Source organism: Priestia sp. D3YE.R1 (assembly GCF_049199565.1).
GTDB lineage: Bacteria > Bacillota > Bacilli > Bacillales > Bacillaceae_H > Priestia > Priestia aryabhattai.
In genome coordinates, this window is record NZ_JBLTHW010000001.1 from 1325112 (window position 1) to 1382782 (window position 57671).

A 57671-nucleotide genomic window follows, 5' to 3' on the forward strand; every position below is an offset into this window, starting at 1 on the left:
ATGTTTTTGTATTAAATAACGTTCTTGTAAAATGTAAAAAGGGCACAAATAGGTCGTTTGCTGTATAAATGCCTCATTCTAGTAAAAAAGACCTCTAAAAGCAAGAGGTCATAACCTAGGTATCTGTATGTTCTTCACTGAGATTTCTTTGAAAATCCAAAAAACGAGTTCCTTGAAACGTCAGCATTCCTTCGTCGCCTTCTGCAAGCTTGCCGTATTCGCTGCCTGAAACAGTAAATTCAGAGCGGTCGGTGCTTTCAAACTGAAAGGTTACATAGTAAGTTGTAGACGTGTGAGAGTGGTGATGTTCGTGAGCGTGACCGCCATGGCGTTGGACGTTTGTCCGTTTGCCCGTAATTTTTGCTTTTACAGATAGACGGGGAGACTGCTCATTTTTGCTCCACGTGCTGATTCCTTTAAAAATAGAAAATAAGAAAATACCAATAACAATAACAAAAAATAGCATAACAAACGTAGGCATTCCGTTAAATAACGCATCGTCTGGAAAAAAAGCGCCTCCGCTTAGGTCAGCATCACCTTCAAAAACAATGTCATCTCCGGACGGATCATCTTCAAATATCATTTCATCTTCAAACATTCGTATTCCCCCTTACTATAAATACGATTCCTGAATGGAAAAAGTTTCATCTTTATAGTAGTCTTGTGATAGGATAGCTAGTTACTATTCATACATATGAGTGAACAAGGAAAAGGAGAGATCAACATGGGGAAATACAAAGTTGTTATGTCTGGAAAGACGTGGCCAAACGCTTACGAAAAGCTAGCGGAGCACTGCGATATTCAAATGTGGGAAGGAGAAGGAAAGATTCCACAAGAAACGCTGCGCGACTGGCTTCGTGATGCCGACGGCTTTTTTAATATCGGCCACATTACGGTGGATGAAGAGCTGTTAGAAGCAGCCCCGAACCTGCGCGTTATTTCTCAATCAGGCGTCGGGTATGACAGTGTTGATGTCGAAGCGTGCACCAAAAAAGGCGTGCCGTTTAGCAATACGCCGGGCGTGCTAGTAGAAGCAACGGCTGATTTAACGTTTGGTCTCTTATTGTCAGCAGCTCGCCGCATTCATGAAGGCTATGAAAAAGTGAAACAAGGAAACTGGGAAACGGTATTTGGCATCGATTTATTTGGAAAAACGCTTGGTATTGTTGGGATGGGCGATATTGGAAGCGCCGTTGCCAGACGAGCAAAGGCATCGGGTATGAACATCGTTTACCACAATCGAAGCCGCAAGCATGAAGCCGAAAAAGAGCTTGATGCCGTGTACCTTTCGTTTGAAGAGCTTCTTCACACAGCTGACTGTATCGTATGCTTAGTGCCGCTTTCAAATGAAAGCAAGGGCATGTTCGGAGAAGCGGAATTTAAAGCAATGAAAAACAGTGCGTATTTTGTAAACGCAGCGCGCGGGGGATTAGTGGATACGGAAGCACTGTACGCAGCGCTGAAACATGAAGAAATTGCGTATGCTGCACTAGACGTAACAGACCCAGAGCCGCTTCCGGCAGATCACAAGCTGCTGCAGCTTTCAAATGTGTTAGTAACACCGCATATTGGAAGCGCTACGTACGAAACGCGCAATCGAATGGCAGATCTAGCTGTACAGAACTTGCTTTTAGGTCTTGAGAAAAAGCCTTTAGTGACGTGTGTGAATGAAGAAGTGAATTATAAGTAAGGAAAGATTTTTTGTTAAAAGCATCACAGCTTATTTTTTCGTTTCGCTGTTCAGCTGGTTTGTCGGTATTTACCACATGACCATTTAAAACCGCTTGGCATACGCCAAGCGGTTTTTTAATGTGCTTCCAGCTGTGTTTCTAACACTTTTTCAATAACCGAAGCTACGCCGTTTTCATCGTTCGTTAATGTAACGTCATCAGCTAGCGCTTTAATTTCTGCGTGCGCATTTGCCATAGCGATTCCTTTTCCAGCCGTTTGCAGCATCGATACGTCGTTAAAGCTGTCTCCAATGGCAATGGTATCGTGAAGAGAGCCGCTGAGCTCTTTTACCACGTATGTTAATGCGTTTCCTTTTGACGCATCTTTGTGTTCGAGTTCAAAGTTATGATCAGCGGAAGAGACAAGCGTCATGTCGTGCTGCTTGCTAAAGTGATCCCAGCCTTTTTTTCGTTTTTCATCATCAAATGAAAAAGCTAATACGTTATAAAGCTCCGCGTTTGTATTTAAAATATCTTCATACGATGCAACAAAGGCAAATCCCGTTTGGCTGTACTGCTTAGCGGCAGCGTGATGAAGTCTTTCTTCGTCCACATTTTTATTGGCGCTTTTTACCCGGTCAATTTCAATAGCCAGCAGCTCTCGGCCTGAGTTTGGCGTATAAATTGCATGCTCTGCAAACACTTCATAATAAAATTCGTTTGCATCCAGCCACTGAAGCGCTTCTTTTACGTGGTGGGCATCAATTGGAACAGAATGTCTGAGCTGTCCGTTCGGGTCATGAATAGTCGCTCCGTTTGCGGCAATCACCCAAAGGTTGGAAAGCTCAGCTTTTTTTAAAATTTCCTGCACGTCGAAATAAGCGCGCCCTGTAGCCACCACGACTTCAACTCCGTGTTTTTGCGCTTTTTTAATTGCTTCTGCATTAATTGTGCTAATTTCACTGCTGCTATTTAAAAGAGTTCCATCTAAGTCTGTAAAAATCATCTTCATAAACTATCTCTCCCTTTAATTATTATTACTTGTTTTTACGTGTTTTATCTTGTTTACCCTACAATAAACGAAAAAACACTGATAATCAAGCGTTTTTTCGTTGTTTTTACAAAAGAAACGAGTATAATAAAGTAAAAAGCAGAAAGAAAACAGGTGAACAAGCAATGTTAAAACAAGAAAGACGCAAACAAATTATGAATTTGCTTGAAAAAGAAGGCCGAATTGTTGCTACGACGCTTAGCCAAACGCTGAATGTTTCAGAAGATACAATCCGCAGAGATCTGCGGGAAATGGACGCGCTTGGTCTGCTGCAGCGCGTACACGGAGGAGCGCTTCCTCGTTCAACGTCTGCGGTTGATTACAAAGAGCGAAAACGTGAATTGATGGATGTTAAGCATTCACTTGCCGTAGCGGCGCTTCCGTTAATTAAAGACGGGCAGGTGCTCTTGATGGACGGAAGTACAACAAATATTCAGCTCGTCAAAGCTTTTCCAAAGAATTTAAACGTTACGGTTATTACAAACAGTCCGTTAATTACCGTTGCATTAGCGGAACATGACTTTGTAGAAGTTGTTTCTCTTGGAGGAACGTTTCGAAAAGAATCGATGGTCACGGTAGGACAAAGCGTGGTTGATACGCTTAAACAAATTCGAGCGGATCTTTGTTTTTTAGGCGTATACGCAATCGATCCTAAAATCGGTATGAGCATTCCTTTGCTTGAAGAAATGCACATTAAAAGCCAAATGATTAAAAGTGCGAGTGAAGTAGCGGCTGTTGTAACAGCAAAAAAACTCAATACGTCTTCAACGTACACGTTCAGCTCAGCAAACTCACTAGATTGGCTCATTACAGAAGAACATGTGAACGAAACCGTGTTAAATGCTTACCGCGAAATCGGCATTGAAGTAATCACAAATAAATAGTAGTGTTAGTAAGGAAGGATATGGTAATGTAGAGTAAAAAGGAGCTTGAGCGATGAGCGAACAAATAGATGTTACGCAGGAATTAGCGAAGCTTCAGCAAAGAGTCGAACACCTAGAGGAAAGAGTGGAAAAAGCAGAGTCTAAGGAAAGTCCTTTGCGGTCATTATGGGAAGCTATACGATCGATTTTAATTGGACTATTGATTGTAGGACCTGTAGCGGCAATTATTTTTGGCGTTTTAGCGGCACTAGCGGAAAAATGAAAAAGCTTGAGACATAACTGAATCAATATAATCTAAAGGCGAACAAATTGGATAAATGATCTAGTATGTTCGCTTGTAACACCGCTGTTGATTTCCGTGCAAGACTTCGCTTTCCGCGGGCGGCTGGTGAGCCTCCTCGCCGCTTTCGCTCCTGCGGGGTCTCACTTAGTCCGCTTTTCCCGCAGGAGTCTTCGTCTTGCTCTCCAATCAACAGCTAGAAGCTGCTACATATATAAACGTTCACTATACTACTAATAATAAAAATCCGAACAAATTTGATTCTCAATCAAGAACCAAACTCGTTCGGATTTTCCTTTGACTAAAATACCTTTTTCCGAGCCTCGTTTTATTATTTTTTTTCTGAATCAGAACGAAACTTCGTACTGACAAAAATGATAATGGCTAACAGAATCACAATTGGCAGCCAAATAATTTCAAATTTATAAACTGGCTCTGCAAGTGCGGCGATAGCAGCGCCAAAGCAGTAAAATACAAGAGACAGCGCGCGAAGAATGGCATCGGTGTTAAACGTTTTGCGGTAGCGAGGGCTGCGCAAACGTGCCGTTACGTCTTCAAAGAAATTAGCAAGCGTCCCCGTTAATACGGTTGTAGAAATTCCGGCTACGCCAAGCTTTCGAGCAGCCGTTGTTTGAAGACCCATTGCTGAGCTTAATAAGAAAATAAATAAATAAGTTACGTGCAAAGAAGGAGAAAACGAAGATAAAAGTGCAAAAACAAGTAAAAGTAATCCTTCTAGTCCAAGCGCAATCGTTACGGCTTTAGGCCAAAATGTTTTTTCTTTGTTTCCAACTAGGATTGCGGCGCCTATAACTCCTACACTAAATCCTCCTAGAGCTGTGAGGGAATGAAAAACAGTTGTTTCAAGAGAGTTTCCGATTGCTAACCCGAGCAGCACGATGTTTCCCGTCATATTTGCGGTAAAGATATGGCCAAGGCTTAAGTAGCCAATTACATCGACAATACCTGCTGTTACGCAAAGAACGAGCAAAATAATGTTTCGATAAGTAAAATTCGTCACGGTAAATCATCCTTTCTTTTTATACCAACTAAACAGTTTACCGTGAAGAAAAAAATCTGTCCAGAGAGTTGTCCTACAAATTTTTAAGCGTGTCCCATCCAAAAGCCACTTCAGACAGAGATGTACCATCAATGATAACGTCAGCGCGATCGATTCTTTTTCCGCCAAGCGCTTCGTAAAATTGACAGGCGCCGTTCTCTTCAAAAGCCCATGTGAGCATCGTATGTATATCTTGGTCTCCCAGCTCTTGCGCTATTTTATGCATAAGCGCTTTTCCAATTCCTTTTCGCTGATGCTCTGTGAGTAAATACATGGCATACAGTTCTCCCGTATAGGAAGGATACTTGTTCGTTCTTTCTTTGCCATAGGAAGCAAAGCCTACGATTTGACCGTTTTCTTCTGCAACGACAACAGAATTTGATTCCAGCTGCTTTTTCCAGATCGGCTTTCGTTTTTCAGCGTTCAATGAATTTAAAAAAGAATCCGGAACAATTCCTTTATAAGTCGATTTCCAGCTCTCTACGTGTACATTTGCAATCCCTGCTTCATCACCGACTCTACCTTGACGTATCATATGACCACCTCGTTTTTTCTATATTTTAACATAATTTTAAGAGTGCCATCCCCGATTTTTCATTTTCTTTGTATATATATAGTAGCTATTTTATATAACAAAGGAGATGACGTAGTGAGTAAATTATTATTAAAAGATCAGCCGTTAATTGTACTGCCGGCGCTTGCAGTGAAAGTAGGAGTGAATGGAGCGCTGTTTCTTCAGCAGCTTCACTACTGGCTTGAAAAAAGCACAAACGTGCAGGACGGATATAAATGGGTGTACAATACAAATCAGCAGTGGCTGCAGCAGTTTCCGTTTTGGTCGCTTTCAACGATTCAACGCATCATTTCAAAGCTTGCAAAAGAAGGGTTAATTATAAAAGGAAAGTACAACCGCTCTAAATTTAACAACACCGTTTGGTACCGGATTGATTACAAAAAATTAGAGAAGCTCCTGCCAAGCGATGAATTTGAAGAGCTCGAAGATGTCAATTTGACAGAAGGGAATCGTCAAATTGAAGCAGCGGAGCCGGTCACAGTGACGGCGTCATTAACAGAGACTACAGCAAAAAATACAAATCACATAAAAAAAGAAGAAGACGCGCATGACGCTTACGTACAAACGTTGGAAGCCGCTTTTATTGCTAGAAGAAACCGAGGGATGTATCCTTCAGCCAGTGATTTAAAGCATATGTACGAAGTCGCAAAAAGCGAAATACCAATAGAAACGGCGCTATCAGGACTGCATGAAGCATTTGATCACTACGTGCCTAAATACAGCGGCGATACCATTCGAGCGTTTGCCTATATCAAACAGCATCTTTTTTATAAGCATTATGTAACATCACAGCGTACGCTAGCGAGTCAACAGACTGAAAAGCCGATTTCCTACGCTAATAAAAAGCGTGTTGTTCGCAAAGAATTGACGCCGGATTGGCTAAGAGAAAATGAAGAGGCAGCGCCTTTAACTCCAGCTTTTAAAGACGATGCTCACTTTGAAGAAGAAAAGAAAAAGCTTGCGGAAAGTCTTCGTGAACTGGAGCAAGAATTAAAAAATAATTGAAAATAACACGGGACTTTTATAAGATAAAAGATAGTAAACCTTTTGAATACGAAAAGTTTACTTGGTAAAAGAAAAGCCGCTTTTAAAGAAGGTGCGCCATAAACATGATAAAATTTTTGTTTTTGCTGTTCATGCCTATAATCTTTGTTTTTTTCGGTTTGTGGCTTATCCAAAATGTGTTGGTAACATTTGTTTGCTTTTACGGCTGGATGTTTATGATTTTATATGCGAATAATAAAATTAACTTTAAGGTAGCGCTTACAAAAAAATCTCTGTATGTGGGAACTCTGAGCGGAGTTCTATGTGCCGCTGTGATAATTGGAAGCAGCCTGCTTTTTTCTGGTAAAATCTTTCATGAAGAAGATATGCAAGCGGTTTTGCAAATATGGGGATTTAGCGGGTGGAAAGTTACCGTTTTAGCCGTCGTTTTGATTTTTATTAATCCTGTTTTAGAAGAAATGTATTGGCGGATGTATATACAAAATAAAGTGAAAAAGCATGTTTCTGTACTTGCTTCAATCATTGTTACATCAAGCTTTTATACGCTTTATCACGTATTCATTATCCTCCCTGTTTTCGTATTTCCGTTTAATGTGATCTCGGTAATAGGCGTCTTTTCAGCAGGTATGATGTGGGCGTATATAAGAGAGCGATATGGCATCAAAGGGTCCATCATCAGCCATGCGCTAGCGGATGCGGCGATTATGATTGTATACGGATTATATGTAAGATAAAGGTAATATATCAAAAAACCATGAATCGCTATTCATTTATAACTTGTTTTCATGGTATAATAACAATAATAGTAAAATTTTATCAACACATTTGAATTGAAATAATGTATACTTGTAATACAAAGATTGAAGCGTTTACATAAATCGGAATGCACACAGTTATACTGGAGCCGATGAACACTATAAAAAAGAGAGAGAGATAATTACTTGGAGGAGGAATAGAAGTATGTTTGTACCTATTGAGCGTAAAAAAGTGTCTAGTCAAGTGCTTGATCAATTAAAAAAGATGATTAAAGAGAAAACGTTCCCGCCAGAGTCTCGTTTACCGTCGGAACATGAACTGTCAAAAATGTTTGGAGTGAGCCGCGCACCAATTCGTGAAGCGCTAAGCGTTCTTTCTGCCAGTGGTTTGATTGAATCACGACAAGGCGGAGGAAGCTACGTAAAGCGTGTAAACTTAGTGGGCATGCTTGATCCAATGACGTTTGAAATGGTTGAAGCAGATCAGGTTCTTGAATTAATTGAAATGCGTATTATCATTGAGTCGCAGGCAGCAAGCTTAGCCGCGCTGCGCCGTACAGATGAAGAGTTGATTGAAATTAAAGAATCGTTAGAAGCATTTAAAAAGACGGTTCACAACAGTGAAGAAATTGGACATGAAGCGGACTATCGTTTTCACCATGATATCGTGAAAGCAGCTCATAATTCATTCCTTCTTCATGCCGTAGAAGATTTAGGCCATTTGTATCGAAAAGCGCTTGCTTATTCGTTAAATAAAAGCCAAAAAGAAAATCGCAAGCAAACCGATGCCGACCATGAGCGTATTTTTGAAGCGATTAAAAATGGAGACCCAGAAGAAGCAGCAGAAGCGGTTCGTGATCACTTGGAGCACGTTCGCCAAAAAGTAATGGTATCTCAATAATAAAAAACGATAGCCCCTGTGGCTATCGTTTTTTATTATTTCGTTCATGTAAGGAAATAAAACGTGTTAAAAACGAAAATTTACGCTTAAGCCGGTGCGAATGTGCCGGCTTTTTTGTGTGTGAATGGAGAAAATATTTAATTATACTCTTTAATAATCAGAAAATACAGTATTGTTAATAATTTTACGACGTGGTATTTTATTAACAAATGTTACTTTTATTTACATATTAATGTTAGTAAATGTAACATTAAGAGGAAGAGGAGGGATAAGATGCTTTCATCAAGCGTCGGGTATTTGATTTTACTGATTTTTGGAGGAGGCTTTACAGCCGTCACAATCATGATGCAGCGCCGTCAAGGAAAGGAAATGACGGCTGAGCAGTTTAGTACAGCCGGAAGAAATGTAGGCGTTGGGCTGGCGAGTGCATCCATTATTGCTGCATGGACATGGGCCGCTACGTTAATGATGTCTTCTTCCACAGGCTATCAGTACGGAATTAGCGGACCGTATTGGTACGCAGCGGGAGCAAGCATTCAAATTTTGCTGTTTGCCATTGTGGCGATTAACCTGAAGAAAAAAGCACCGAACGCTCATACGTTTTTAGAATTTATTGCACAGCGCTTCGATGTGAAAAATCATCGTTTAATGCTTGGTTTTGCGCTTATGACAAATATTATTGTGACCGCCATGGTTATTTTAGGAGGAGCCATTGCTTTAAACTCTCTTACCGGAATGAATATTTTTGTTGCCGCTTTTTTAATTCCTCTTACGTTTACAATCTACACCATGATTGGCGGTTTAAAAGCCTCATTTGTTGCTGATTATTTTAACACCGTTTTTATTTTCGTTATTTTATTTATTTTTGCTGCTGCCGTCTATTATAAGTTCGGCGTAACAAGCGTGTACGAAGGGTTGAAAAATCTGCCTCAGTCACAGCATATGCTTACGATGGCATCGGTGCCGGGGCTTTTGTTTGGAATGATTAATATTATCGGGAACTTTGGTACGGTCTTTGTGGATCAAGCTTACTGGCAGCGTGCTATTGCAAGTAAAAACAGCGCTGCTTCAAAAGCGTATATTTACGGCGGAATTGCCTGGTTTTCGATTCCATTTGCGGTTGCCACTTTCCTTGGCGTAAGCGCGGCTGGTCTTGGAATTGCCGTTGATTCACCAGATTCCATTGCACCGGTTATGGCGTCACACGTGCTGGGAAATCTAGGTTCTATTTTGTTTTTAACGATGCTGTTTATGGCAGTAATGTCGACAGGAGCAGCTGAATTAACCGCGATTACCAATATTATCGTAACGGACATTTACCTGCGTTCTATCAACCCGAAAGCAAGCAGTAAAAAAATCTTAAGCACGTCGCGAAAAGTGACGCTTGGCTTCGGGCTGGCGATGGGCGTGTTGTCCATTTTACTGTTTTACTTAGGAATTAGCCTTGGGTTTGTGTATATGGCCATGGGTATTTTCGTCAGCGGAGCCGTTATTCCCGTTACGCTTGGACTGATGTGGAAAAAAGCGACGAACACAGGTGCATTCTATGGTGCGCTGTTAGGAATGATCGGAGGCGTTGTCGCATGGAACACATCTGCTTACTTGATTAACGGTCACATTAACGTAGAAGCCCTTGGCGGACTGTATCCAATGCTTATTGGAAATTCTACCGTTTTTATCATCAGCGGGGTCATATCGATTGGACACGGCTTACTTGCTAAAAAAGAATTTGACTTTGATGAACTAAAAGATAAATTTAAAAGCTTTGATGAACACGGAGATGAACCATTAAGGGAGGAAGTGGCGTATGGATCCACAACAACAGTTAAATAAAGACGCAAAGCTATGTACGCGCTGGGCGCTGGGACTTACATTCTTATTTGTCCTCTTGTTTCCAGGCGTGATGTTTTTAACGGGCTATCAATACACGCTTTCCTTTTTTAAAGGCTGGACGTATCTTGCGTTTGGCTGGCTGATTATCGCAGGGATTTGTATTATTGTGGGGCCTGTGGTGGAGTTTGTGAGGGAGAAGAAGGATAGAGATACAGTTTAATTTGTCAAAACGATACGAATTTCAAATGTGTTAGTTATAAAAAAAATCACAAATCATATTCTAGTGAATATGGTTTGTGATTTTTTTGTAAAGATATTTAAAGTTATGTTAATTTTTGGTAAGGTAGACTTAACTCTATAAAACTACATTATGGGTTTAAATGGGATTATCCTGTTTTATTTGATTGTCTTTGACATAAATGAAAGGAGGTGAAGTGATTGCACATCGTCTCTTTAGAAAAAGCATGTTATGCAGAACTTCAAACAGTAGGTTCAAAAGCCTACAATCTCTCAAAAATGATTCAGCACGTTTCTCATATCCCTAAAGGATTTGTTTTAACATCTCACGCGTTGCTTTCATTTTTAACGTTTAACCAAATAGAAATAAAAGCAGAAGATAGCAGCGTCATAGAAAAGAAGATTCAAAGCGGCACCTTTCCTTTAGCTTTGCAAAAAGAAATTGTTTCTTCGTATGCCAATATTCAGGATGCTGGTGTAAAAGCCGTAGCCGTAAGGTCTTCTTCCGCACTTGAAGATTTGGAGAATGCGTCTTTTGCCGGACAGTATGAAACGATATTAAATGTAAGAAACAGAGAAGAACTTTTGACAAGTATAAAAAGATGCTGGGCTTCTTATTTTTCATCCATGGTTCAAGCGTATGCCGAAGATAAAGAAATTTCGCTTTCTAATCCCCAGATGGGTGTCCTTGTACAAGGAATGGTTGAAGCCGATGTATCCGGTGTGATTTTTAGCGTAAACCCTATTACAGAAAGTGAAGATGAAGTGGTCATTAACGTGGCGTACGGCTTAGGAGAGGGAATCGTATCAGGGGGTGTTACGCCGGATTTATTTATTATTCATAAACAGACAAAGAATATAATGAAAGAACTAGGATTAAAAGAGTATAAGCTAGTGTCAGGTTTTACAGGAATAACAAAAGCTGTGACAACGGATAAAGAAAAAAAAGAATTTTCTATATCAGATGAAACAGCATTACAATTGCTTCATTTGACGAATCAAGTAGAGCAGTATTGTCAGTATGCTGTAGACGTTGAATTTGCTATAAAAAATGAACATATTTATTTGCTTCAAGTAAGACCAGTTACCGCATAATGAAAAGGAAAGGGGAAATCAAATGAACGTGTTATCTGCATTTCAAAACGACTTATTTTTAAGTGAGGAAGAAAAACAAACGGGGTTTTGGGTACAAGACAACTTACATATTGCGCATGCATTGAGTCCTCTATACGCCTCTTTTCAGCTTCCGGCAATGACTTATGGAACAAAGCATGGTTTTGAAACGTTAAAACTGCCCATCTATCAATTTGTAGTGAAATTAGCCGATGGAAAAATGTACCAGCAAAATATCCCGTTTCCCGGTGACGTAAACGATCGCTTAAAAGAGCATCAGGAAGCAGTTAAGCCGCTGTTACCTCGACTTAAACCTAGATTATACGAGTACGTTGATGAGGTATTTTTACCTTTTTATACGGAAGTCAAAAGAAATGCAGAACGTTCTTTATCTTTAAAAGAAGCAGAAGAAAAAGTAAAAGAGCTGCATGATTTTTATAAAAAAGCTTGGCAGCTTCACTTTGAAATCGTCATGCCGAGAAATGATTTAGGAATGGTTTTAGAAGAGCTATATGGAAACTTGACCGGAGACACGAATACGGCTTATGTATATGATTTGCTGGAAGGCGTGATGAACAAGTCACTTGAAAGTGATCAAGCACTGTGGGAACTAACTGACACGGTAAAGCATTCCGGCCCGTTAAAACAAGCTTTTACCGAGCAGAAGTCAGAAGAAATAGAAGCAAATCTATTAGGCACGGCTGAAGGCAGAGAATTTTTAAAGAATCTGCAAAGCTTTTTGAATGAGTATGGCTATCGTTCCGCAAATTCGCACGAGTTTATTGATGAGACGTGGGTAGAGAATCCTTTACATGCGCTATCAATTATTGCTGGCTATGTGCGTAAAGATTACGACTTCAAGAAAAATTATGAAGACGTCGTAAAAAAGAGAGAAGAAAGCTATCGTGATGTACTCGCAAAAATGCCGGAGTGCGAAGAAAAAGAACAGTTTAAGCTGTTTTATGGATGGGCTTTGGAGGCATGGGGGTTGGATGAAGATCATCATTTTTATATCGATGCGATGCTGCCTGCTACAGCGAGACTGTTTTTGCTAAATGTCGGAACTCTTTTAGCTGACCACCAAGTGATTCATCAGCCTGAAGATATTTTTCATTTTTATTACGATGAATTGCTGGAAGTATTAAAAAAACCCGTGGCATCTCATGAACTTATCGACAATAGAAAGCAGGAGTTTGAAGAAAATCGTCATAAAAAAACGCCTCCTGCTTATGGAACGCCTCCTCAAACAGGAGAAGATCCTTTATTGGAGCGGGTATTCGGAAAAATGGGGCCTCCAGAAGTAGATGAAACGCAAAAAATCTTTAAAGGAAGTGCCGCTTCAAGAGGTGTTTATACGGGAGTGGTAAAAATCATTTCAGATCCAAGTCAATTTTCTAAGCTTGAACAAGGAGATATTCTTGTATGTGAAACAACAGCACCCGCTTGGACCACGTTATTTTCGCTTGCTGGCGCAATTGTAACCAATGCAGGAGGAATTTTATCTCATGCAGGAACAGTGGCTCGTGAATATAAACTCCCAGCGGTTCTTGGCACAAAAGTAGCCGTGGATCTACTAAAAGACGGAGATGTTATTACCGTAGACGGAACCAACGGAGTGGTGACGATTGAACAGCAGTAAGCCGTTTTTGATTATCTTTTCTATTTTAACGGGAACTTTTTTAATTCCCGTTAATTCCACTATGATTGCGGTAGGCTTGCCGTCTATTGCCAAAGCACTTCATCTTTCCATCGTACATGTATCAGTAGTGGTAACGATCTATTTAATTGTGATGGCAGTTGCTCAGCCCATTGCGGGGAAACTTGGTGATTTATATGGAAACAAGAACATGTTTGTAGCTGGAATGATTATTTTTCTAATAGGATCTGCCGCCTGTGTGTTTTCATATAACTTACTTTCGCTCACAGTCTTTCGAACGCTGCAAGCATTGGGAGGTGCATTAGCCACGCCTAACGCAACAGCCATTATGAGACACAGTTTACCAAAAGAAAAGCTTGGAAGAACGCTTGGGTTATTTGGATTATCAATGGGGCTAGGCGCAGCTGTAGGGCCTGTATTAGGTGCTTTTTTAATTAAGTATCTTGGGTGGACGTCGATTTTTTGGTTTAACGTTCCTTTTGCTGTGCTGTCGTTAATTTTTTCATCTATATACGTGCCGTCTACCATAAAACAAAAAGCAAAAACGCTGGATATAGGGGGCGCTTTATTGCTTGGAGTAAGCATGACGAGCTTTACGCTAATGCTGACGCACCGTGATTTGTTTAATGCTTGGACTATTTTTATATGCATAGCGTCTATCGTTCTTTTTATTGTGCAAGAACGCAAAGTCAAAGAGCCGCTGATTGATTTTAAGCTTTTTAAGGTTCGTCCTTTTTTTTCTTCAAATCTTTCTATTCTATGCAGTAATTTTATGATGTATAGTACCATTTTGTTTGTTCCGCTTTTGCTAGAGAAGCAGTATGATATTCGGTTAATTGGTTTGCTTCTTTTCTTTTTTTCGTTAGCCATGTCTATTTCTTCGTGGCTAGGAGGATTGTTAGCAGAAAAGGTAGGGAAAGAACATCCGATCCGATTATCGTTTCTTATTTCACTGCTTGCGGCGATGCTTTATTTCCACTTAGCGAATGCATCCATTTCTTATACAATTGTATCTTTATTAGTAGGAGGAGTGGGAGCAGGAATCGGTGTTTCATCTATGCAGGCTATGAATATTCAGTCTGTCAAAAAGGAGCAATCAGGCAGTGCATCGGGCATTTATTCCACTTTTCGTTATATTGGAGGAATGTTAGCGTCAGCTGCGGTGAGCTTGTTAGTAGGTACTACCGGTTTATTGGTGACTCTATGTATAGCTGGAATAGCAGGTTTCCTTGTGTCGTTAGTTGGAAAAGAAAAAGAAAAGCAAGTTTCCTTGTCCAAAGACGCTTTTAAATAAAAAAAGAATAGCCAGCGGAGAAGCAGATATTCGTTTTATTGCGCGTGCTGAAAATGATGATGTGCTTGTCCAAAGGCTATTCTATTTTTAAGTGATCGCTCTTTTTTCAATTTTACACACCCACCGGTAATACTGCACCACCATCCAAAACAACAGCGGATTTAGCAGAAGCGAATACCACCACGTCCACCATCCGTAGTGAAAATAACCCCATGGAGCAGGGAGAAGGGCCACTACTTCATAAAGTAAAACAGCAACCGACCAAAGTAAAATGTAGGCGGCTTTTTTTGTGAGTTTCCCGGCAAAAGGATAGTAGGTAAGAAAAAGCATGTTCACAGGCGGAATGAGAACAGTATAGGCAAAAATACCTTGCCAGTCTGTTTCTTGTGTAAAATACCAGTAGCCGTGAAATTTGAAATTAATAAAGACGTCAAAGATGTGCTGAGCAGCAATGGTGAACATCCAAATGTGTACAATTTGATTTGCTGTGAAGCGCTTGTTTGTTTTAAAAGCAAGAACGTTAAATAATAAAATAGAAAGAATTAATCCAATCATATTGGTTCTCCTTTTGGCTTCTTGACTATATTGTATAATTTTAGGAGATTAAATCCAATAGAGAAATGGACATACTACGAATTTTCTGCGGTATTTTTCACAGTAACGGACTGTACTTTTTTTCGATTTCTTAAAAATGCGATCACGAGTAAAAGAGCAGGAATGACAATTTGAAACGGAAGATGTAAAGTGAACGGAATGATGTTCAGCCTTTCATATATATGTTCGAAATAGTTTTGAGCAAGAGACAATGAATAAAACAAAATGACCAAGCCGATTGGAAATACAAGCGGTGACGGGTGTTTAATTTTAAACACGTGAGAAAGGCCCAGCACAGTGGCGTAGAAAAACAGACCAATTTTAAAGAAGCCGCCAGTGATTAAAGGCAGCATGAAAAGTGGCGTATGGGGCTAGACGAGGGTGAGAAGCATTGCGCCGAGATCACGCAGCACTCGCGCGGCTCCGTTCGCAAAATATAATACATAAAGAAAATCAAGTATGCGCTTTTTAACGTGGAGCATATGCATCATGTAAGTAAAGAGTTGGAAAATAAATAGGGATATTTTGTTAAAAAAATAAGTGCGTTAGCCGAAGATATAAGAGAAAAGTGCGTAAAAGGAGAGAGCGCGTTGGATTTATTTGAAGTTATATTGAGTATCCATATTGGACTCGGAATGATTTGTTTGCTTTCAGGAATGGTGTCCATGCTAGCGGCTAAGAAAAAAGGACGGCATACAAGATGGGGAGAAGTGTACCACGGTGCTTACGCAGCCCTAGCTGCTACAGCTATCATGTTAGCGATTTGGAAATGGAATGAAATTGCTTATTTATTTTATATTGCGGTGTTTTCATACGGATTAGCGATTTATGGCTACTTAGCACGCAAGCAAAAATGGAAAAGCTGGCTTCAGCATCATATTCGCGGTATGCTGGGATCTTATATCGGAGCGGTTACCGCGCTGCTTGTGAATATTGGAGACAGTATTCCGCTGTTAAATATGCTTCCTTCTCTTTTTTATTGGTTTTTGCCTACGATTATTGGCAGTCCGCTTATTTACATAGTCGGAAGACGCTATAGAAAAAATACTTCTGTTTCTAAAAAAATATCATACTAACCAAAAAAGCCTTTTACCGCAAAAAGGCTTTTTTCTATGGCGAACATTTGTGCTATGATAGAGAAGCAAGGAGGATGCAGCATGAAAGAAAATCATCAGTTTACGATACATACGAACAAAGAAAAGCTTGATATAGATGTTATCTACTCGTACCTTCATCATGAATCATACTGGGCAAAAGGAATTCCGCTTCACCTTGTTCAAACGTCTATTGAACACTCCGTTTGTTTTGGCGTGTATGATGAGTGTGATAAACAAGTAGGGTTTGGACGGATTATTTCCGATTTTGCGACGTTTGCTTATTTGGCGGATGTGTTTATTCTTCCGCACGCGCGAGGCAACGGCCTTGGAAAAGCATTGGTACAAGAAATGATTCGCTATCAGCCGATTCAACACGTACGAAAAATTTTATTGGCAACAAAAGATGCTCACGGTTTGTACAGTCAGTACGGATTTAAAGAAGTTAAAAATAAGCAACTGTTTATGCAAATTTTTAAAAAAGGCATGTACGAGCGGGCGCTTTATTCGGAAGAAAATAAAATACTACCTGGAAAAGAGGGATAGGTATGGCTGAAGAGTTACGTAAAAGCGTATTTAATGAAGAGTTGATTACCTACTTGAGCGACGCTTTTTCACGTGAAAGGAGTTCATTTGATCAAAAAGCATTTCATGAGCTGGTTTTTCAACAGGACTGGGAAGACTTAGGGCTGAAAGAGCGCATGAGAAGAATTACGCTTTCCATGCATGAAGTGCTGCCGGCGGATTATGAAGAAGCACTTCATATTTTATATAAAGCAGCTCCAACGGTAGGAGGGCTTCAAGGCACGATTTTTCCAGATTACGTGGAACTATACGGATTAAACGCTTGGGAAGCTTCCATAAAAGCACTCGCGTTTTTTACGCCGTTTTCCACATCAGAATTTGCGGTGCGTCCGTTTTTAATTCAAGATACAAATCGAATGCTTGCGCAAATGATTGAGTGGGCGGGAGATGAAAATCATCATATTCGCCGATTAGCAAGCGAAGGGAGTCGTCCTAGACTTCCATGGGGGCAATCAGTACCTGCGTTAAAGCAGGAGCCGAAGCAAACGCTGCCGATTTTAGAACAGTTAAAATGCGATGAATCGCTATATGTCCGCAAAAGCGTAGCCAATCATTTAAATGATATTTCTTACATAGAGAAAGACTGGATGCTTGATGTGATAAAAAGCTGGTACGGAAAAGACGCTAAAACCGACTGGATTGTTAAACATGCGTGCCGTTCACTGCTGAAAAAAGGAGATCCTGAAGCCCTTTCTCTTTTTGGCTATGGAGATGACCCAGGCGTAATTGTCACAGGCCTTGGCTTACATCCCCATACGATTACAATCGGTGATAGCATCGACTTTTCATTTGAACTATCCGTGGAAAAAAACATGCCGCTTCGCATAGAGTACGGAATTCATTACGTAAAAGCAAAAGGAAACCGCACTCAAAAAGTCTTTATGCTGAAAAATGTTCAAGCAAAAGCAGGCCAAACGCTTACAGTCACAAAAAAGCATGCGTTTAAAGATTTAAGTACACGAAAACATTACAGCGGTACGCATTCGCTTTCTGTTATTGTAAACGGAGTGGTAAAAGCAGAAGCGGATTTTGTGATCGAGTAGCTCTTTCCTGATGGAGAGAGTTTTTTTATATTTCTATGGAAGGAAGCTCTTGCAAAGCATAAAGAAGGTGATGAAACTTAAGTCGATAGGTTGCTGCCGCTTTACTTATCTGCAAAATTGTTCATAAAACATCCATTTAAATTCCTTTTATGGTATATTAATCCTTAAGGAGTGGTAAAGTGAAGAAGTTTATTATGGGCATATCGAGTGCTTTATTAGCAGTATCATTGGTAGCGTGCTCAAACTCTGCTAGCAAAGAAGAGGACGGCTATAGCATTCAAAAAGTGAAAGTTAAGATAACGGATGATTCGAATCTAATTGGAAAAATCGGTATAGAAGATGATAAAGGAAAAATGGTCGACGTAAAACCAAAAGCGCTCTATTATGAATTTAAAATGAAACAGCAGGGCCAGCATAAATTCTATCAAAATGATAAAGACGAAATAGAAGCTAAAATTATACCGAATGAAGATTTAAAGAAAGCATCTATCAATACGGTAGGCGTTAACGTATTTGATGAGAAGCATGATCAATTCGGCACAGGTATGGGAATTGAAGAGTTTAACTATATGAAAAAAGGAAAAGTCGATGTGCACTACGACCTGGGAGCGACTGTTAAAAACAAAGAAATGCCTCTGGTTCCTTCCAATCAGAAATTAAAAGAGCTCCAAGAGGCTGCGAGGCATGGAAAGCTCGTCATCACAAGAAATAACAAAGAAATTGGTCGATATGATTTAGAAACGCTAGAATCTGTAAAGAAATGATTAATAGCTGCATGGAGTATGTGCAGCTAAATTACGGATAGTGCGGGCTCAATGAAGGGCTAAAGTTTATAGCAGTTCATACATAAAAGAGAGGCTGGGCCAAATGTATTTTAGCCGTAGTGGAAAATGAACCATTGATTAACATGTTTGAAGAGTGGTTTGTTTTTTTCTTATGGTGAATATAGTTTGGTGTGTTTCGTTTCTTCTAGTAGTTGATTGGAGGGCAAAGCGAAGACTCCTGCGGGAAAAGCGGGACAGGTGAGACCCCGCAGGAGCGCAAGCGACAAGGAGGCTCATCGGCCGCCCGCGGAAAGCGAAGCCTTGCACGGAAATTAACAGCGGTCGAACAAGAGGTCAGAATTGTTAATCCAGATTATTTGTCTTCAGGTTGAATTAATTTTGTTATGTCTCAATCCTTTTTTATATAAATACACTCATTTGATACACCAAATTAGTCAAAAAGGTTCAGCGCCCCTATCTTGAAGTTATTTCCTTAAACGGTATAATTATTTATGTAACATTTTAAATATTTAAAAAATTTAAAATGTCTAATCAAGGGGATGGGGAGGAGTAAATGTATGAAAAAAACTGTAAAACGAACAGCGGTGCCGGCGATTTTGTCGATTGGATTATTGCTGTCGCCGCTTGGGGTACAAGCTGATATGCCTTATTACGGAAAAGACTATAGTCAGCCGGAAAACATTAAAGCGCTTTATCCAGAAATAAAGGTGAATGAAGCAACGCCGGCATTTACAAAAGGACAAGACGCATTTACGACGCAAGAAGAAATGATGAGCTATGTTCAAAAGCTTGCTCATAAAAGTCCGTATGTAAAACTGAAGATTATCGGTAAATCACAGCAAGGACGAGACATTCCGGCACTGTACTTTTCAAAGGAAAAGAAATTTGCTGATGGAAAGACATCCAAAAAGCCAACGATTTGGCTTCAAAGTCAAATTCACGGAAATGAACCGGCAAGCGGTGAATCCGTACTCGCCGTTGCGACGCGTTTGACAGAAGACTTTGGAAAAGATGTGTTAAATAAAGTGAACATCGTCATTGTACCGCGCATTAATCCAGACGGATCTTATGCATTCAAGCGTCAGCTAGCGAATAATTTAGATGGAAACCGCGACTACATAAAGCTTGAAAGCCCGGAAGTGCAGAGCGTACGAGCTGAATTTAACCGTTTTTCACCAGAAGTCGTGATTGACGCTCATGAATATACGCCATATAGCAGCGGGCTTAAAAATATCGGTAAAGAAGGCGTGTGGAAGTGTGACGACATTTTACTGCAGTCTGGTCGAAACTTAAATATTCCGCAGAATATTCGAGACGTGTCCGATGAGCTGTTTGTGAACAGTACGCTTACAGCCATTGAAAAGCAAGGGTATTCAGGAGAAGTATACTATACGTCTCAAGTGAATAAACAAGGGCAGCTTGAAGTAGAAGAAGGCTCAGTTGAACCGCGAATCGGCCGAAACTCATTAGGTCTGTATCCGTCGTTTTCATTTTTAGTGGAAAGCAGAGGAATCGGCATTGGCCGAGAAGATTTTCCGCGGCGAGTGAGTGCACAAATTGCTACGCAAGAAAAGCTGATTACGCAAACAGCCGCTCACGCCAAACAAATTAAAGCGCTGATTGCAAAAGAAAAAGCGGCGCTTGTCAAAAAAGGCAAAAATGCAAATGACCATGATCCAATTGTGGTGAACAGTGAAAATAAAAAAATACCAAACTCCACGGTAGAAATGGTTGATGTGGAAAGCGCGTCTGTTAAAGAAATTCCTGTGACGTACTACAGTGCAAAGAAAGCAACGCCGACGCTTGTCCGCGAACGCCCCACTGCTTATCTTTTAAAACCAGGACATGAAGAGTTAGCAGCAAAACTGCAGGGACAAGGCGTAAAAGGCTTCAAGTTAACGAAAGAAACGGCTCTTTCAGTAGAAGCGTATTCGGTCAGCAGCCGCATTGAAAATGAAGCCTACGAAAACAAACCAAATGTAGACGTACAAACAATCGTTAAGCCAAAAACAGTAACGTTTCCAAAAGGAAGCTACGTCTTTTTAACATCTCAGCCGCAAAACAATTTATTGTCTCTATCGCTTGAGCCGGAATCCGTGGACAGCTTCACAACGTTTGGGTATTTGCCTTCAGAAGTAGGACAAGAACTTGATGTTTACCGGTTTACGCGTTCCATTGAAAAATCGCCTTTGCAAAAAGAATCCCGTAAATAATGAAAAAGCGTGGAGCCTGGCTTCACGCTTTTTATATTGAGATTTTTAAGAAGAAACCCATTCTCCGCCGTTTACATGAAGCGTTTGCCCTGTGACAAACCGTGAGTCATCGCTTGCGAGATACACGTAGGTCGGAGCAAGTTCAAACGGTTGTCCCTGGCGTTCCATCGGATTGTCTACTTGCGTTACTTGATCAGCTGAAAAGCTTGCTGGAATGAGAGGTGTCCAAATGCGGCCCGGAGCTACTGCGTTTACGCGAATGCCGTCTTTAATCACACTATTGGAAAGCGCTCGAGTGAAACCAACAATGGCTCCTTTGGTTGCCGTGTAGTCAATTAACTGCTCATAGCCTTTATACGTCACAATTGAAGCGGTATTAATAATTGAGCTGCCGGCTTTTAAATGCGGCAGAGCGGCACGCGTCGTGTAAAAGTGCGAGTAAATATTAACTTTAAACGTATGATCAAACTGCTCATCAGTGATATCTAAAAGACTCATCTGCTGAAACTGAACGCCTACGTTATTGCACAAAATATCAAGCTGACCGAACGCTGCTACCGCTTTTTCGACGATGTCTTTACAGTGCTGTTTGTCCCGCACGTCGCCGGGAAGCAGCACACATTTTTGACTGAGTTCTTCAATCCGTTTTTTCGTACGATTCGCGTCTTCATGTTCATCTAAATAAGCAATCGCAACGTCTGCTCCTTCTTTGGCAAAGGCGATGGCAGCGGCAGCTCCGATTCCGCTGTCACCGCCTGTAATGAGAGCAACTTTCCCTTTTAATTTGCCGCTGCCATTGTAATGCGGATTTTCGATAATGGGGCGCGGAACCATCAAACTTTCTAACCCGGGCTGGCGAAGCTGCCGCTGTTCAGGCACCGTAATCGGAACGTCTTCATAGCGCGTAATTTTTCCGTAATTCGGCTGCATCGGATACCCTTGCTTGTCCTGATAAAATTCATTGTTTGGACACATAAAACAACCTCCTCAAAAAGCATTACTCTTTCACTCTATGACATAGATCAATCTCTCATGCATACGTATAAAGAGTGTAGAATGCGAGAAAGAAGGGGAGTTCATGCGATATTACTACAGTGAAGAAGTGAAGCTATTGCTGATGGACGGGTCAAATCAGACGGTGAAAGTAATCTATAACTCGGACCCTCAGCCTCTTATGATGCCGCTTTTAGGACCTCGTCCGCCTTTTTATGTAAACCCGCGCTATGAGAAGTATCTTCCTGTTTTATAGTACAAAGAGCCCTTCTGCATGAAGGGCTTTTACTTTGACATTCTCTTTTATTTTCCGCGCGATTGATCACGTGATTCATGGCGATTTTTTCTTTTTCTAGAGAGGAAATAAATAAAAAAGCCGATTAATACGAGAAACGTGATAAGCAAAATACTGGTAGGAAAGTAAAGAGAGCCTATGTGAATTCCCAAATAATTTAACATCGTTATAACTTCCTTTCTTGATAAAAAATGGTTTATTTTACTAAATACCCTTATAACCTATTAGAAAACGTTTCAGCTCTTTTATACCTTAGTAGGGAATCGACTGGCTCTGGGCGCCAATGACCACGATATGTCCTTGTTTCATCTCTTCTTTATACCGGTTTGCTTCTTGATTAGATAAGCCGAGAGAAGCCATTTTTGAAAGCAGCTCATCTTCTCTTGAAAGAAGCATGTTCACCGCTGTTTCAAAAATACCTTGCTCTGCCATTCTATACTTTTTTGTATGTGTGGCCTCCGTTAATTCGTGAGCCCATTCTTTATCGTAGGCCAGCAGGTAAATATCTTTGCTTGTAAATCCTTTCTTTAAAAAAGAATGGATGACGCAGGTTGCTTCCTCTTGGTTTTGTGCTACTTGAATGTGTTTCATACACCAACCAAACCTCCTCATAAAAGATATTTCTGAAATACATCTTCTACTTCTCATGTAACCTTTGTTTCCAACTTTAAACTTGTTTTCTATGAATTTTCCAAGATAGTAAAAAAGAATGGAAGCATAATAAATTTTAAAAAAGATGTTTGAACTTCAAAACAGAAGGCTAAACGTAGACTATACTAAAAAGTTCCATCAAAAATAGGAGGAGATTAAAATGAATTTACAAGAACAACAAACACAAGGTCAGCCCCAACAAACGCAAGACCGCCAGCCGGGTATCGAAAGTGAGATGAATCCTCTCCCTATTTATGAGGATGACAATTACATTGGTACAGGAAAATTAAAAGGAAAAGTAGCGCTGGTTACTGGAGGAGACAGCGGAATTGGACGAGCTGTATCCATTGCTTATGCGAAAGAAGGAGCAGACGTAGCCATCGTTTATTTAAACGAACATAGCGATGCGGAGGAAACAAAAGCCCGCATTGAAGAAGAAGGTGTAAGATGCCTGCTGATTGCAGGAGACGTAGGAGACGAATCGTTCTGTAATGAAGCGGTAGAAAAAACAGTGAGTGAGCTTGGAAAGCTTGATATCCTTGTGAACAATGCAGGGGAGCAGCACCCAAAAGAAAGCATTAAAGAAATTACGAGTGAACAGCTTGAACGAACGTTCAAAACGAACTTTTATTCATATTTTTATTTTACGAAAAAAGCGCTTGATTATTTAGGAAAAGGCAGTGCGATCATTAATACAACGTCAATTAATCCTTACCGTGGAAATCCTCAGTTGATCGATTATACTGCGACAAAAGGTGCAATCAACGGCTTTACGCGCAGTATGGCGCAAGCGCTTGTCAAAGACGGCATTCGCGTTAATGCTGTCGCGCCGGGACCAATCTGGACACCGCTTATCCCGTCTACTTTCTCAGGTGATAAAGTAGGAGAATTCGGTACAGATACGCCGATGGGCAGACCTGGGCATCCTGTGGAGCACGTAGGCTGCTATGTGCTGCTAGCTTCAAATGATTCATCTTATATGACGGGTCAAACGCTTCATGTCAACGGCGGAGATTTCATGAACACATAATTGCTTCACCTATATAAAGGAGGAGAAAAAGATGGGAGAACGCCAGAAAAGATCTATTTCAAATACACCAAAAAAAAGAGATGAAACGGAACAGCGTGTAACAGATCAAGACGAAACGTTATTTGAACGTTTTAAAGAAGAAGAAACGGTCGATCCTATGCCGTTGGAAGACATAAGACTTGAACAAAAAGAAGAGAAAAATAAAACCAAAACGAAAGATGAATCAGGTTCTGAAAACATTCATCATAGAAAATAAAAAACAGCCTTCTCGGGCTGTTTTTTTTGTTTGTATTCCTATATTAATGAGTGCTAGAAGCAATTACAATTTTTGAATCATCTTCTAATGCTTGAGCAAGATTCGATTTAATTCGTATATGATCAAATTTCAGTCCAAGCTGCATCGCAGTAGTAGCTAGTTCAGGACGAATGCCCGATAAAATTGATTTAACGCCGATTAAATCAAGCGCATTTATCAGCTGAAACAGCTCGTGCGCGACCATTGTATCAATCATCACAACTCCTGACAAATCAATATACAAATGAGCGATTTGCTTCTCTGCACACTGTTTTAACGTGCTTTCTAGGATCATTTTGGCTCTTGCTGTATCAATATCACCGACTAACGGTAAAAGAGCCACGTCTTTTTTAATCACAATAACAGGTGAACTTAATTCATGAATCATTTCTTGCTGAGAGCGGAGGCGGTTTGAGGCATATTCCTGCGCTTCTGTGATGAATTTCAAAATAATAATATCAAATACCCGTACTACTTTTTCATTCCACATATCGATATGCTGCTGAGTGATGTCATCATGAAGTTCTGCAAATCGGCGAATATACTCGCAGTATTGTTTGCGGACGTTCATAAATTCTTTAATAATACTTTGAATGGGGGTTCTGAGATGCTGCTGGTCTTTGGCAACTTTATTTAGCCACGTATTAAAAGATTCAAAAAAGCTTTTTTCATCTTCTATAAAGACGTTGCTAATATATAAGTGAAATTCATAGTTTTGCGCTTTTAAGCGTTGAATGACGTCAGGATCATTAGAGGTATATACGCCTTCAGAAGATTTTTTGTCCAAAGATTCATACCATTCCTCCGTCATAGTTGGTGCACTTTCTAGCAGATAAGAACGTAAAGCGATATCTTTCTTCACTGATATTCTCCTCTCAAACTGATAAAACATGCGCAGGTGCGCAACGTATTTATTATAGCATCTTTTTTATAAAGATGGATATGAAATGTATGTTTATTTTGTGTATTAGGTTTTAAGTAATTGTATATAGGGAAAAATTCTAATAAAAGGGGAAAGAGGGAAAGTATGAATACCGTGACGAGCAATCAGTGGAAATGGTATCAGTTTGATTTAGAAGAAGCCGATGGAATAGCTGATGTCATCAAAGACTATCAGTATCCAAGAGATGAATGGTTTTGCCAGCAGCTTCAAAAGAAAAATTCGAATCATATTCAAGTAGATGTAATAGGAGAAAGTGAGCTGATTTATGGTTCACTCATTTATCATAAGAAGTCGTTTGATCAAAAGGATTACGATTCATTTCATTTTTACGTTACCGAGGAGTTTATTATAACGGCAGGAATCGATTTGAAAATCCTTGAAAACACCAATCATGAACGAATGATTGAACGCATGAAGCAGGCTGCTAACACAGCGGAAAGTTTTTTTATTCTTTTAGGCGAAATTATGAAAAAACACTTAAATGGGTTTGATCAGTTTGAAAGTCATTTCAGAGAGCTTCTGTGGGAAGTGCGCCATAATAATAACATTGACGTGTTAGATGACATTCATAAAGCGCGGTACGATTTGCTTATATGGACAAATTTAATCAGTTCTGTTCGAGAAGTCACCATGGGAATAGAAGAAGCGTTTCATAAAAAAATTAACCAAACGGTCGAATATCAGCGGATGTGCAAAAAAATCGAAATTGGCTTAACGCTGATTGAACAATATCAAAAAGAATTTGACGCGTTAATTAAACTAGAAGAAGTGGTGTCTACTCATCGAGGAAATGAGATTATGAAAGCTTTAACGCTGCTGACAGCAATCAGCACGCCTTTAACGGCTTTTGGAGCCCTTTGGGGAATGAACTTTAAAGGAATGCCCGAGCTTGACTGGAAGTTTGGCTATGTCTATGCGCTTATTTTGATTGTTCTGTCGACCGTGGCCATTTATCTTTATTTACGAATGAAAGGGTGGACGGGGGATCTCTTAAAAGGAAGAAAAAAGAACTCATTTTTTAAATAAGCTTTAATAAAAGAGGTTGAGACATAACGAAATGAATCCAATCAATGCTAGAAGAACCAAAACAGATCAAACTATATTCACCATCACAAAAAAACGAACCACTCACCAACGTGTTTGATGAGTGGTTCGTTTTTCACTTGGGCTAAACTATTTTTGTCTCAGCCTCTTTGTTGTTTTTTACCCTCGCCTCCACGTCGTGGGCTCACCTGAACGAAGGCATCTTGGGAATAAATCGTTTTCTTTTAGCTTTACTTGATTGCCGTTTTCGTCGGTATAGCGACCGGTTTGCGGAACCAATTCTCCGGTTGAAAAGGCGTCATCTACGGGCTTCCACGTCGTTGATTCACGTGTGTGTGGGCAAGGTGTAAAAAGATCATCTTTTTGAAAGAGTTTAATTTCACCTTCCTCACAAATGTAAGCGCCCGATTCTGGTACAGCTTCACTCGTTCGATAAATGTTCTGTACGGTCTTCACACACATCCAACCTTTCTTTTTGATTAGTTGTATTTTAGTGTCCCTGTCGTGGCGTCCATGTACGTGCGGTCTTCTATAATATCCGAGTCGTCTAGCTTTCTAAACGGAGCGCAGTAGCATACAACACCCGTCTCGATTTCGATTTCTTGAAATCCGTACGCACGGCAAAGGTATTCACCAACATCGCTTGGAGCTGGATGCGTATCCAACTCATCTAACGCTTCATTAAACATCGCTAAAAATTCTTTTTTCGAAAATTTCTTCTCATGATGCAGTGTTACTGGGTCTCCAGAATCTGTTCCTTGTGCTAACGCGTAAAAATACATCATCTTCACTCCTTACATATATATAGTCGTGCTTTTTATGAAATGTAGAAACATTGATTGTTAGTAAGTAAATTCCCTTAAATAAACGAAATAAACGCATTTGGAAGAAAACGGTTTCTTCTTTGTCGTTATCTTAGAGAGAATCCAGTGCTATCAGCGTTTGATAGCAAGCTGCTACAGGGTGATAATCGGCTTTAGGAGCCGGGCTTTTTTTCGAGCTGTAGCGTTCGTTTTCCTGATTTAACAGCTGATACCAGCCTCCATATGTGTGATCGATAAAGTGTTTCTGACAGTAGGAGAACAGGGCGTCGTATGCTTTCCAATATCCGCTGTCTCCGGTTTTTACCCCGAGCAGTGAAGCCGCAGAAATGGCTTCGCCCATCACCCAATAGTTTTTATCCCGATCAATGACCTCTTCTTGAGGAGACAGCGCAAAGTAAAGACCTTCGTACTTAGCATCCCAGCCTCGGTTCCAGCCTTTATCAAACAAATACTTTGCACGTTCTGTCATCCAGTTTTCCGAGCGGTGCCGATCAAGCCATAAAAGCAGCTTGCTCCATTCAAACTGATGTCCTGGTATAAAGCCATACGGACGAAATTCATCTTTTGTATTGTTTTTATTGTAGTCCCAATCCGGCTGCCAGTCTGTATCATAATGCTCCCAAATCATGCCGCCAGATCGTTCAGCAAGCTGCTGGGTAACGCCTTTTGCAAGCGTGTACGCTCGGTCTACGTATTTTTTATCTCTTGTTGCTTCAAAGGCAGAAAGCATCGCTTCACACATATGCATATTTGCATTTTGGCCGCGATACAAAGAAGAAGCTGACCAAGATGCGTCCCATTCGTCTCGGTAAAAGCCGTGCGCATCTTCCCAAAAGTACTTTTCCATCACGTCATATACCTGTTCAATTGTTTCTTTTGCTTCTGAAATGCCGGCTTGATACGCGATGGAAGAAGCTAAAAGAGCAAAAGCGTGGCCATATGCTTGTTTAGAATCATCTTTTACTTCTCCGTCATCGGCTATTTCAAAAAAATACCCGCCGTGCTCTCTATCATAATGGTTGTTTTGTAGAAAACGAATGCCGTGCTGAGCTGCTTCTTTGCACCAATCCGGCCCGTCTAAAAGAGCTCCTACACTGAAGATATAAATAAAGCGCGCCGTACTTACCAAGTCCTTTGAATGCGTATTGTTGACGGTGCCGTCGTCGTAGTATTCATGGATATATCCGCCGTTTGTTTTGTCAATGCAAGCGGGGTAGTAAAAATGAAGTGTATCAAAAATATGCTGTTTTAATGTGTGAGGTTCTCGAAATGCAGTTGAGGAAAAATCCGTTGCCGTGTTCATTTTATCACCATCTCAATCTATGTTTTTAGTTGTTTTTTACCCTAAGCAGGTGGGAGTAAACGTAAGGGTTTTTTTGCTGTTTCTGCTCTATTATTCTATTTTTGTTGAAAATGTATCAGTTTGGAAACAAGTTTGAAATATTTTGATATACTTTTGACACGATTATCCGGTATTCTAAAGATACGTGCTAGCTGGAACGAACAAATGTACAGAGCCTCTAGACGTCAAATGATTTTATTTAGTGTGGCTAGTTTAAGGTTTAGCTTAAACATCGGATTCTGTTTTCACTTAATCTATTAAACTGGCAACATGTATTTCTATTATATTTTGCAAATGAGGTATAAAAAATGACAGAAGTGAACAAACAAAGATTTTACAAAAAATTAGCGGTAACAGGACTTGCTTTTACTCTTGCAGGCGCAGGAACTCTAGGTCTTCATTCTTTACATTTTACGGGTGAGCCAACTGTCGCAAGCGCAGCGGAAGAAACATACACGACAACGGCGAATTTAAATATCCGAAGCGGTCCATCGACGTCCAACGCGATTATTGCAACGGTCAAACAAGGCACGCAGCTAACGGTAGTTGGACAAGCAGCAAGCGGCTGGCTGAAAGTAAGCTATCAAGGCAAAACGGGCTACGTAAGCAGTGAGTATGTTAAAAAGTCAGCGAGTTCAACGACTAAAACTTATGTAACAACCGCAAATTTAAATATTCGAAGCAATCCATCGACATCAAGCGCGATTGTTGTAACGGTCAAACAAGGCACGCAGCTAACGTCGACAGAACAAGCAGCGAACGGCTGGCTAAAAGTAAGCTATCAAGGCAAAACAGGCTATGTGAGCACGCAGTACGTAAAGGAATCAACGGGTTCTTCTGAACCGGCTCCGGCTCCAGCTCCGGCGGCTTCTGTCTATGTGGCGACGGCGAATTTAAATGTTCGAACAGCTGCTTCAACTGCTGGTACTGTCATGGCAACACTTAAAGCCGGCACACAGATAGACGTAACGGCTAAAGCAGCAAACGGCTGGCTGAAAATTACGTATCAAGGTAAAGTTGGCTATGTAAGCGGTCAATACGTACGAGCATTAGCTGGCATGAAAGTGGTTTCGAACCCTGAAAGTATCCAAGTTGTTGTGAATAAACAAAACAAGCTTCCGGAAAACTACGTTCCGAAAGATTTAGTATATACAACAATTCCATTTACATTCAAAGAACAAACAGAAAAGAAAAAAATGCGCAGTGAAGCAGCCGCTGCTATTGCACAGTTATTTGCAGGTGCGAAAAAACAAGGCGTTACGCTTCTTGGCGTATCGGCTTACCGTTCACATGCAACGCAAAGCGCGCTTTTTAGTTCGTATGTTCAACGAGACGGTTATGATAAAGCGGCAACTTATAGCGCATTGCCAGGCACGAGTGAACATGAAACGGGTCTTGGAATTGATGTAACAAAAGGAGACGGCACATGTGCTGCTCAAGACTGCTTTGGCGGAACAAAAGAAGCAACTTGGCTCGATGCCCACGCAGCAGAATATGGATTTATTATTCGTTATCCAAAAGGAAAAGATGCGGTAACTGGCTATAAATATGAGCCGTGGCATTTGCGATATGTAGGTAAACCAGTGGCGCAGGCGATTAAGAGTAAAGGAATTACGCTTGAAGAATATTACGGAATTAAGTAGGTTTAAAAAAGAGGCTGGAATAAAAGTAGCTTAGTTGAAGGAAGATCCGAACGGGTTTGATTCTTGATTTAGAATCAAACCCGTTCGGATCTTTTTTATTTTTGTCCATCATGTTTACCCTTCTTATGAAGGAGGGTAGGTAATGATACAAAAGAACTACTGTTTGTACATTTAAAGTTGTGTTTGTGTGCGAAAAGATCTAGTGTATATTTCATACAGAAGTGTAAAGTACAGGGGGCGTTCATCTGTGAAAAAACGAAGGAGATGCATCCTACCATGTTGAAAGATCATGTGTTTGAATTTTATTTTGATCAAATGAATGAGCTGGTTTTTTTAGCGGAAGTAAAGAACCAACATCTTTATTATAAAAAAATGAATAAAGCGGCTGCTAAGCTTGTACGATGCCAAGGAGAAGCGGGCATGCTGCTAGAAAGCGTACTCCCTGAGCGGGCGTATCACTCCCTTTACCCTTACTATATGAAAGCGATGGAAACCAAAAAGCCAGTTACCTACAACGACATAAATACCTTCTCAGATGAAGCTGAAGCGTTTGAAACAACGCTTACCCCAATTTTTGATGATGCCGACAATAGTACGCACCTATTAGTAATGAGTAAAAATATCCAAAAGTTAAAAAAAGACTTAGCCCAAAGCTTGGAACAGTATAAGTCGCTTTTTATGAACCATGAAAACGCCATATGTATGATGGATTTAAGCGGTAAAATTGTTCAAGCAAATCCTGCCTGTGAGCAAATGTTCGGATACGCTACCCAGGATATCATCAACAGTTCTTACAGGCAGCTTCTAGAAGAACTGAAGATTGACGCCAGTGCTTTGCCTCTGCATCACATCATATACGACCAAAGCTACAGCAAAGAAATCCAAGCGTGGCACAAAGAAAAAGGAATGATTTATTTATATGTTACAAATGTGCCCATCATAGTGGAAAATGAATGGATTGGTATTTACTTGATTGCTCAGGACGTTACAAAGGAAAAGACAGCTGAAATAAAGCTGGAAAATACGGTGAAAGATTTAGCAAACATGAAGTATGCCCTTGATGAGTCCGCTATCGTAAGCGTCCTGGATCCATATGGAACAATTAGGTATGTCAATGATATGTTCTGTACGATATTTGGCTGTGAAAAAGAAGAGCTAATCGGACAATCATACGAGTTATTTGATGTCAGCTATGATCTTCGGGTTCTTGAAAGTATTGGCCAAGGAAAGGTTTGGAGAGGGCAAGTCAAAAGCATAACAAAAGAAGGCGTCATCGTGTGGAGCCATAAGACCATTGTTCCGCTGACAGATATTCATCACCGAATCTCAAGCTACGTGCTGATTCAAACCGATATTACTGCGCAAAAAAACCTAGAAAATCAGCTGAAATTTAAGGCATTTCATGACAGTTTGACGGGGGTGCCGAATCGAATGATGCTGCAAAAACAAATACAGTCTGCGATCGAGCAAAAGGAAAGGTTTGGCCTGCTGTTTTTAGACTGTGATAATTTTAAAGAAGTGAACGATCAATTTGGTCATGATATTGGCGATGCATTTTTAATTCAGTACACGCATCGTTTAACGTCTTGCATTCGCACATGTGACGAAGTGTATCGCCTCGGAGGCGATGAATTTGTGATCTTGCTTCGGCACATTGAAAGGCGCGAGGAAATACAGCAGATCATGGACCGAATTCACCGAGAGCTTCAAAAAGAATGGAGTATTGAATCCTGCATCTTTACAGCTACATCGACCATTGGAGCCGCTTATTATCCAGAAAACGGAGAATCGTTTCAAGAACTGCTAAAACAGGCGGATCAAGCGCTGTACGAAGGAAAACGGCAGGGGAAAAATAACGTGAATTTCTATAAAAAAACCCAATCTGTAGCCGATTCTATAGATATAGATCAAGAAAGTATTGTCTAATATAGAAAGGGATAAATATGAATAAACATAAATTAATGGTTGTTTTATCAAGCGGAGCAGTGATACTTTCTCTGCTCATACATATCATTCATCGTATTTGGCCGATGGGGATGTCCGGCATGTCTATGGAACATAATTCAACGCCAGGCGAACATGGTAAAGGGTTTGCGGTCGTAGCAGCGGAAGTTCGCAAACTTGCAGAACAATCCAATCAGTCAGCCGAACAAGTAGCAAGGCTCAGTCAGCATATTCAGCAAGAAACGTCTCAAGCCGTAGCATTCATTCAATCAGGAACTGCTAATGTGAAAACCGGTATTTTACTAGCTAACGAAGCGGAAAATGTTTTTAATCGAATCGCCGACGCATCTGCGTACGTTCAAAAACAAATTCAGCAAACGGCTGCTTCCGCACAGCAAATAGCAGCCGGATCTACACAGGTGCTCCATGCCGTCAGCGATATGACCTCTTTTGCCAACCAATCGGCTGCAAGCAGCACCAGCATTTCTTCTGCTTCCGTGCGTCAGCTGCAATCGCTGCAGATCATTGACCAGACGGCGGAATTTTTAAGTGGGTTAGTTGAAGAGCTTGGCAGCGTAACGGAAAAGTTAGCGAAGCAAGCGTGAATGAAGCAGAGTAGTGGACTACTACATAGAAGTACATGATTTTATACACTGGATTAATGTTATAAATCTACTAAAGAATTATGTACATACAAACGCTTAAAAAGTTTCTACGAACCTTTAGACCACTAAGGTTCATATCAATCCCCTCCTTTAGAAAAATAAAGCGATCTAAAAAGAGGGGATTGATGCTTTTGTCTAAAAGCTAGTGTTAGTTATTTGTTGGAGAAGGAAATCTTGCTGCTTCAAAATGTGAGCCATCTTCGGATGTGACGATTGTACCAGCTATGCTGCTTTGAACAAAAACTTCAACGCGATCTCCAGCTTCTAAATTATAAATAGTAGACACGGATACCGCATTAACAAACGGTGTGTTCCCGCCAAAGAAATCGTTATCGATCGCTATAGCGGTTGTCCCATTTACACGTATTTCTATGCGAGTTCTATAATCTAGCATCTGGTCGTTAGGAGAGAATCCAATTGTAGCAATGATAGAATATACGCCATCTTTTTTGGGGCGGAAGGTAGAAGTAATCGGGTTATATTCATTTGCTAAATCAAATTGTTCAGTTGGGAAAACTGCTTTTACAAACGTATTTGCAGGAACATTTTGAGGCATCGTTAAATTGAGCGCTCTAAATGCTGACTCCCGCGTGCTTCCTTTTTTGTCTTTATCTTCTTTACATTTAGAAGCCCAATCATGTGATTCCTCATAGAAATCTTCTGCGCGTCCATAAGTCCAAACTTGTGATTCTTCAGAGCTATCTTCTTCGTGACCGTAAGCCCAGCCGCGTGCTTCCTCAGGAGCATCTTCTTGATGTTGCTCTTTCTTATTGTTAAGGGAAGCTTTCTTCTTGTGAGGATAAGATTTTTCTACATAATATTTATCATCTTTATCATTGTAATGAAAATAATACTTTTTTATAATAATCACCCTTTCTTTGCAGTACTCTATACTGTATTCATTCATAGAAGAAATGTTTGGATACTTGTCCGACAACTTTAGAACTGTTTTTTTAATAGCTAATAGTAACTAATTTTGAACGTAGAATTAGTTGCATCATATAAAAAAACACCTCGTTCGAACAAAAGTCGAAGAGGGGTTTTTATTCGAAGAGTATTTGATTGGCCAGTCTACCCATAGCCTGTATGTAAATGTCACTCTATCAGTCAACTGGGTGTACTTTTATAGCGCTGGGTCCTTTAGCTCCTTCTTGGATTTCAAACTCTACTTTTTGTCCTTCTGACAGGTTTTTATATTCCTTACGGTCGATCGCATTGGAGTGAACGAACACTTCTTTTGATCCGTCTTCGGGTGTGATAAATCCAGATCCTTTTGATTCGTTGAACGATTTAACGGTTCCTTTATGTTTGCTCATTGAAAAATCCCCCTTATAAGTATAGAAATAAATTCTTAATAGGTTTTTACCCAAACGCTGAAATCTCAATCATTTTATGGGAGTTATGCCGATTAGAAGAGCAGGGATAAAAGCAAATAGGGAGGTCTTAACAATTTTTTCATTTCGGTTATATTTTTATATTGTGTGTGACATAACTATTGTTATAAAATGTAATCGTTAATTCTGCTAACTAAAGGAGATAAAGAAAAAAAATGAGGGATGAGTTGTTATATATAGGGAAGAAAATTATCGATAATAAACAGGAATTAGCGATACAATTTTCTGATCTGATGGACTCTGAATATAAGCGGAAGCTTGTTTACCACGAAGAAAGCGAAGTTTTAAAATGGAGAGCAGAACTCATTGAGTATTTAGGCGAGTCGTTATTCGAAGAGCACTCGGTCGTTTTAAAGAAAATCATTCAGTGGGGTACAGATATAGGAAAAGTGGCGGTGGAAAACGGACTTTCTTTGAGTCAAACGTTAAAATCGCTCGCGCTGTTTCGAACAGTGATATGGGGTGTTTTTACAGAAGAGCTGCAGCAGAAGCAGTTTGCTCCTATTACGATGCTTGATGTAAGTAAAAAAATTGATCCCATGCTTGATCAGCTTAATCATATATTTGTCGAAATCTATGAAGAACACAATACCGAAACCATAAAACGCGCTTATGCAGCGCTAGAAGAATTATCAGTTCCCATCGTTCCTCTTTCTGAAGGAATCGCTGTGATGCCAATCGTTGGACAAATTGATACGCATCGTTCGCAGCTTATTATGGAAACGGCTTTAGAAAAAAGTGCTCAGCTGCAGCTGAGTTATTTAATATTTGATATTTCAGGTGTTCTTATCGTCGATACGATGGTAGCGGACAATATTTTTCAAATTGTAAAAGCCTTACAGCTTATCGGCACTAAAACGATGATTACCGGCATACGTCCGGAAATCGCGCAAACCGTTGTTGATTTAGGCGTCGATTTTGGAACAATCAAAACAAGAGCGACGTTAGAAAAAGGTCTTGAAGAAATAGGCTTCAGTAAGCTACCAGAAAATCCGCAAAGAAACCAAAACAAATGGCCTTTCCAATAAATAAAAAAAGGAAGAGGCCTAGACAAAGTATGTTAGTTGAAGTTAAATCCGAACTATTAATCTGATTGATGGTTCGGGTTTTTTTGTTGTTAGGGTGAACGTAGGTTTCATGTATGTGGCTGCTTCTAGCTGGTGATTGAATAGCTTATATTACAAAAAAATTAAGGGGAAGTCACAGCGTCACATGTTACATTCCTTGTAAAAATGGGTACTGGTAAAAAGAAGCATTTCAAGTGCTTTTCAATTACATTAGCCGTCTAAAATTAATTAATTGTCAATTTAGAATAACATAAATTATTTAAATACTTAGACAAACAAATGAGGAAAATATATACTTATTAGTGTTGTCAAGAAAAGATAAAGGGGAGAAACAAGGATGGATATCAAACGTCAAAACGTTGATTTTGGTAACTCAATTTTTCAAACGCTAGTGGATGGTTATTACTATGAAATTCCTACAAACGTAGTAGAAATCACAAAAGATCAGGCAGAGGGTCATTTTCCTTCAAGTGTAAATGAACCGGAATTACTTCTTCAAAATTTACTGATTTCTACAACAATTGAAGGAGCAGAAAAGTATTATTTAGTGGGAGACGCAGCAGAGAAACACGTGCTAGGCAATATCCATATTAATAAGTTACATAATAAAACTGAATCTGATATTCCTTATGTGATGTTTTTAGCTTCAATTGCTTATTACAACATACTTAAAGGAAAAGACAAAGAAGATAATCATGTGACGATTAATTATTTCTCGACTATGCTTCCGATTTGGCTGCTTAAGAAAACAAATAAATTCAGTGAAATGCAGCAGAAGATGGCCGAACGTTTTCAAGGAGAGCATACGGTTACAGTATTGACTCCCGGGTTAGAAAAAACGCTCACTGTGAACATTGAAACGAGCAAATGCCGTATTGAAAGCGAAGTGGCTCGCTGGGCGATTAAAAAAGATTTTGAATTACAAGACAGAGAAGAAGCAAATGCATTCAAACATTTTGAAACGCTAATTGTAGATTTGGGCGGAGGCACGGTTGACCTGGCACTGCTTCCTGCAGGACTTCAAGCTCCTAAAAGCAGAAATTCATTGAAGTGTCTTACGGATATTTCATATTTGAAGCATATTGAAAAGCTAAGAAATGAAAAGCTGCTTGAGTATTTTGATGATGTTCGTTCATTAGAAGAATTTATTATTGCCAATATCCATAAAGTAAAAATGGAACAAAGAGACGGCAACAGCGGAAAAAAAGTAGATCTCACGGAGCCTATTCACGCTTCACTTAGAGAATACACGCAAATTTTATTAACGAAAGTTGAAAATCTATTTCCATCGCCAAAAGATAAAGTCTATAAATATATTTATATTGGAGGCCTGGCTCCTATCCTTCAACAGTTTATTGCAGAGCAGATTGATAACATGTACGGGGAAGAAATCAGAGAAGAAAATCATCTTTTCTTGCCAGAGACACGCAAATTAAATTTATACGGTCTTGAAATTTTAAGCAGACATGAAACAAACGCAGCGGTTCATGCTTAAAAAGGGGGAGCATATATGAGACATCAACACACTCGCCTTAAGGAAGCATTAGACGATTGGTACGGTCAGCTAAGCTCCCAGGTGGCTGCGCCGTTTTACTTACTATCAAATGCGTTTCTAACAGCTGGTCATCTATCAGCAGATATGATGGGAGCGAGGGAAAAGAACGTAAGTAACAGAGATGAACGTGCAAATTTCACAATCGAAACTGCTAACATTCCGTCAGACGTGTCTTCATTTCTGAAAGAAAAACAGCAGGCAAACGAGCTGCAGGACTATATAGTGGGGCTGATACAGCAAGACTTGCAAAAAAAGAGCAAAGAAAATGAAGTCGAGACGCTCGTTCATTCACTTCGAAAAGAGCTGTTGGGCGAAATTGACTTGCTAAAACAAGAAATGAATTCACGTTTTGCTGCAAATCGTGAGGAATATGAGTCCAAGCAGGCAAACGAACTTCAAGATTATGTAGCGAAGCTTGTGGAACAAAACGGGCAGAAAGGCAGCCGGGAAGAAGAGTTTCAATCGTTATTTCATTCATTGAGAACCGAGCTGTTAGGCGAAATTCATTTGCTTAAAAAAGAGCTTGGCTCAGCATCAGCTCCTTCCTATAAGCAGCTGAAAGCCGTTAGGAAGGAGGAAGAAGAAACATTTAAAGAAGGTCAGTTAATTAAAAGTGAAAAAGTGACCGGAACCATTCAAGAAGATATCGATGTAGATTTCTAAACAGAAAGTAGAGGCATGACATGCCTCTACTTTTATTATTTTTCTATTTAAAATGAGGCTGGGGCAAAAGTATTTTTGCTAAAGGAAGATCCGAACGAGTTTGATTCTTGATTGTGAATCCAACTTGTTCGGTTTTTTATTGGTATGCTGAATGTAGGTTTCATGTGTTTAAATGCTTCTAGCTGTTGATTGGAGGGCAAGGCGAAGACTCCTGCGGGAAAAGCGGAACAGGTGAGACCCCGCAGGAGCGCAAGCGACGAGGAGGCTCAGCGACCGCCCGCGGAAAGCGAAGCCTTGCACGGAAATTAACAGCGGTCCAATGTAAAAGCTTTAGCGTATAAATTATAAAGCTCTTTTGTTTCTTTTTAGCTTTTTTCGAAAGTATAAGCACATATCGAATGTAGCGATGGTACAAATACTGCATTTTATTATAAACCAAAATAACGATTCGTTTATGCCAAATCCGCCAATCGAAGCTTTTAGTTCATTTAGCTGCCTGAGAATTAAATTTGTGTCGTTTTCATAGGCCACAGTAAAAGATTTAATCACAAGCATGGTCATAATGACTGCTTCTACAGATATATATAGAATTTTTCTTGCTAGTTTAAGAGAAGGATTTACGTTTGATTTGGGAATTTTATAAAAAAATTTCATCGCTCGTTTGCCTTTCAGTTATTTTAAGCTGTTTAAAAAGATTAGTTTATTCTATAATTCTTTTCTTGGCTATAAAATCCTTTATGTATAGCAAGTTTAAAAAAAGCCCCCTAGAAAAGGTAGTACACCGATGTTCTAGCGGGCTTATGGTAGTTAATGTTCTTCAGCTAAGGCATTAGCTTTTGTCACATGAACCGTACCGAATGGATGGTTTGGAGGAGCGTAGATGGAATAAAGTTTTAGCGGGGCAGTACCGATATTGGTGACATCGTGCCATGTTCCGGCAGGGATAAATATCGCATCATCATCGTAGACTTTTCGTTTAAAGGTTAGGTTGTTTTTACTTTTGCCCATTTGAACAACGCCTTGCCCTTGTTCAATACGCAGGAATTGATCAACGTTAGGGTGGATTTCTAAGCCGATATCTTCACCGGGCTTGAGACTCATTAACGTCACTTGTAAATGTGTTCCAGTCCATAAAGCAGTGCGGTACGTATTGTTTTGCTTTGACGCTTCATTAATGTTAATCACAAATGGTCTTTGTCCATAGTCCTTTAATTTACCGTTTCTTTGCTGAAAATGTTCGTTGGTGTGATAGTGGTTCGGCACATAATAACTATATGGCTGCCAGCTGTAGCACACTGGGGTCTGCCACTGATGATAATAAGGTGTATAGTGCATACTCATTCTCCTTTTCTCGTTTCATTTTTCTTTTCATCCTATGCTTTTGTCAAAACGGTTGATACCATTTGCCTTTTTGTCCGCGGTCTTTATCCACTTATTTTTTGCTGAAAATCATGTGATTACCGATTTATCCCAGCTCTTTGATTGTTTTACAGCAGTTAAAAAATACTTTCATCACTTTAATACGATAATTCATTAAAAAAATATCGTATGAAAACGTTTTATTTGATATAATTTTAGGAGATGAAAATTATTTTAAAGGGTGACGTTCATTGAAAGAAAAAAAACTTCAAGAATTAACTGAACATCTTAATAATTTATTCAACAATTTAATTCATGGATCTATCACAGAAGGTGAATTTAACGAGCTGTCCGAAGAGCTTTACAGAAAGCAAACGAGGCTGCGCTATGAGATAGAGTGTGAGAAAGGTTCGTATTACAGAGAATATTTTAAAGGCTAAGGCTTTGTATTAGACTGCTTTATAAGAAATAAGAAAAGACCTCCATTTAGGAGGCCTTTTCTTAACTTCTAGTAGAAAGTGGAGTGATACTTTCTATTTCAATAAGTATATTAATATATTTACTATATGAAAAATAAAACTGTTGAAGCTCTAAAACTCGCTATTCACCCCCCAAAACCTGTATGATAGGTTTAAGATTACCGCATATGAGATATATGTATAGTAAAAAGGGGTGATGAGCTGTGAAGTGGTATAAAGGAGTTGTCATGCAAGTCTTAATGACAGAAATCGAAACAGCAAGAGAGCATATGGTTATGTTAGGACTTACAGAAGGTCTTACAAGTCGTAATACAGTTCGAATCAGTCAAACCCTTGATTATTTATTAAATGAACTAAGTAAAGTGATGGCCGCAGATTAATCGTATTTTATATAAAAATGAAAAGAGCTGCTGACTTCACGGCAGCTCTTTATAAGTTGCCTTAACGTTTACTTTAATGTTTATGATACTATTTATACAGTTACCTCATAGCAAAGAAAATAGCGGAATCTATTATATATATCGTATAGTAGAAACCTAGAAGATGAGTTGAAAGCACCTGTGAAAAGGGAAGCTTAGATACATAAAGCAAACGCCGCACTAAGAATGGCGATGGAGGGTATAGTGGAATGGAATATCATATTAAAGAGGCCGCTGCAAAGGTAGGGCTGCCTACGCATACGCTTCGATACTACGAACAGCAAGGGCTTTTACCTTTTATAAAAAGAGATGAAAACGGAAATCGTATTTTTAGCGAGTCCGATATCGAGTGGCTGGAATTTATTATTTGCTTACGAAAAACGGATATCGCTCTTTTGGAATTACGTAAAATTGTTGAATTAACACAAGAAGGCGATGATACAATTGGATTGCGCAAGGAGATATTTGAAAAGCATAGAGAGAAAATGATGGAAAAGCAAAGAGAGCTGGACGCAGCTTTTAGAAAAGTGGAAACGAAAATTGACTACTATGATAAATTAGAACAAAAGTATCAAGAAGAGCTTTCATCTAAAGCCTAATTTACCGGTTGTTTTTCGTATTTTATAAAGAAATAAAAAGCGGGCAGCTAATAGAATTAGCTGCCCGCTTTTTTTTACAACTTACAGTGTAGAAATGTCAATAACAAATCGATAGCGAACATCGCTGCGAAGAACGCGCTCGTACGCTTCGTCTACTTGATTTGCATCGATAACTTCAATCATAGGAGCAACGCCGTGTTCAGCCGCAAAATCAAGCATTTCTTGTGTTTCACGAATGCCGCCTACAAGTGAACCAGCAATGCTGCGACGTCCCGTGATAAGTGAGAATACGCTGTACTGATCTGGGTTAGCCGGTGCGCCAACGTTAACAAGCGTTCCATCTACGCGAAGTAATGATAAGTATTGATCCACGTTCAGATTAGCCGATACCGTGTTTAAGATAAGATCAAAGCGACCCGCTAATTCAGTAAACGTCGCTTCATCACTTGTTGCAAAATAATGATCTGCGCCAAAGCTTAGCGCTTCTTCTTTTTTATTGTTAGAACGGCTCAATACCGTCACTTCAGCACCCATTGCGTGTGCAAATTGAATCGCTACATGTCCAAGACCGCCCATTCCCACGATCGCCACTTTTTTGCCAGGACCAGCATTCCAGTGCTTTAACGGAGAAAATGTTGTAATCCCGGCACATAGAAGAGGACTTGCTGCATCCATACTTAAATTATCAGGAATACGAACAACGAATCCTTCTTTTACGACGATTTTTTGGCTGTAGCCGCCGTATGTACGGTTTCCATCGTAATCTAATGAATTATACGTTTGAACGACGCCTTTTGTACAGTATTGCTCGTCCCCGTTCATACAGTACTCGCACTCTCCGCAAGAATCAACGAAACATCCAACGCCTACGCGATCGCCAACCTTGTATTTTGTTACGTTTTCGCCAACCGCTTCAACTACTCCTGCGATTTCGTGACCAGGAACCATCGGGAACATCCCGCCGCCCCACTCATCAAATGCACTATGAATATCAGAGTGGCAAATACCGCTAAATTTAATATCAATTAAAACGTCGTCTGCTCGCAGTTCTCTGCGTTCAATTGTCGTGTTCTCGAATTTTGCCTTTGCGTGCGGCGCACTTAAAACACGTGATGTTGTTGTATGTTGATGATAATTACACATAAGTAAAAACACAATCCTTTCATATTAAACATAACCAGTTGCTAATACACTTGCATTCACTGACTACGCTTGATGTATTTAAAAACTACAATACTAGCTTAAACGTTAAAGTCGACTTTAAAGCAAGGCCTTTTTGAAAAAAGTTTCTTTCTATGACTTTATGAAAAAAGGAAAGGAAGGAATAGCATGGCAGCTTTCTATCTTTGTTTAGTTAAAAGAAATTCTTCAAGGGTGCAAGCGGCAGCTTGTTCATCAACTCCATTTGTCAGCAGTGTTATTTCATCTCCTTTCTTAACAGCCAAAGCCATTACCTTCATGATGCTTTTTCCACTTACACATTTTCCGTCTTTCGCAAGAAAAATATCACTTTGAAACGAACACGCTTGGCGTACAAACAAAGCTGTATGTCTCGCTAGAAGTTCACCGGAAAGCTGCACCGTCATTCTTTTAATTAGCATAGTGTTTCCCCTTTTTTGTAGTTTAAAAACTATAAAACTAGCTTAAACGTTAAAGTTAACTTTAAGGCAAGAGGTAATTTGGATAAAAAGTGGAAAGGGAAGAAAGGATAAGCCTACTGTTAATGCACATAGTGATTCTGTTGTTAGTACGAGGGAATGTGAACGAAGTGTAAGGCCGATTTTAAAGGAGAGTTCTCGTAAATCTTTTTGTTAGATGAGCAAAACACGTAAGAAGAGACCCTAAAAAAGAAAGAAAAATGATGAAATACTAAGCAAATGAGAAGATGTGCCTCTTTTAACAGATATGTGTACGTTTTCATGCGGAATGTTTCCGTTTCCACTGACTTTGTCAAACAGCAGACAATTGTTGATAATAGAGCTATATAAGAGCCAAAGGGGACGATAAAATGAAAAAATCTATTTCAAAAGTAGAGAAGTTCATAACTGAATTTAAAACGTCAATGACAAGCTACGGAGAAGCAATTATAAAAGTAAAAGGAAACTGATTCTAAAAAGATGCAGGTTATTTTTTATAAATCTATTCCATAAATTCATACTAAATAATCATACTATTAAAATAAGAAATATATCTTTGTTCATAAAAGCTTTGTCTATTGTTGAAGTAACAGTAGATAAAGCTTTTTGTGTGGTTACATAAATGGATATGATATCTTTTATAACTAGCATTTTTAGAAGGAACAAGCTTTTAGGCAGTTGCAGTGTATAAAAAATTCTGAAATTTTATTATTGACTGAAAGCGTTTTTAATATTAATATTAATTCAAACTTAACCAATATTTAACCAACACATAACAAAGGAGTTTTTTTATTTACAAATGAAATCGATTTCATTTGTAAAGTTATAAGATTGGTAAGTTTTATCACTATCTGTTGCTAGTGAGGCAGCATTACACAATAAGGGGAAAAGAGGAATCAAAATGGGAAACGAAAATATTCTGTGGGGAATTGCTCCAATCGGGTGGAGAAATGATGATATTCCTGAAATTGGTGCAGAAAACACATTGCAGCATCTGTTAAGCGATATCGTCGTAGCGGGCTTTCAAGGAACGGAAGTGGGAGGTTTTTTTCCTGAACCGAGCATATTAAACAAAGAGCTTGAGCTGCGAAATTTAAGAATTGCAGGTCAATGGTTTAGCAGTTTTATCATTCGTGATGGGATAGAGGAGACGTCAAATTTATTTCACAAACATTGTCAGTATCTGCAGGAAGTTCATGCTGATGTGGCGGTCGTATCTGAGCAAACTTACAGTGTTCAAGGGATTGAAAGAAATGTTTTCGCTGAAAAACCTTATTTCAGTGATCAAGAATGGGAAGCTTTATGTGCAGGATTAAATGAGTTGGGAAAAATCGCAGCAGAATACGGTTTACGTCTTGTCTATCATCACCATATGGGAACAGGTGTACAAACATTAGCTGAAATTGATCGGTTAATGGAAGGAACGGACGCAAATCATGTTCATCTTTTATATGATACGGGACATATTTATGTTTCTGACGGAGACTATATGGAGCTATTACATAAACATATAGATCGTATAAAACACGTTCACTTTAAAGATGCAAGAAGAAAAGTGCTGGAGCAGTGCAAAAAAGAAGGAAAGTCATTTTTACAGTCGTTTCTAGCCGGTATGTTTACCGTGCCGGGTGATGGGTGTGTAGATTTTACAAACGTGTATAAAGCGTTAGTTGATTACAATTACAAAGGATGGATTGTAGTGGAGGCGGAACAGGATCCTTCTATTGCACATCCATTGGAATATGCTTTAATGGCCCGAAAGTACATTAACGAAAAGTTAGTTATTCATTCTTAAAATAAGACGGGGGAATTAGCATGGGTAAACAGGGAAATCAACATTCATTTTTACGTACGATCATTTTAGTTTCTACGTTTGGTGGACTGCTTTTTGGATATGATACAGGAGTTATTAACGGGGCCCTGCCTTATATGTCTGAATCTGATCAATTGAATCTCAACTCTTTTACTCAAGGTCTTGTAACGAGCGCTCTGTTATTTGGTGCTGCGTTTGGTGCGGTAGTAGGCGGCAGGCTAGCAGATTATAACGGGCGTCGTAAAACGATTCTGTATCTTGCCATTCTATTTTTTGTTTCCACAATTGGATGTACAATTTCGCCAAACGCAGCCGTTATGATTCTTTGCCGTTTTCTATTAGGACTTGCTGTAGGGGGAGCATCTGTTACCGTACCGACATATTTAGCAGAAATGTCACCAGCTGAAAGCCGGGGGAAAATGGTAACTCAAAATGAACTTATGATTGTTACTGGTCAACTTCTTGCCTTTACGTTTAACGCGATTATAGGAAATATGCTAGGAGAAAACCCTCACGTTTGGCGATATATGCTGCCAATCGCTGCCATTCCAGCTGTCTTTTTATTCTTTGGCATGCTTAGAGTACCAGAAAGTCCGCGCTGGCTTGTGTCAAAAGGGAAAAATAACGAAGCGCTAACGGTTCTTCAAAAGATACGGGAAAGTAAAAGAGCCAAATCAGAGTTGCAAGAGATTGAGAGCGCTTACGAACAAGAAGCAAAAATGGAAAAAGCAACATTTAAAGATCTAACAACTCCGTGGGTTCGAAGAGTCGTTTTCCTTGGTATTGGAATTGCTGTTGTACAGCAGATTACCGGCGTAAACTCCATTATGTATTACGGCACTGAAATTTTAAAAGACGCAGGTTTTCAAACAGAAGCTGCTCTTATTGGAAATATCGGAAATGGAGTCATCTCCGTTTTAGCCACGTTTGTAGGAATTTGGCTGCTAGGTAAAGTTGGACGCAGACCAATGCTTATAACAGGATTAGTAGGAACGACTACTGCCCTGCTGCTGATTGGTATATTTTCTCTTGTATTTGAAGGGTCCGCGGCACTTCCATATATCGTATTAGCACTAACGATTACGTTTCTCGCGTTTCAGCAAGGAGCTATATCTCCGGTAACGTGGCTAATGCTTTCAGAAATTTTCCCTTTACGATTAAGAGGCTTAGGGATGGGGGTTACCGTATTTTGTCTGTGGGGAATTAACTTCCTTGTAGGTTTAACGTTTCCTGTTTTATTGGCCAGCATTGGCTTATCCACTACGTTTTTTGTCTTTGTTGTACTCGGCATCGGAGCGATTTTATTTGTTAAAAAGTTTTTGCCGGAAACAAAAGGGCTTACACTTGAAGAACTGGAACAAAGGTTCCGTAGCTATGATAATGAAGACGCTGACGTCATGAATGACAATAAAATTATTTAAGTAAAGAATGGAGAGAATCATTATGAAACTATGTTTTAACGAAGCAACAACATTAGAAAATTCAAATCTTGTAAAGGACCTTGAATATTGCAACAAGCACGGATATGATTATATCGAAATTCGCACAATGGATAAACTCCCTGAGTATTTAGAAAGTCACTCAATGGATGATTTAGCGCAGTTTTTTAATACAAATCATATTAAACCACTAGCGCTGAACGCTTTAGTTTTCTTTAATAACCGCAGTGAAAAAGAGTACCAGGAAGTGATAGAAGAGTTTAAGAGTATGCTAGAAACCGCTCAAAAGATAGGCGTTCCCTATATCGTAGCCGTTCCTTTAGTAACAGAACAAAAAATCGTAAAAGCAGAGATTAAAAATAGCTGCGTACAAGTGCTGAATGAATTATCGGAATTGGCTGAACCTTACGGAGTTAAAATCGCCGTTGAGTTTGTAGGTCATCCTCAGTGTACGGTTAATACGTTTGGTCAAGCGTATGACATTGTGCAAACTGTAAACCGCGATAACGTAGGATTAGTACTTGACTGCTTCCACTTCCATGCCATGGGATCAAAACTAGAAGACTTAAAACAAGCGGATATTTCTAAAATATTTATCGTTCATATTGATGACACGGAGGATTTTCCTATTGGCTTCTTAACAGACGAAGACCGAGTATGGCCAGGTCTAGGAGCAATCGATTTAGATGCTATTTTCTCAACACTAAAAGAAAAAGGCTATAATGACGCGGTATCTGTAGAGCTATTCCGACCTGAATATTATCAATTAAACGCGGAAGAAGCAATTAAGACAGCTAAAGCGACAACCGTTAAGGCTATCTCGGAATACTACAGTTTTCAAACAACAAAATCATATTCATAATAAGGAGTGTCAGTCAGTGACGTTAGTATCTTCAAAACTAGTATCAATGAAAGATATGCTTCATGCCGCTAAAAAAGGAAACTATGCGGTTGGTCAGTATAATATTAACAGCCTGCAGTGGGCACAGGCTATTTTACAAGCTGCCGAAGAGGAAAAAGCGCCTGTCATTGCAGCTGTTTCAGACAGGCTTGTGGACTATTTAGGCGGATTTAAAACCATTGTAGGCATGATCGAAGGTTTGTTAGAGGAAATGAATATTACTGTTCCTGTCGCGCTTCACTTAGATCACGGTATGAGTGTAGAAAGGTGTAAAAAAGCTATCGACGCTGGATTTAGCTCGGTCATGTTTGACGGTTCTCATTACCCGATTGATGAAAATATTGTCATGACTAAGCAAGTAGTAGACTATGCTGGTGCTCAATATGTCTCAGTTGAAGCTGAAGTCGGAACAGTCGGAGGGATGGAAGACGGACTTGTTGGCAACATCGTGTACGCTGATCCTGGTGAATGTCTGCGTCTTGTAAAAGAAACGGGAGTCGATGCTTTGGCGGCCGCTTTAGGATCAGTTCACGGACAGTACCAAGGTGAACCGCAGCTGGGCTTTGATGAAATGAAGGAAATAGCTGACTTAACAGATGTACCGCTGGTTTTACACGGCGGTTCCGGTATACCAAACTATCAAATTCAAAAAGCAATAGCTTTTGGACACGCGAAAATTAATGTGAACACCGAGTGCCTTCAGGCCTGGACGCGTGCGGTTCGTCACACGTTGGAAAGGGACAGTGACGTGTATGATCCCCGAACCATTCTTACACCGGGAAAAAAAGCGGTAATGGCGACTGTAAAAGAGAAAATGAGAGAGTTTCATACAAGTCATAAAGCTTAATAAAAAAGAGGCTGGAATAAAAGCATTACAGTTGAAGCAAGATCCGAACGATGAATGGAGATTCTTGATAGAAAATCCAGCTCGTTCGGATTTTTTCTTTGATAGGGTTTTAATCGATTGAGTTGCTTCTAGCTGATGATTGGAGGGCAAGGCGAAGAGGCTCAGCGGCCGCACGCGGAAAGCGAAGCCTTGCACGGAAATCATCAGCGGTGTAACAAGCGATCCCTACTAGCTTATGTATCTAACTTATTTGTCTTTAACTGGAAATGATGGAGTTATGTCTCAATCTCTCTTTGTTTTAACAGCTACTCTTCTAGAAAACGCCTTTTGTAAAGGTTATAATAGTAAGTAACAAAAAAGCGAAAAGAAAGATAAACGGGGGAGGTAGAAATGTTAAAAACGAAGCGAATTCAACAAATTCAAGAGTATGTTTTTGAACATGAATCTGTTTCATTAGATGATTTGGTTTCGGTGTTTGAAGTCTCCAAAAACACGATTCGACGCGACGTTCAAAAGTTAGTGGATGAAGGGCATATTAAAAAAGTATATGGCGGAGTAGCCGTTAATCATGTGAAGCTTGAATCATTTAATGAAAGACAAACAAGAAATCAGTTTCAAAAGCGTTTGATTGCCAAAACGGCAGCTCAGTACGTAGAAGACGGAGACGTGATCTTTATTGATTCAGGAACCACCACGTTAGAAATGATTGAATTTCTAAAAGACAAATCGATAACGATTGTTACAAATAGTTTGGATGTTATAGTAAAAGCCTTGCCTTTTGATGCGTTAAAAGTAATTTCTACAGGCGGCTATCTTGAGCGTGAAACTCAATCATTTTCAAGCTTTAACCATGCCAATCCTGTAAAGAATTACAACTTTGATAAAGTATTTATGGCTTCTACGGGTATTTCCATATCAAATGGCGTTACGAATTCATCGCCCGTTGAAAGTGAAATCAAAGAAACGGTCATAAAAAGAAGTACAAAAGTGTTTTTATTAGCAGATCATACAAAATTTGATAAGTATGCAATGATTACGTATTGTCAGTTGCATGAAGTGGATTATTTAATTACAGATAAAGTGGACGTCAGCTATCAGCACTATGCAAAAGAAAATGAGATTACATTTGTCCTTGCGGAAGAATAAATGTTTTTGAGTGATTATACATATGCTTAGACTTAGAGCCCGTAGGCATACTAAAGAAGTATGCCTTTTCTTTTTTGTTTACTGTAATCGCTCCTATAGAAAGCGATTACAGTAAACAAAAAGATAAACTAACAAAATTTTTAAAAAAGTGTTTACAAAGTAAACTGAATATTATAAACTAGGTTCATAGATAAGAAAGCGCTTTTAAAATCAGATGAAATCGATTTCATTAAACGAAGCTACATGTATAATAAAATTGGTTTTACAGGTAAGACAGAGTATGGAAAAATGATGGGAAAGTTAAGGATGGAGTTTGAAAAATATTTTTTTAACACCAAATGAAATCGATTTCATTTGAAAGTGGAATTTATGATGAATTTTCGAGCTTTTCTCCATCTTTAAGCGTTAAAAAGTGCAGGGGCTGAAAGTATTTGTCTCATCGCTAAATAGCAGCTGAAACAAAGGAAAGAGCTAGGAAGTAAAAGGATAGAACCTCATTTATCACACCAAATGAAATCGATTTCATTTAAAAATGTGAAAAAAGGGTAGAAAAATCAATCTGATGGTGATTAATTTCAGAAGATAAGGTAGGAAGGTATATGAAAACGATAAGGTTAACAACTAGTCAAGCTTTAGTAAAATTTCTAAATCAGCAATATGTAGAGTTTGATGGGAAAAAAGAGCGTTTCATCAAAGGAGTATTCACCATTTTTGGACATGGAAATGTGGTGGGGATCGGGCAAGCGCTGCAGGAAAACCCAGGCGAGCTTGAAGTGTATCAAGGCAGAAACGAGCAGGGGATGGCTCATGCTGCAGTAGCTTTTGCAAAACAAAAACATCGAAAGCAAATCATGGCCTGCTCTTCTTCCGTTGGCCCAGGTTCAGCGAATATGGTTACATCGGCTGCGACAGCTACTGCAAACAATATTCCGGTGCTGCTTTTGCCAAGCGATGTGTTTGCAACACGCCAGCCGGACCCGGTACTTCAACAAATTGAACAAACGCACGATTTATCTCTTTCTACAAATGATGCTTTCCGGTCCGTCAGCAAGTACTGGGATCGAGTTAGTCGTCCAGAACAGCTGATGTCGGCTATGATCAATGCGATGCGTGTATTAACAGATCCGGCAGATACAGGAGCCGTTACAATCGCGCTGCCGCAGGATGTACAAGGAGAAGCGTGGGATTTTCCAGAAAGCTTCTTCCGCGAGCGTACCCATCTTATTGAACGCCGCGAGCCTTCGCAAGAAAGTATCAGAAATGCAGTGAAGCTGATTAAATCAAAGAAAAAGCCTCTTCTTATTTTTGGCGGCGGCGTTCGTTATTCAGAGGCTGCGGATGCATTTGCTGCATTTGCTGAAAAGTTTCATATTCCATTTAGTGAAACACAAGCTGGAAAAAGCGGGCTTGAAAGCAATCATCCTTTAAATCTAGGAGGAGTTGGCGTAACGGGTAACAGCGCTGCTAACAAAATAGCGCAATCAGCGGATTTAATTATTGGCGTTGGTACACGTTTTACAGATTTTACAACTTCTTCAAAGCTGTTTTACGCTGAGACGGATGTATTAACTATTAATATTTCTGAATTTCACGCATCAAAATTGGAGGCTACTAAAATTGTCGCGGATGCCAAAGTGGGTCTTGAAGCTCTTTCGGCTGCATTAGAAGGCTATAAATCAGGCTATGAAACTGAAATTGAAGAAGCCAAATCAGAGTGGAATCAAGAGCTGACTCGTTTAAAAAATATTGCATACACAGGCGAAGAATTTATTCCGGAAATTAAAGGGCATTTTGATCAAAGCCTGTCGGAGTATAAAGATAGCCTAAGCACCGAACTTGTCCAAACGACTGTGCTAGGTAAAGTAAACGAACTAATTGCACCTGATTCTATTATTACATGTGCAGCAGGAAGCCTTCCGGGTGACCTTCAGCGCATGTGGATCTCAAATGAACGTAATACGTATCACCTTGAATACGGATATTCATGTATGGGCTATGAAATTGCGTCTGCCTTGGGGGCTAAGATGGCTGAGCCCGATAAAGAAGTGTATGCGATGGTAGGAGACGGAAGCTACTTAATGCTTCATAGTGAGCTGGTAACGAGCATTCAAGAAGGAGTTAAAATAAATATTGTTCTTTTTGATAATTCCGGCTTTGGCTGCATCAACAACTTGCAGATGGATAATGGAATTGAAAGCTTTGGCACAGAGTTCCGCGTTCGTAACCCGAGGACGGGGCAGCTTGATGGAGATATTATGCGCATCAACTTTGCTCAATCTGCAGCTGCGTACGGCGCCAAAACATACGAAGTGTATACAATGGAAGAGCTTGAATATGCCGTTGAAGATTCAAAAAAACAAAGTGTTAGTACATTGATTGACATTAAAGTTCTTCCAAAAACAATGACGGACGGCTACGATTCTTGGTGGCATGTAGGAGTAGCATCCGTATCTGAAAGCTCAGATGTTCAAACGGCGTTTGAAGGCAAAGAAAGCCAGTTGCAAAAAGCAAGAAAATATTAATCTTTTAAAAAGCTAGAATATACAGTTTGCTTGATTAAAGAATGTCCTTAGCATAAACGTGGTAAAAAATAAGAAATAGAAAGGTGTGGACAGTAATGGCTGATTTAATCGTACCGACAAAAACAGCTGACAGCGATGGTAACGTACTAAGCATCACCTCACAATCTGCGGGATGGGAGTACATTGGCTTTGACGTTTACTCATTAAAAAAAGGTCAAAAGCTTAAAAAGAACACGGAAAATCAAGAGATCTGTATTGTGATCTTAACCGGTAAGTGCAACATTTCTACGAAAGAAGAAAAATGGGAAAACATCGGACAGCGAATGAATATCTTTGAAAAAATCCCTCCGTACTCCGTATATGTATCGAATGATGATCACTATGAAGTAGAAGCTGTAACCGACTTGGAAATTGCGGTATGCGCAGCGCCAGGAAAAGGTACATACCCTGCTCGTTTAATTGCGCCGCAGGATGTGGGCGTAGAGCATCGCGGAGCAGGAAATATTGCAAGACAAGTCCATAACATTCTTCCAGAACAAAAGCCGGCTGATAGTCTGCTGGTAGTGGAAGTGTTTACGCCGGAAGGAAACTGGTCAAGCTATCCTCCTCATAAGCACGATCAAGACAACTTGCCGCATGAATCGTATTTAGAAGAAACGTATTACCATAAAGTCAACCCAGGACATGGATTTGCAATTCAACGAGTATATACGGACGATCAATCTCTAGATGAAACAATGGTCATTAAAGATGGAGATGCAGTCTTAGTTCCTAAAGGCTATCACCCGGTATCTGCGCCTCCAGGTTATGAAGTTTATTATTTAAACGTCATGGCTGGTCCTGTTCGAACATGGAAATTTAATAATAGCAAAGATCATGAATGGATTATGGAAGAAAAATTAGCATTAAAGTAAGGAGACGACGTGAGCATGAGTTATTTAACATTTGATTCACAAAAGCGATTTGACCTTCTTGCAGTAGGAAGGCTTTGCATCGACTTAAATGCAAATGAATTTAATCGCCCGATGGAAGAAACGATGACGTTTACAAAATACGTAGGAGGATCTCCTGCTAACATCGCTATTGGTCTTTCTAGGCTTGGAATGAAGACAGGCTTTATTGGAAAAGTGTCAAACGATCAAATGGGCCGCTTCAGCACCAGATATTTAAACCAAAATAACATTAACACAGAAGGCATTGTAGTTGATCAAACAGGAGCCGTAACGGGACTGGCCTTTACTGAAATTAAAAGTCCTGAAGAGTGCAGCATCCTGATGTACCGTGATAATGTGGCAGACTTAAAGCTCCATCCAACAGAAGTTTCTGAAGAGTATATTAAGCAATCAAAAGCGCTGCTTATCTCTGGAACAGCTCTTGCTAAAAGTCCTTCAAGAGAAGCCGTGTTTCTTGCTCTTGAATATGCGAGAAAACATAGCGTAGTTGTATTCTTTGACGTTGACTATCGCCCGTATACGTGGGAATCAGAAGCTGAGACTGCCGTCTACTATAATTTAGCGGCAGAAAAATCAGACGTGATTATCGGTACGCGAGAAGAATTCGATATGATGGAAAAGCTTTTAAATTATGAAGAATCAAATGATCAAGTTACAGCTGAACGATGGTTTTCCCATCATGCTAAGATTGTTGTAATCAAGCACGGAGGAGAAGGCTCGATTGCTTATACAAAAGACGGCCAGTCTCATCGAGGCGGCATCTTTAAAACAAAAGTGCTGAAAACATTTGGAGCTGGCGACTCCTACGCATCTGCCTTTATCTACGGGTTAATGCAAGGGTTTACAATTCCTGAAGCGATGAGATTTGGCGGTGCTTCTGCTTCCATCGTTATTTCAAAACACAGTTCTTCAGATGCGATGCCAACTGTAGAAGAAATTAAGCAGTTTATGGATACAGCTGAAGAAGTTCTGCAGCAAGCGTAATCAAAAATTGAGAGGAGAATGAACATGACACAAACAACAGTAAAAACAGTAAAAAACTATATTGGCGGCGAATGGGTAGATTCATCTACAAGTCTAACAGAACCAGTTTATAACCCTGCAACGGGTGAAGTCATTGCAGAGGTTCCTCTTTCAACAAAATCAGATGTAGATCAAGCGGTACAAGCTGCGAATGAAGCCTTCAAAGGATGGGCAAAAACTGCGGTGCCAAAACGTGCGCGTATTCTATTTAAATATCAGCAGCTATTAGTAGATAACTGGGACGAGTTAGCGAAACTTGTGACGCTTGAAAACGGAAAAAGCTTTAATGAAGCGCGCGGAGAAGTACAGCGCGGAATTGAATGCGTAGAATTCGCAGCCGGTGCTCCTACGTTGATGATGGGTAAACAGCTTCCTGATATTGCAACTGGCATTGAGTCTGGCATGTATCGTTATCCAATTGGTGTTATTGGCGGGATTACGCCGTTCAACTTCCCGATGATGGTTCCTTGCTGGATGTTCCCTCTGGCGATTGCTTGCGGTAATACATTTGTATTAAAGCCGTCTGAGCGAACGCCGCTTTTAGCAGCAAGATTAGTAGAATTATTTGAAGAAGCTGGATTGCCAAAAGGCGTATTAAACATTGTAAACGGCGCGCATGATGTGGTAAATGGCCTTCTTGAACATAAATTAGTGAAAGCCATTTCGTTTGTAGGTTCACAGCCAGTAGCTGAATATGTGTATAAAAAAGGTACGGAAAACTTAAAGCGTGTTCAAGCATTAGCGGGTGCTAAAAACCACTCAATCGTATTAAACGATGCGGACTTAAACGTAGCAACAAAACAAATTATCGGAGCTGCTTTCGGTTCAGCAGGTGAACGCTGCATGGCAGCATCTGTCGTAACGGTGCAAGAAGGAGTGGCAGATGAATTAATTTCACGACTTGTTCAAGAGTCAAACAACATCGTCATTGGAAACGGATTAGAAAAAGATGTTTTCTTAGGACCAGTGATTCGTGAAAACCATAAAGAACGTACGCTTAGCTATATTGAATCTGGTGTAGAAGAAGGAGCTCGTTTAGTTCGTGACGGCCGTGAAGATCATGCGGTAAAAGATAACGGCTATTTTGTTGGACCAACTATTTTTGATAACGTTACACAAGAAATGAAAATCTGGCAAGACGAAATCTTTGCACCGGTGCTTTCTATCGTGCGTGTAAAAACGTTAGAAGAAGCAATTGACGTTGCCAATAACTCTCGATTCGCAAACGGAGCTTGCATCTATACAGACAGCGGCGCAAGCGTACGTGAGTTCCGTGAAAATATTGAGTCAGGCATGCTAGGAGTGAACGTAGGGGTGCCGGCACCTATGGCGTTCTTCCCATTCTCAGGCTGGAAAGACTCTTTCTACGGCGATCTTCATGCCAACGGCACAGACGGCGTAGAGTTTTACACAAGAAAGAAAATGGTTACGGCACGCTACTAAGAATTCACTTATCGTACTATGGGATACTAGCGACATTTGCTAGTACCTCGTAGTACAATCGTATAAAAAAATAAAAGTCGTTTTTTTCGCAGTAACAAAATGGAAGTGATTAGTTGAGTGCTATACGTACCGTCAAAGATAAGTATCTTTTTGCAGCCGTTTCATTTATCTTTTGGTTCTCGCAGTTTATTTACGTACCTATTTTGTCTCCTTATATGGAAGGGCTAGGAGGCAAGTATGCCTTTATTGGTTTAGTGTTAAGCAGCTATGGACTCATGCAGCTATTATGTCGCCTTCCGCTCGGGATCTTTTCAGACTTTGTGAAAATGAGAAAACCTTTTGTTATCTTTGGCATGATAGCCAGCATGTCAAGCTGCCTGCTATTTTCGTTGACCGATAGCTTAATAGGAGTGTTTATATCACGCTGCTTGGCTGGATTGGCAGCGGCAACGTGGGTTGCCTTTACGATTTTATATTCAAGCTACTTTGAACGTGAAAAAACGACTCGTGCTATGAATATCATTTCGTTTATAGTAGTTTTGGCTCAGCTTTTGGGTATGAGTTTAAGCGGTTACATTGTAAGTGAGTGGGGATGGCACGCTCCGTTTTGGATAGGGACGATTTTGAGTGTCATAGGCGCTGTTCTTTCTTTTTTCATTTACGAGCCCAAAGAGAACGTAAAGAGATCGCCTATAAAGCTTAAAGAATTAATGAGGGTAATAAAAGAGCCGTCGCTATTAAAAATTTCACTGCTGTCTATTCTAGCACACAGCCTTATTTTCACGACCATGTTTGGTTTTACTCCTGCGTACGCATTAAGCGCAGGATTTAAAGAGAGCGAGCTGAGTTTGATTGTCTTTTCCTTTATGATCCCTCATGCAGCTGCTCCTCTTATTATGGAAAAGCTATTTGTTTGGCGCTTTGGAAAATGGAGCATCTTAAAGGCCGCTTTTTTTCTGGCTGCATTCTTTACCTGTATGATTCCTATGACGGAAAATAAACTTTTGCTTTGTATCATTCAAAGCGTGAACGGGTTTTCATTAGGATTAGTGTTTCCTCTTATGCTAGGAATGTCTATTGAAAGAATAGATGCAGAAAAAAGAGCTACGGCGATGGGAGGCTATCAAGCGCTGTATGCGTTAGGGATATTCGGAGGTCCCTTTGTTGCAGGAATATTAAATTCTTGGATGGGACTTAAAGCAGGCTTCTTTTTTGCAGCAGCCTTAGGGTTAACCGCTACTGTTTTTGCAGCGGCATGGGATAAGAAAGAAGCGTCATATAAAGTTTTTAAAGCAAAATAAAACGTATGTTAGCAAGCATCTATTTCTATTTTTAAAGTTCACATATTAAAGGAGGCCATAGATTATGGTGTTGAAAATTGGGGTTATTGGAACAGGAGCAATCGGACAAGATCATATTAGAAGAATTACCAATACATTATCAGGCGGAAAAATCGTTGCGGTTACGGATGTAAACCAAGAACAAGCAAAAGCTGTTGTAAAAAATCAAAACTTAGATGCCGTTGTTTATGATGACGGACATGAGCTGATTAAGTCGGAAGATGTAGATGCAGTGGTTGTTACGTCTTGGGGACCGACGCACGAAGAGTTTGTGCTAGGAGCGATTCAAGCTGGAAAGCCTGTATTTTGCGAAAAGCCGCTTGCTACAACGGCAGAAGGCTGCAAAAGAATCGTTGACGCTGAAATTACACACGGCAAGCCATTGGTGCAAGTTGGCTATATGCGCCGCTATGACACAGGTTATCGCGCTTTAAAGAAAGTGATTGAAAGCGGACAAATTGGTGAAGCATTAATGGTTCACTGCGCACACAGAAACCCTACGGTACCTGATACATATACAGGCGATATGTCAATCGTTGATACGTTCATCCACGAAATTGACGTTTTGCGCTGGTTATTAAATGACGATTACGTATCGGTTCAAATCGTGGCACCGAGAAAAACGAGCAAGGCGCTTGAACATTTGCAAGATCCAATCATGGTGCTGCTTGAAACAAAGCAAGGCGTTCGAATTGATGCCGAGGTCTTTGTAAACTGTCAGTACGGCTATGATATTCAATGTCAAGTAGTAGGAGAAACAGGAATCGCTAATTTACCTGAGCCTTCAAGCGTCGTGTTACGCAGTGAAGCAAAAAAATCTACTGAGATTTTAGTAGATTGGAAAGATCGATTCATTGACTCTTACGATACAGAGCTGCAAGACTGGATTGATTCAACGCTTAAAGGCGAAGTAAATGGACCAACTGCTTGGGACGGTTATGTTGCGGCCGTTACTTCAGATGCTTGCTTAGAAGCAAAAAAATCAGGAAATATTGTTCCTATTTCGTTAGGCGAGCGTCCTGATTTCTACCATAAAACGTTAACCGCAGTAGGCAAAATGTAATTGTAAAAACGTTTTGTTTACAAAACAGCTTAATTAAAACTTAGGGGATGGGCACGTCTAGTGTGCATAAAAGAAAGGGGAGCTTTACAGTGCGTTTAGCATATGATCCGTCACATTATCGTGACAATACAAGTTTAAAAGATACGATTGATACAGTTGCAAGATTAGGTTATGAATACGTAGAGTTATCTCCGCGCAAAGATTTTATTTGGTTTTATGAATACCCAAAAGTTGATAAACAGCGTATAAAAGACTTAAAAAGATACTGTGTCGATGCTGGGGTGAAAATTTCTTCTGTACTTCCGGTGCAGCAGTGGTCTTCACCAAATGAGCAGGATCGCGAAGCGGCAGTAAGGAACTGGAAGCGTACAATTGAAATTACTTCTGAGCTGGGAGTAGATTTAATGAACAGTGAATTCAGCGGCGACAAAAGCCGACCTGTTGAAAGTGAAGCTGCTTTTGTTAAATCGATGGAAGAGCTGATGCCGATTTTTGAAAAAGAAGGAATTAAGCTTAACCTCCAATCGCATCCAAATGATTTTATCGAGTTAAACACAGAAGCTATTGCAATGATTCGTGCGCTGGACAAAGACTGGATTAAATTAGTTTATTCTGTTCCTCATGCTTTCTTTTATGACGATGGCATTGGCGATGTAGCAAAGCATATTGATGAAGCAGGTGATTTGCTTGCACACGTTCTGATTGCTGATACGCTTAACCATAAAGCAGCGTTTGGACTTCGCTATATTGTAAATCCGCCTGATGCAAAGGTAACGATTCACCAGCATTTAAATCCTGGTGAAGGAGAAATTGATTTTGACGCACTGTATCGCAAATTAAGAGAAATTAAATTTGACGGCATCGTAACAAACTCTGTATTTGCCTACCCTGATCGACCAGAATGGTCAAACGAAGTAACGTTAAAGTCAATTACAGAAGGATTAAAGATTAAAGAAGGTCTAAACATTTAACGTGATCTACTGAAGTGATGCGAAGCATAAAAAGATATGTTTTGCATCACTTTTCATGGTTTATGCTTGAAAGAAGATCAGAACTTGTGGGCATAGCTAGTTTAAAATAGCCTTAATTGTTCTATTCGGCCCCCATCATGATGATAAAGAGAGGCTTTATTATGCTAGTAATGTATAATAAAGATAGATGCAAAACGGATAGAACTTTTTATTATAAAATGTTAATTACTACAGATAAAGGTGAGTGAACGTATGTCAGTTAAAATGAGTGATGTGGCCAAACTAGCTAATGTAGCTCCAGCTACTGTCTCGCGAGTTCTTAGTCAGCCCCACCTAGTAAGCAAAGAAACGCAGGAAAAAGTTCTAAAAGCCATTGAAGAATTAAATTATCAGCCCCATATCATCGCAAGACAGTTTAGAAAAAAAGAAACAAAAACCATTTTAGTAGTGGTTCCTGATATTACCCACCCGTTTTTTTCTGAAGTTCTTAAAGGAATTCAGCATACGGCCATCAAAAGCGGCTACCGAGTGATTTTAGGAGATACAGAAAATGACATTGAGCGAGAAGGAGAGTTTGTTGATTTATTATTCCAAAAGCAAGCGGACGGCATGATTCTTCTAACAGCCCGCATGGATAAAGACAGAATTGAACAAGTCTCCAGACAGTTCCCTACGGTTCTTGCGTGCGAATATATTGATGGCTTAGATATTTCTACCGTATCTATTGATAATATTAGCGGC

General features: G+C 39.8%; 62 protein-coding genes and 1 pseudogene (1 of these 63 only partly in view). 45 read left to right on the plus strand and 18 right to left on the minus strand.

All coding sequences use genetic code 11. From position 1 onward, the window contains the following. Positions 1-115: 115 nt before the first annotated feature. Entirely contained in the window at positions 116-598 is a 483-nt protein-coding gene (locus ACOZIR_RS06895; RefSeq protein WP_045290989.1) for a DUF2500 domain-containing protein, read from the minus strand. Between the two features lie 126 nt (positions 599-724). Here ACOZIR_RS06895 and ACOZIR_RS06900 point away from each other — a divergent pair, with 126 nt between their 5' ends. After that, a complete protein-coding gene (locus ACOZIR_RS06900; RefSeq protein WP_045290988.1) occupies positions 725-1690 on the plus strand; it encodes a 2-hydroxyacid dehydrogenase in 966 nt (321 codons plus the stop codon). 116 nt (positions 1691-1806) lie between these two features. Here ACOZIR_RS06900 and ACOZIR_RS06905 read toward each other — a convergent pair whose 3' ends face one another. Then, positions 1807-2682, minus strand: coding sequence for a Cof-type HAD-IIB family hydrolase (locus ACOZIR_RS06905; RefSeq protein ID WP_310877981.1), 876 nt, complete (start codon positions 2680-2682; stop codon positions 1807-1809). A 164-nt stretch (positions 2683-2846) separates the two neighbouring features. Between ACOZIR_RS06905 and ACOZIR_RS06910 the strand changes: the two genes are divergently transcribed. After that, positions 2847-3605, plus strand: a complete 759-nt coding sequence (locus ACOZIR_RS06910; protein WP_310877980.1) for a DeoR/GlpR family DNA-binding transcription regulator — start codon at positions 2847-2849, stop codon at positions 3603-3605. A gap of 52 nt (positions 3606-3657) precedes the next feature. Further along, positions 3658-3867 (plus strand): hypothetical protein, encoded by a 210-nt coding sequence (locus tag ACOZIR_RS06915; protein WP_045290986.1) that lies wholly within the window; start codon positions 3658-3660, stop codon positions 3865-3867. 22 nt (positions 3868-3889) lie between these two features. On the opposite strand, the gene ACOZIR_RS06920 is transcribed toward ACOZIR_RS06915, so the two are convergent. The 3 genes from ACOZIR_RS06920 to ACOZIR_RS06930 all read right to left on the minus strand — a co-directional run bounded on the left by ACOZIR_RS06920 (position 3890) and on the right by ACOZIR_RS06930 (position 5480). Further along, entirely contained in the window at positions 3890-4078 is a 189-nt protein-coding gene (locus ACOZIR_RS06920; protein WP_080890141.1) for a hypothetical protein, read from the minus strand. Positions 4079-4216: 138 nt separating this feature from the next. Continuing rightward, a complete protein-coding gene (locus tag ACOZIR_RS06925; RefSeq protein WP_045290983.1) occupies positions 4217-4906 on the minus strand; it encodes a YoaK family protein in 690 nt (229 codons plus the stop codon). Positions 4907-4979: 73 nt separating this feature from the next. Next, a complete protein-coding gene (locus ACOZIR_RS06930) occupies positions 4980-5480 on the minus strand; it encodes a GNAT family N-acetyltransferase (RefSeq protein ID WP_045290981.1) in 501 nt (166 codons plus the stop codon). 114 nt (positions 5481-5594) lie between these two features. Here ACOZIR_RS06930 and ACOZIR_RS06935 point away from each other — a divergent pair, with 114 nt between their 5' ends. The 8 genes from ACOZIR_RS06935 to ACOZIR_RS06970 all read left to right on the plus strand — a co-directional run bounded on the left by ACOZIR_RS06935 (position 5595) and on the right by ACOZIR_RS06970 (position 14314). Beyond that, positions 5595-6524, plus strand: a complete 930-nt coding sequence (locus ACOZIR_RS06935) for a hypothetical protein (protein ID WP_045290979.1) — start codon at positions 5595-5597, stop codon at positions 6522-6524. A gap of 104 nt (positions 6525-6628) precedes the next feature. After that, positions 6629-7258: a CPBP family intramembrane glutamic endopeptidase gene (locus tag ACOZIR_RS06940; protein ID WP_045290977.1), complete on the plus strand. Its 630-nt coding sequence runs from the start codon at positions 6629-6631 to the stop codon at positions 7256-7258. A 226-nt stretch (positions 7259-7484) separates the two neighbouring features. Continuing rightward, positions 7485-8180 carry a FadR/GntR family transcriptional regulator gene (locus ACOZIR_RS06945; RefSeq protein ID WP_016765006.1) on the plus strand — a complete coding sequence of 232 codons (696 nt, stop codon included), beginning with the start codon at positions 7485-7487 and terminating at the stop codon, positions 8178-8180. 273 nt (positions 8181-8453) lie between these two features. Next, positions 8454-10013 carry a sodium:solute symporter family protein gene (locus ACOZIR_RS06950; protein ID WP_045290972.1) on the plus strand — a complete coding sequence of 520 codons (1560 nt, stop codon included), beginning with the start codon at positions 8454-8456 and terminating at the stop codon, positions 10011-10013. Next, positions 9988-10233, plus strand: a complete 246-nt coding sequence (locus tag ACOZIR_RS06955; RefSeq protein WP_034264415.1) for a hypothetical protein — start codon at positions 9988-9990, stop codon at positions 10231-10233. Before ACOZIR_RS06950 ends, ACOZIR_RS06955 begins: the two co-directional genes overlap by 26 nt. Before the next feature lie 218 nt (positions 10234-10451). Next, positions 10452-11345: a PEP/pyruvate-binding domain-containing protein gene (locus tag ACOZIR_RS06960; RefSeq protein ID WP_045290969.1), complete on the plus strand. Its 894-nt coding sequence runs from the start codon at positions 10452-10454 to the stop codon at positions 11343-11345. A gap of 22 nt (positions 11346-11367) precedes the next feature. Beyond that, positions 11368-13002, plus strand: coding sequence for a PEP-utilizing enzyme (locus ACOZIR_RS06965; RefSeq protein ID WP_045290967.1), 1635 nt, complete (start codon positions 11368-11370; stop codon positions 13000-13002). Continuing rightward, on the plus strand, positions 12989-14314 hold the full coding sequence (locus ACOZIR_RS06970; protein ID WP_237758406.1) for an MFS transporter: 1326 nt from the start codon (positions 12989-12991) through the stop codon (positions 14312-14314). The genes ACOZIR_RS06965 and ACOZIR_RS06970 overlap by 14 nt, the downstream gene beginning before the upstream one ends. An 87-nt stretch (positions 14315-14401) precedes the next feature. Here the strand turns inward: ACOZIR_RS06970 and ACOZIR_RS06975 are convergent, their stop codons facing one another. Further along, positions 14402-14869, minus strand: a complete 468-nt coding sequence (locus tag ACOZIR_RS06975) for a hypothetical protein (RefSeq protein ID WP_045290965.1) — start codon at positions 14867-14869, stop codon at positions 14402-14404. A 74-nt stretch (positions 14870-14943) separates the two neighbouring features. Beyond that, a complete protein-coding gene (locus ACOZIR_RS06980) occupies positions 14944-15261 on the minus strand; it encodes a GerAB/ArcD/ProY family transporter (RefSeq protein WP_237758405.1) in 318 nt (105 codons plus the stop codon). A gap of 237 nt (positions 15262-15498) precedes the next feature. On the opposite strand from ACOZIR_RS06980, the gene ACOZIR_RS06985 reads away from it, so the two are divergent. The 6 genes from ACOZIR_RS06985 to ACOZIR_RS07010 all read left to right on the plus strand — a co-directional run bounded on the left by ACOZIR_RS06985 (position 15499) and on the right by ACOZIR_RS07010 (position 20628). Next, positions 15499-15984: a hypothetical protein gene (locus tag ACOZIR_RS06985; RefSeq protein ID WP_045290963.1), complete on the plus strand. Its 486-nt coding sequence runs from the start codon at positions 15499-15501 to the stop codon at positions 15982-15984. Between the two features lie 81 nt (positions 15985-16065). Further along, the gene (locus ACOZIR_RS06990) at positions 16066-16548 is read left to right on the plus strand and encodes a GNAT family N-acetyltransferase (RefSeq protein WP_045290960.1); all 483 of its coding nucleotides are present in this window, start codon (positions 16066-16068) and stop codon (positions 16546-16548) included. 2 nt (positions 16549-16550) lie between these two features. Next, positions 16551-17630 carry a DNA alkylation repair protein gene (locus ACOZIR_RS06995; RefSeq protein ID WP_045290958.1) on the plus strand — a complete coding sequence of 360 codons (1080 nt, stop codon included), beginning with the start codon at positions 16551-16553 and terminating at the stop codon, positions 17628-17630. A gap of 179 nt (positions 17631-17809) precedes the next feature. Next, positions 17810-18394: a hypothetical protein gene (locus tag ACOZIR_RS07000; RefSeq protein ID WP_045290956.1), complete on the plus strand. Its 585-nt coding sequence runs from the start codon at positions 17810-17812 to the stop codon at positions 18392-18394. A gap of 212 nt (positions 18395-18606) precedes the next feature. Further along, positions 18607-18786: a hypothetical protein gene (locus ACOZIR_RS07005; RefSeq protein ID WP_045290954.1), complete on the plus strand. Its 180-nt coding sequence runs from the start codon at positions 18607-18609 to the stop codon at positions 18784-18786. 186 nt (positions 18787-18972) lie between these two features. Further along, the gene (locus ACOZIR_RS07010) at positions 18973-20628 is read left to right on the plus strand and encodes a M14 family metallopeptidase (RefSeq protein WP_421535538.1); all 1656 of its coding nucleotides are present in this window, start codon (positions 18973-18975) and stop codon (positions 20626-20628) included. A 45-nt stretch (positions 20629-20673) separates the two neighbouring features. On the opposite strand, the gene ACOZIR_RS07015 is transcribed toward ACOZIR_RS07010, so the two are convergent. Then, positions 20674-21603, minus strand: a complete 930-nt coding sequence (locus ACOZIR_RS07015) for an SDR family oxidoreductase (RefSeq protein ID WP_045290950.1) — start codon at positions 21601-21603, stop codon at positions 20674-20676. A gap of 103 nt (positions 21604-21706) precedes the next feature. Between ACOZIR_RS07015 and ACOZIR_RS07020 the strand changes: the two genes are divergently transcribed. Beyond that, the gene (locus ACOZIR_RS07020; protein WP_169746655.1) at positions 21707-21877 is read left to right on the plus strand and encodes a hypothetical protein; all 171 of its coding nucleotides are present in this window, start codon (positions 21707-21709) and stop codon (positions 21875-21877) included. A 291-nt stretch (positions 21878-22168) separates the two neighbouring features. Here ACOZIR_RS07020 and ACOZIR_RS07025 read toward each other — a convergent pair whose 3' ends face one another. Further along, entirely contained in the window at positions 22169-22507 is a 339-nt protein-coding gene (locus ACOZIR_RS07025) for a general stress protein (RefSeq protein WP_045290948.1), read from the minus strand. A 220-nt stretch (positions 22508-22727) separates the two neighbouring features. On the opposite strand from ACOZIR_RS07025, the gene ACOZIR_RS07030 reads away from it, so the two are divergent. Both ACOZIR_RS07030 and ACOZIR_RS07035 read left to right on the plus strand, forming a co-directional pair. Beyond that, a complete protein-coding gene (locus ACOZIR_RS07030; protein ID WP_045290946.1) occupies positions 22728-23597 on the plus strand; it encodes an SDR family oxidoreductase in 870 nt (289 codons plus the stop codon). Positions 23598-23628: 31 nt separating this feature from the next. Then, entirely contained in the window at positions 23629-23853 is a 225-nt protein-coding gene (locus ACOZIR_RS07035; RefSeq protein ID WP_028409498.1) for a hypothetical protein, read from the plus strand. Positions 23854-23896: 43 nt separating this feature from the next. On the opposite strand, the gene ACOZIR_RS07040 is transcribed toward ACOZIR_RS07035, so the two are convergent. Then, on the minus strand, positions 23897-24754 hold the full coding sequence (locus ACOZIR_RS07040) for an STAS domain-containing protein (RefSeq protein ID WP_045290945.1): 858 nt from the start codon (positions 24752-24754) through the stop codon (positions 23897-23899). Positions 24755-24919: 165 nt separating this feature from the next. Here ACOZIR_RS07040 and ACOZIR_RS07045 point away from each other — a divergent pair, with 165 nt between their 5' ends. Further along, complete coding sequence (locus tag ACOZIR_RS07045) at positions 24920-25861, plus strand: magnesium transporter CorA family protein (protein ID WP_045290944.1); 942 nt, start codon at positions 24920-24922, stop codon at positions 25859-25861. Positions 25862-26038: 177 nt separating this feature from the next. On the opposite strand, the gene ACOZIR_RS07050 is transcribed toward ACOZIR_RS07045, so the two are convergent. The 3 genes from ACOZIR_RS07050 to ACOZIR_RS07060 all read right to left on the minus strand — a co-directional run bounded on the left by ACOZIR_RS07050 (position 26039) and on the right by ACOZIR_RS07060 (position 28006). Continuing rightward, positions 26039-26341 (minus strand): hypothetical protein, encoded by a 303-nt coding sequence (locus ACOZIR_RS07050; protein ID WP_224357816.1) that lies wholly within the window; start codon positions 26339-26341, stop codon positions 26039-26041. A gap of 17 nt (positions 26342-26358) precedes the next feature. Beyond that, positions 26359-26664 (minus strand): hypothetical protein, encoded by a 306-nt coding sequence (locus tag ACOZIR_RS07055; RefSeq protein WP_224357817.1) that lies wholly within the window; start codon positions 26662-26664, stop codon positions 26359-26361. Positions 26665-26794: 130 nt separating this feature from the next. Next, positions 26795-28006, minus strand: a complete 1212-nt coding sequence (locus tag ACOZIR_RS07060) for an AGE family epimerase/isomerase (protein ID WP_045290938.1) — start codon at positions 28004-28006, stop codon at positions 26795-26797. A gap of 347 nt (positions 28007-28353) precedes the next feature. Between ACOZIR_RS07060 and ACOZIR_RS07065 the strand changes: the two genes are divergently transcribed. The 3 genes from ACOZIR_RS07065 (at position 28354) to ACOZIR_RS07075 (ending at position 32237) form a co-directional block, all read left to right on the plus strand. Then, a complete protein-coding gene (locus tag ACOZIR_RS07065) occupies positions 28354-29688 on the plus strand; it encodes an SH3 domain-containing protein (RefSeq protein ID WP_045290936.1) in 1335 nt (444 codons plus the stop codon). 276 nt (positions 29689-29964) lie between these two features. After that, the gene (locus ACOZIR_RS07070) at positions 29965-31614 is read left to right on the plus strand and encodes a sensor domain-containing diguanylate cyclase (RefSeq protein ID WP_045290934.1); all 1650 of its coding nucleotides are present in this window, start codon (positions 29965-29967) and stop codon (positions 31612-31614) included. 17 nt (positions 31615-31631) lie between these two features. Next, positions 31632-32237, plus strand: a complete 606-nt coding sequence (locus ACOZIR_RS07075; protein ID WP_045290932.1) for a methyl-accepting chemotaxis protein — start codon at positions 31632-31634, stop codon at positions 32235-32237. A gap of 208 nt (positions 32238-32445) precedes the next feature. Here ACOZIR_RS07075 and ACOZIR_RS07080 read toward each other — a convergent pair. Both ACOZIR_RS07080 and ACOZIR_RS07085 read right to left on the minus strand, forming a co-directional pair. Continuing rightward, positions 32446-32925, minus strand: a pseudogene (locus ACOZIR_RS07080) (hypothetical protein); the annotation flags it as partial. Between the two features lie 475 nt (positions 32926-33400). Beyond that, complete coding sequence (locus ACOZIR_RS07085) at positions 33401-33613, minus strand: cold-shock protein (protein ID WP_045290928.1); 213 nt, start codon at positions 33611-33613, stop codon at positions 33401-33403. Positions 33614-33846: 233 nt separating this feature from the next. Between ACOZIR_RS07085 and ACOZIR_RS07090 the strand changes: the two genes are divergently transcribed. From ACOZIR_RS07090 to ACOZIR_RS07105, 4 genes are all read left to right on the plus strand, one after another. Further along, entirely contained in the window at positions 33847-34719 is an 873-nt protein-coding gene (locus tag ACOZIR_RS07090; protein WP_045290926.1) for an STAS domain-containing protein, read from the plus strand. Positions 34720-35095: 376 nt separating this feature from the next. Next, the gene (locus ACOZIR_RS07095) at positions 35096-36253 is read left to right on the plus strand and encodes a ParM/StbA family protein (protein WP_045290924.1); all 1158 of its coding nucleotides are present in this window, start codon (positions 35096-35098) and stop codon (positions 36251-36253) included. Positions 36254-36268: 15 nt separating this feature from the next. Further along, the gene (locus ACOZIR_RS07100; RefSeq protein ID WP_421535539.1) at positions 36269-36976 is read left to right on the plus strand and encodes a hypothetical protein; all 708 of its coding nucleotides are present in this window, start codon (positions 36269-36271) and stop codon (positions 36974-36976) included. Between the two features lie 185 nt (positions 36977-37161). Continuing rightward, positions 37162-37317: a hypothetical protein gene (locus ACOZIR_RS07105; RefSeq protein ID WP_169746650.1), complete on the plus strand. Its 156-nt coding sequence runs from the start codon at positions 37162-37164 to the stop codon at positions 37315-37317. 466 nt (positions 37318-37783) lie between these two features. On the opposite strand, the gene ACOZIR_RS07110 is transcribed toward ACOZIR_RS07105, so the two are convergent. Further along, entirely contained in the window at positions 37784-38311 is a 528-nt protein-coding gene (locus ACOZIR_RS07110) for a cupin domain-containing protein (RefSeq protein ID WP_045290918.1), read from the minus strand. Between the two features lie 275 nt (positions 38312-38586). Here ACOZIR_RS07110 and ACOZIR_RS07115 point away from each other — a divergent pair, with 275 nt between their 5' ends. From ACOZIR_RS07115 to ACOZIR_RS07125, 3 genes are all read left to right on the plus strand, one after another. Then, positions 38587-38775, plus strand: coding sequence for a hypothetical protein (locus tag ACOZIR_RS07115; RefSeq protein WP_028414680.1), 189 nt, complete (start codon positions 38587-38589; stop codon positions 38773-38775). 242 nt (positions 38776-39017) lie between these two features. Then, on the plus strand, positions 39018-39194 hold the full coding sequence (locus ACOZIR_RS07120; RefSeq protein WP_223260221.1) for an aspartyl-phosphate phosphatase Spo0E family protein: 177 nt from the start codon (positions 39018-39020) through the stop codon (positions 39192-39194). A gap of 248 nt (positions 39195-39442) precedes the next feature. Next, positions 39443-39832: a MerR family transcriptional regulator gene (locus ACOZIR_RS07125; protein ID WP_045290915.1), complete on the plus strand. Its 390-nt coding sequence runs from the start codon at positions 39443-39445 to the stop codon at positions 39830-39832. Positions 39833-39913: 81 nt separating this feature from the next. On the opposite strand, the gene ACOZIR_RS07130 is transcribed toward ACOZIR_RS07125, so the two are convergent. Together ACOZIR_RS07130 and ACOZIR_RS07135 are read right to left on the minus strand one after the other, a co-directional pair. Then, a complete protein-coding gene (locus ACOZIR_RS07130) occupies positions 39914-40975 on the minus strand; it encodes an NAD(P)-dependent alcohol dehydrogenase (RefSeq protein WP_045290913.1) in 1062 nt (353 codons plus the stop codon). Between the two features lie 197 nt (positions 40976-41172). Beyond that, a complete protein-coding gene (locus ACOZIR_RS07135) occupies positions 41173-41433 on the minus strand; it encodes an HPr family phosphocarrier protein (protein ID WP_045290911.1) in 261 nt (86 codons plus the stop codon). Positions 41434-42370: 937 nt separating this feature from the next. Between ACOZIR_RS07135 and iolE the strand changes: the two genes are divergently transcribed. The 14 genes from iolE to ACOZIR_RS07205 form a co-directional block, all read left to right on the plus strand. Continuing rightward, positions 42371-43264: a myo-inosose-2 dehydratase gene (iolE, locus tag ACOZIR_RS07140; protein ID WP_045290909.1), complete on the plus strand. Its 894-nt coding sequence runs from the start codon at positions 42371-42373 to the stop codon at positions 43262-43264. Positions 43265-43284: 20 nt separating this feature from the next. After that, on the plus strand, positions 43285-44703 hold the full coding sequence (locus tag ACOZIR_RS07145; RefSeq protein ID WP_045290907.1) for a sugar porter family MFS transporter: 1419 nt from the start codon (positions 43285-43287) through the stop codon (positions 44701-44703). Between the two features lie 22 nt (positions 44704-44725). Further along, a complete protein-coding gene (gene iolI / locus ACOZIR_RS07150) occupies positions 44726-45583 on the plus strand; it encodes a 2-keto-myo-inositol isomerase (protein WP_045290905.1) in 858 nt (285 codons plus the stop codon). A 46-nt stretch (positions 45584-45629) separates the two neighbouring features. Continuing rightward, positions 45630-46469 carry a class II fructose-1,6-bisphosphate aldolase gene (gene fba / locus ACOZIR_RS07155; protein ID WP_045291063.1) on the plus strand — a complete coding sequence of 280 codons (840 nt, stop codon included), beginning with the start codon at positions 45630-45632 and terminating at the stop codon, positions 46467-46469. 135 nt (positions 46470-46604) lie between these two features. After that, positions 46605-46739 (plus strand): hypothetical protein, encoded by a 135-nt coding sequence (locus tag ACOZIR_RS07160; RefSeq protein ID WP_272946318.1) that lies wholly within the window; start codon positions 46605-46607, stop codon positions 46737-46739. A gap of 120 nt (positions 46740-46859) precedes the next feature. Then, on the plus strand, positions 46860-47615 hold the full coding sequence (locus ACOZIR_RS07165; protein WP_013084173.1) for a DeoR/GlpR family DNA-binding transcription regulator: 756 nt from the start codon (positions 46860-46862) through the stop codon (positions 47613-47615). A 599-nt stretch (positions 47616-48214) separates the two neighbouring features. Beyond that, entirely contained in the window at positions 48215-50137 is a 1923-nt protein-coding gene (gene iolD, locus ACOZIR_RS07170) for a 3D-(3,5/4)-trihydroxycyclohexane-1,2-dione acylhydrolase (decyclizing) (RefSeq protein WP_045290903.1), read from the plus strand. Positions 50138-50232: 95 nt separating this feature from the next. Continuing rightward, entirely contained in the window at positions 50233-51051 is an 819-nt protein-coding gene (iolB, locus tag ACOZIR_RS07175) for a 5-deoxy-glucuronate isomerase (protein ID WP_421535540.1), read from the plus strand. 15 nt (positions 51052-51066) lie between these two features. Further along, a complete protein-coding gene (iolC, locus tag ACOZIR_RS07180; protein WP_280560035.1) occupies positions 51067-52074 on the plus strand; it encodes a 5-dehydro-2-deoxygluconokinase in 1008 nt (335 codons plus the stop codon). Positions 52075-52098: 24 nt separating this feature from the next. Beyond that, entirely contained in the window at positions 52099-53556 is a 1458-nt protein-coding gene (locus tag ACOZIR_RS07185) for a CoA-acylating methylmalonate-semialdehyde dehydrogenase (RefSeq protein WP_310877952.1), read from the plus strand. Positions 53557-53669: 113 nt separating this feature from the next. After that, the gene (locus ACOZIR_RS07190) at positions 53670-54857 is read left to right on the plus strand and encodes an MFS transporter (RefSeq protein WP_340141893.1); all 1188 of its coding nucleotides are present in this window, start codon (positions 53670-53672) and stop codon (positions 54855-54857) included. Between the two features lie 64 nt (positions 54858-54921). Beyond that, on the plus strand, positions 54922-55959 hold the full coding sequence (locus tag ACOZIR_RS07195) for a Gfo/Idh/MocA family protein (protein WP_045290894.1): 1038 nt from the start codon (positions 54922-54924) through the stop codon (positions 55957-55959). A gap of 89 nt (positions 55960-56048) precedes the next feature. Beyond that, positions 56049-56930 carry a sugar phosphate isomerase/epimerase family protein gene (locus tag ACOZIR_RS07200; RefSeq protein ID WP_340141894.1) on the plus strand — a complete coding sequence of 294 codons (882 nt, stop codon included), beginning with the start codon at positions 56049-56051 and terminating at the stop codon, positions 56928-56930. Between the two features lie 252 nt (positions 56931-57182). Next, a protein-coding gene (locus tag ACOZIR_RS07205; RefSeq protein ID WP_045290891.1) for a LacI family DNA-binding transcriptional regulator crosses the window boundary here: on the plus strand, positions 57183-57671 show its 5' portion. Its footprint extends 561 nt past the window's final position; the window shows 489 of its 1050 coding nt (coding positions 1-489); the start codon lies at positions 57183-57185; its stop codon lies off the right edge, out of view.

Coding starts and splice junctions, on each gene's coding strand:
- ACOZIR_RS06895 (WP_045290989.1), bottom strand. CDS start 598: ATGTTTGAAGATGAAATGATATTTGAAGATGATCCGTCCGGAGATGAC.
- ACOZIR_RS06900 (WP_045290988.1), top strand. CDS start 725: ATGGGGAAATACAAAGTTGTTATGTCTGGAAAGACGTGGCCAAACGCT.
- ACOZIR_RS06905 (WP_310877981.1), bottom strand. CDS start 2,682: ATGAAGATGATTTTTACAGACTTAGATGGAACTCTTTTAAATAGCAGC.
- ACOZIR_RS06910 (WP_310877980.1), top strand. CDS start 2,847: ATGTTAAAACAAGAAAGACGCAAACAAATTATGAATTTGCTTGAAAAA.
- ACOZIR_RS06915 (WP_045290986.1), top strand. CDS start 3,658: ATGAGCGAACAAATAGATGTTACGCAGGAATTAGCGAAGCTTCAGCAA.
- ACOZIR_RS06930 (WP_045290981.1), bottom strand. CDS start 5,480: ATGATACGTCAAGGTAGAGTCGGTGATGAAGCAGGGATTGCAAATGTA.
- ACOZIR_RS06940 (WP_045290977.1), top strand. CDS start 6,629: ATGATAAAATTTTTGTTTTTGCTGTTCATGCCTATAATCTTTGTTTTT.
- ACOZIR_RS06945 (WP_016765006.1), top strand. CDS start 7,485: ATGTTTGTACCTATTGAGCGTAAAAAAGTGTCTAGTCAAGTGCTTGAT.
- ACOZIR_RS06950 (WP_045290972.1), top strand. CDS start 8,454: ATGCTTTCATCAAGCGTCGGGTATTTGATTTTACTGATTTTTGGAGGA.
- ACOZIR_RS06955 (WP_034264415.1), top strand. CDS start 9,988: ATGGATCCACAACAACAGTTAAATAAAGACGCAAAGCTATGTACGCGC.
- ACOZIR_RS06965 (WP_045290967.1), top strand. CDS start 11,368: ATGAACGTGTTATCTGCATTTCAAAACGACTTATTTTTAAGTGAGGAA.
- ACOZIR_RS06975 (WP_045290965.1), bottom strand. CDS start 14,869: ATGATTGGATTAATTCTTTCTATTTTATTATTTAACGTTCTTGCTTTT.
- ACOZIR_RS06980 (WP_237758405.1), bottom strand. CDS start 15,261: ATGCTGCCTTTAATCACTGGCGGCTTCTTTAAAATTGGTCTGTTTTTC.
- ACOZIR_RS06990 (WP_045290960.1), top strand. CDS start 16,066: ATGAAAGAAAATCATCAGTTTACGATACATACGAACAAAGAAAAGCTT.
- ACOZIR_RS06995 (WP_045290958.1), top strand. CDS start 16,551: ATGGCTGAAGAGTTACGTAAAAGCGTATTTAATGAAGAGTTGATTACC.
- ACOZIR_RS07010 (WP_421535538.1), top strand. CDS start 18,973: ATGAAAAAAACTGTAAAACGAACAGCGGTGCCGGCGATTTTGTCGATT.
- ACOZIR_RS07015 (WP_045290950.1), bottom strand. CDS start 21,603: ATGTGTCCAAACAATGAATTTTATCAGGACAAGCAAGGGTATCCGATG.
- ACOZIR_RS07020 (WP_169746655.1), top strand. CDS start 21,707: ATGCGATATTACTACAGTGAAGAAGTGAAGCTATTGCTGATGGACGGG.
- ACOZIR_RS07025 (WP_045290948.1), bottom strand. CDS start 22,507: ATGAAACACATTCAAGTAGCACAAAACCAAGAGGAAGCAACCTGCGTC.
- ACOZIR_RS07030 (WP_045290946.1), top strand. CDS start 22,728: ATGAATTTACAAGAACAACAAACACAAGGTCAGCCCCAACAAACGCAA.
- ACOZIR_RS07035 (WP_028409498.1), top strand. CDS start 23,629: ATGGGAGAACGCCAGAAAAGATCTATTTCAAATACACCAAAAAAAAGA.
- ACOZIR_RS07045 (WP_045290944.1), top strand. CDS start 24,920: ATGAATACCGTGACGAGCAATCAGTGGAAATGGTATCAGTTTGATTTA.
- ACOZIR_RS07050 (WP_224357816.1), bottom strand. CDS start 26,341: ATGTGTGTGAAGACCGTACAGAACATTTATCGAACGAGTGAAGCTGTA.
- ACOZIR_RS07055 (WP_224357817.1), bottom strand. CDS start 26,664: ATGATGTATTTTTACGCGTTAGCACAAGGAACAGATTCTGGAGACCCA.
- ACOZIR_RS07060 (WP_045290938.1), bottom strand. CDS start 28,006: ATGAACACGGCAACGGATTTTTCCTCAACTGCATTTCGAGAACCTCAC.
- ACOZIR_RS07065 (WP_045290936.1), top strand. CDS start 28,354: ATGACAGAAGTGAACAAACAAAGATTTTACAAAAAATTAGCGGTAACA.
- ACOZIR_RS07070 (WP_045290934.1), top strand. CDS start 29,965: ATGTTGAAAGATCATGTGTTTGAATTTTATTTTGATCAAATGAATGAG.
- ACOZIR_RS07075 (WP_045290932.1), top strand. CDS start 31,632: ATGAATAAACATAAATTAATGGTTGTTTTATCAAGCGGAGCAGTGATA.
- ACOZIR_RS07085 (WP_045290928.1), bottom strand. CDS start 33,613: ATGAGCAAACATAAAGGAACCGTTAAATCGTTCAACGAATCAAAAGGA.
- ACOZIR_RS07090 (WP_045290926.1), top strand. CDS start 33,847: ATGAGGGATGAGTTGTTATATATAGGGAAGAAAATTATCGATAATAAA.
- ACOZIR_RS07095 (WP_045290924.1), top strand. CDS start 35,096: ATGGATATCAAACGTCAAAACGTTGATTTTGGTAACTCAATTTTTCAA.
- ACOZIR_RS07100 (WP_421535539.1), top strand. CDS start 36,269: ATGAGACATCAACACACTCGCCTTAAGGAAGCATTAGACGATTGGTAC.
- ACOZIR_RS07110 (WP_045290918.1), bottom strand. CDS start 38,311: ATGCACTATACACCTTATTATCATCAGTGGCAGACCCCAGTGTGCTAC.
- ACOZIR_RS07125 (WP_045290915.1), top strand. CDS start 39,443: ATGGAATATCATATTAAAGAGGCCGCTGCAAAGGTAGGGCTGCCTACG.
- ACOZIR_RS07130 (WP_045290913.1), bottom strand. CDS start 40,975: ATGTGTAATTATCATCAACATACAACAACATCACGTGTTTTAAGTGCG.
- ACOZIR_RS07135 (WP_045290911.1), bottom strand. CDS start 41,433: ATGCTAATTAAAAGAATGACGGTGCAGCTTTCCGGTGAACTTCTAGCG.
- iolE (WP_045290909.1), top strand. CDS start 42,371: ATGGGAAACGAAAATATTCTGTGGGGAATTGCTCCAATCGGGTGGAGA.
- ACOZIR_RS07145 (WP_045290907.1), top strand. CDS start 43,285: ATGGGTAAACAGGGAAATCAACATTCATTTTTACGTACGATCATTTTA.
- iolI (WP_045290905.1), top strand. CDS start 44,726: ATGAAACTATGTTTTAACGAAGCAACAACATTAGAAAATTCAAATCTT.
- fba (WP_045291063.1), top strand. CDS start 45,630: ATGAAAGATATGCTTCATGCCGCTAAAAAAGGAAACTATGCGGTTGGT.
- ACOZIR_RS07160 (WP_272946318.1), top strand. CDS start 46,605: ATGATTGGAGGGCAAGGCGAAGAGGCTCAGCGGCCGCACGCGGAAAGC.
- ACOZIR_RS07165 (WP_013084173.1), top strand. CDS start 46,860: ATGTTAAAAACGAAGCGAATTCAACAAATTCAAGAGTATGTTTTTGAA.
- iolD (WP_045290903.1), top strand. CDS start 48,215: ATGAAAACGATAAGGTTAACAACTAGTCAAGCTTTAGTAAAATTTCTA.
- iolB (WP_421535540.1), top strand. CDS start 50,233: ATGGCTGATTTAATCGTACCGACAAAAACAGCTGACAGCGATGGTAAC.
- iolC (WP_280560035.1), top strand. CDS start 51,067: ATGAGTTATTTAACATTTGATTCACAAAAGCGATTTGACCTTCTTGCA.
- ACOZIR_RS07185 (WP_310877952.1), top strand. CDS start 52,099: ATGACACAAACAACAGTAAAAACAGTAAAAAACTATATTGGCGGCGAA.
- ACOZIR_RS07195 (WP_045290894.1), top strand. CDS start 54,922: ATGGTGTTGAAAATTGGGGTTATTGGAACAGGAGCAATCGGACAAGAT.